The sequence below is a fragment of the Achromobacter sp. CSND-B12 genome, from assembly GCF_052906545.1.
In genome coordinates, this window is the sequence record NZ_JBREGJ010000001.1 from 6,367,482 (window position 1) to 6,423,381 (window position 55,900).

General features: G+C 68.8%; 54 protein-coding genes (2 of these 54 only partly in view). 17 read left to right on the forward strand and 37 right to left on the reverse strand.

All coding sequences use genetic code 11. The features are described from left to right. The 3 genes from ACUTAG_RS29895 to ACUTAG_RS29905 all read left to right on the forward strand — a co-directional run. Window positions 1–700, forward strand: the 3' portion of a protein-coding gene (locus ACUTAG_RS29895; protein WP_148318975.1) for a DUF899 domain-containing protein. 95 nt of this gene lie to the left of the window's left edge; only the last 700 of its 795 coding nucleotides appear in the window; its start codon lies beyond the left edge, outside the window; its stop codon occupies window positions 698–700. Further along, window positions 697–1,002 (forward strand): hypothetical protein, encoded by a 306-nt coding sequence (locus ACUTAG_RS29900; protein ID WP_047990761.1) that lies wholly within the window; start codon window positions 697–699, stop codon window positions 1,000–1,002. Before ACUTAG_RS29895 ends, ACUTAG_RS29900 begins: the two co-directional genes overlap by 4 nt. A gap of 186 nt (window positions 1,003–1,188) precedes the next feature. Further along, window positions 1,189–1,647, forward strand: coding sequence for a DoxX family membrane protein (locus ACUTAG_RS29905; RefSeq protein WP_148318974.1), 459 nt, complete (start codon window positions 1,189–1,191; stop codon window positions 1,645–1,647). Here the strand turns inward: ACUTAG_RS29905 and ACUTAG_RS29910 are convergent. Further along, window positions 1,639–3,033: a hypothetical protein gene (locus ACUTAG_RS29910; protein ID WP_047990763.1), complete on the reverse strand. Its 1,395-nt coding sequence runs from the start codon at window positions 3,031–3,033 to the stop codon at window positions 1,639–1,641. The two genes, ACUTAG_RS29905 and ACUTAG_RS29910, sit on opposite strands and share 9 nt — an antisense overlap. 321 nt (window positions 3,034–3,354) lie before the next feature. Between ACUTAG_RS29910 and ACUTAG_RS29915 the strand changes: the two genes are divergently transcribed. Both ACUTAG_RS29915 and ACUTAG_RS29920 read left to right on the forward strand, forming a co-directional pair. Then, a complete protein-coding gene (locus tag ACUTAG_RS29915) occupies window positions 3,355–5,430 on the forward strand; it encodes a hypothetical protein (RefSeq protein WP_446650434.1) in 2,076 nt (691 codons plus the stop codon). Further along, a complete protein-coding gene (locus tag ACUTAG_RS29920; protein ID WP_446650459.1) occupies window positions 5,390–6,886 on the forward strand; it encodes an autotransporter outer membrane beta-barrel domain-containing protein in 1,497 nt (498 codons plus the stop codon). Before ACUTAG_RS29915 ends, ACUTAG_RS29920 begins: the two co-directional genes overlap by 41 nt. A 166-nt stretch (window positions 6,887–7,052) precedes the next feature. Here the strand turns inward: ACUTAG_RS29920 and ACUTAG_RS29925 are convergent, their stop codons facing one another. Then, window positions 7,053–7,412: a Rap1a/Tai family immunity protein gene (locus ACUTAG_RS29925; protein ID WP_047990765.1), complete on the reverse strand. Its 360-nt coding sequence runs from the start codon at window positions 7,410–7,412 to the stop codon at window positions 7,053–7,055. A 220-nt stretch (window positions 7,413–7,632) separates the two neighbouring features. Between ACUTAG_RS29925 and ACUTAG_RS29930 the strand changes: the two genes are divergently transcribed. The 5 genes from ACUTAG_RS29930 (at window position 7,633) to ACUTAG_RS29950 (ending at window position 13,322) form a co-directional block, all read left to right on the forward strand. Then, a complete protein-coding gene (locus ACUTAG_RS29930; RefSeq protein ID WP_148318968.1) occupies window positions 7,633–8,703 on the forward strand; it encodes a DNA-binding protein in 1,071 nt (356 codons plus the stop codon). Between the two features lie 67 nt (window positions 8,704–8,770). Further along, complete coding sequence (ydiK, locus tag ACUTAG_RS29935) at window positions 8,771–9,877, forward strand: AI-2E family transporter YdiK (protein ID WP_049054692.1); 1,107 nt, start codon at window positions 8,771–8,773, stop codon at window positions 9,875–9,877. 193 nt (window positions 9,878–10,070) lie between these two features. Next, a complete protein-coding gene (locus tag ACUTAG_RS29940; RefSeq protein ID WP_054481325.1) occupies window positions 10,071–10,796 on the forward strand; it encodes an RNA pseudouridine synthase in 726 nt (241 codons plus the stop codon). 409 nt (window positions 10,797–11,205) lie between these two features. After that, window positions 11,206–12,144 carry a S66 peptidase family protein gene (locus ACUTAG_RS29945; protein ID WP_020927661.1) on the forward strand — a complete coding sequence of 313 codons (939 nt, stop codon included), beginning with the start codon at window positions 11,206–11,208 and terminating at the stop codon, window positions 12,142–12,144. Window positions 12,145–12,173: 29 nt separating this feature from the next. Beyond that, on the forward strand, window positions 12,174–13,322 hold the full coding sequence (locus ACUTAG_RS29950; protein ID WP_148318966.1) for a zinc-binding metallopeptidase family protein: 1,149 nt from the start codon (window positions 12,174–12,176) through the stop codon (window positions 13,320–13,322). Between the two features lie 28 nt (window positions 13,323–13,350). Here ACUTAG_RS29950 and ACUTAG_RS29955 read toward each other — a convergent pair whose 3' ends face one another. From ACUTAG_RS29955 to ACUTAG_RS30010, 12 genes are all read right to left on the reverse strand, one after another. Beyond that, a complete protein-coding gene (locus tag ACUTAG_RS29955; protein WP_026385005.1) occupies window positions 13,351–14,205 on the reverse strand; it encodes an SAM-dependent methyltransferase in 855 nt (284 codons plus the stop codon). Window positions 14,206–14,261: 56 nt separating this feature from the next. After that, window positions 14,262–15,563: an APC family permease gene (locus ACUTAG_RS29960; protein ID WP_148319063.1), complete on the reverse strand. Its 1,302-nt coding sequence runs from the start codon at window positions 15,561–15,563 to the stop codon at window positions 14,262–14,264. A 412-nt stretch (window positions 15,564–15,975) separates the two neighbouring features. After that, the gene (locus ACUTAG_RS29965) at window positions 15,976–16,626 is read right to left on the reverse strand and encodes a helix-turn-helix domain-containing protein (protein ID WP_035181226.1); all 651 of its coding nucleotides are present in this window, start codon (window positions 16,624–16,626) and stop codon (window positions 15,976–15,978) included. A 78-nt stretch (window positions 16,627–16,704) separates the two neighbouring features. Next, on the reverse strand, window positions 16,705–18,159 hold the full coding sequence (locus tag ACUTAG_RS29970; protein WP_148318964.1) for an N-acyl-D-amino-acid deacylase family protein: 1,455 nt from the start codon (window positions 18,157–18,159) through the stop codon (window positions 16,705–16,707). Between the two features lie 31 nt (window positions 18,160–18,190). Further along, window positions 18,191–19,183, reverse strand: a complete 993-nt coding sequence (locus ACUTAG_RS29975; protein WP_020927668.1) for an ABC transporter ATP-binding protein — start codon at window positions 19,181–19,183, stop codon at window positions 18,191–18,193. Then, window positions 19,180–20,193, reverse strand: a complete 1,014-nt coding sequence (locus ACUTAG_RS29980) for an ABC transporter ATP-binding protein (RefSeq protein ID WP_054517410.1) — start codon at window positions 20,191–20,193, stop codon at window positions 19,180–19,182. Before ACUTAG_RS29980 ends, ACUTAG_RS29975 begins: the two co-directional genes overlap by 4 nt. 10 nt (window positions 20,194–20,203) lie before the next feature. Then, the gene (locus ACUTAG_RS29985; protein WP_006384227.1) at window positions 20,204–21,079 is read right to left on the reverse strand and encodes an ABC transporter permease; all 876 of its coding nucleotides are present in this window, start codon (window positions 21,077–21,079) and stop codon (window positions 20,204–20,206) included. Between the two features lie 13 nt (window positions 21,080–21,092). Further along, window positions 21,093–22,028, reverse strand: coding sequence for an ABC transporter permease (locus tag ACUTAG_RS29990; RefSeq protein ID WP_006384226.1), 936 nt, complete (start codon window positions 22,026–22,028; stop codon window positions 21,093–21,095). A gap of 106 nt (window positions 22,029–22,134) precedes the next feature. Then, window positions 22,135–23,712, reverse strand: a complete 1,578-nt coding sequence (locus tag ACUTAG_RS29995; RefSeq protein ID WP_026385010.1) for an ABC transporter substrate-binding protein — start codon at window positions 23,710–23,712, stop codon at window positions 22,135–22,137. Window positions 23,713–23,762: 50 nt separating this feature from the next. After that, window positions 23,763–25,208: a M81 family metallopeptidase gene (locus ACUTAG_RS30000; RefSeq protein WP_054514010.1), complete on the reverse strand. Its 1,446-nt coding sequence runs from the start codon at window positions 25,206–25,208 to the stop codon at window positions 23,763–23,765. Between the two features lie 28 nt (window positions 25,209–25,236). Further along, window positions 25,237–25,614, reverse strand: a complete 378-nt coding sequence (locus tag ACUTAG_RS30005) for a RidA family protein (RefSeq protein ID WP_006384223.1) — start codon at window positions 25,612–25,614, stop codon at window positions 25,237–25,239. Window positions 25,615–25,625: 11 nt separating this feature from the next. Further along, window positions 25,626–26,771 (reverse strand): NAD(P)/FAD-dependent oxidoreductase, encoded by a 1,146-nt coding sequence (locus tag ACUTAG_RS30010; RefSeq protein ID WP_148318961.1) that lies wholly within the window; start codon window positions 26,769–26,771, stop codon window positions 25,626–25,628. Window positions 26,772–26,890: 119 nt separating this feature from the next. Here ACUTAG_RS30010 and ACUTAG_RS30015 point away from each other — a divergent pair, with 119 nt between their 5' ends. Beyond that, window positions 26,891–27,238 carry a hypothetical protein gene (locus ACUTAG_RS30015; protein ID WP_006384221.1) on the forward strand — a complete coding sequence of 116 codons (348 nt, stop codon included), beginning with the start codon at window positions 26,891–26,893 and terminating at the stop codon, window positions 27,236–27,238. 115 nt (window positions 27,239–27,353) lie between these two features. Here ACUTAG_RS30015 and ACUTAG_RS30020 read toward each other — a convergent pair whose 3' ends face one another. Then, complete coding sequence (locus ACUTAG_RS30020) at window positions 27,354–27,710, reverse strand: FCD domain-containing protein (RefSeq protein WP_262352289.1); 357 nt, start codon at window positions 27,708–27,710, stop codon at window positions 27,354–27,356. On the opposite strand from ACUTAG_RS30020, the gene ACUTAG_RS30025 reads away from it, so the two are divergent. Continuing rightward, on the forward strand, window positions 27,669–28,463 hold the full coding sequence (locus ACUTAG_RS30025) for a Bug family tripartite tricarboxylate transporter substrate binding protein (protein ID WP_262352288.1): 795 nt from the start codon (window positions 27,669–27,671) through the stop codon (window positions 28,461–28,463). The two genes, ACUTAG_RS30020 and ACUTAG_RS30025, sit on opposite strands and share 42 nt — an antisense overlap. A gap of 71 nt (window positions 28,464–28,534) precedes the next feature. Here ACUTAG_RS30025 and ACUTAG_RS30030 read toward each other — a convergent pair whose 3' ends face one another. The 10 genes from ACUTAG_RS30030 to ACUTAG_RS30075 form a co-directional block, all read right to left on the reverse strand. Next, window positions 28,535–29,008: a DUF2269 family protein gene (locus ACUTAG_RS30030; protein WP_006384359.1), complete on the reverse strand. Its 474-nt coding sequence runs from the start codon at window positions 29,006–29,008 to the stop codon at window positions 28,535–28,537. Further along, window positions 29,005–30,261, reverse strand: coding sequence for an SDR family oxidoreductase (locus ACUTAG_RS30035; RefSeq protein WP_181398448.1), 1,257 nt, complete (start codon window positions 30,259–30,261; stop codon window positions 29,005–29,007). The genes ACUTAG_RS30030 and ACUTAG_RS30035 overlap by 4 nt, the downstream gene beginning before the upstream one ends. Before the next feature lie 111 nt (window positions 30,262–30,372). Then, on the reverse strand, window positions 30,373–30,903 hold the full coding sequence (locus ACUTAG_RS30040) for a GbsR/MarR family transcriptional regulator (protein ID WP_006384361.1): 531 nt from the start codon (window positions 30,901–30,903) through the stop codon (window positions 30,373–30,375). Window positions 30,904–31,039: 136 nt separating this feature from the next. Beyond that, window positions 31,040–31,666 carry a glutathione S-transferase family protein gene (locus ACUTAG_RS30045; protein ID WP_058664436.1) on the reverse strand — a complete coding sequence of 209 codons (627 nt, stop codon included), beginning with the start codon at window positions 31,664–31,666 and terminating at the stop codon, window positions 31,040–31,042. Between the two features lie 175 nt (window positions 31,667–31,841). Next, on the reverse strand, window positions 31,842–32,813 hold the full coding sequence (locus ACUTAG_RS30050) for a LysR family transcriptional regulator (protein ID WP_006384364.1): 972 nt from the start codon (window positions 32,811–32,813) through the stop codon (window positions 31,842–31,844). Window positions 32,814–32,877: 64 nt separating this feature from the next. Further along, complete coding sequence (locus tag ACUTAG_RS30055; protein ID WP_148318959.1) at window positions 32,878–33,897, reverse strand: histone deacetylase family protein; 1,020 nt, start codon at window positions 33,895–33,897, stop codon at window positions 32,878–32,880. Continuing rightward, window positions 33,894–35,219 carry an MFS transporter gene (locus tag ACUTAG_RS30060; RefSeq protein WP_026385016.1) on the reverse strand — a complete coding sequence of 442 codons (1,326 nt, stop codon included), beginning with the start codon at window positions 35,217–35,219 and terminating at the stop codon, window positions 33,894–33,896. Before ACUTAG_RS30060 ends, ACUTAG_RS30055 begins: the two co-directional genes overlap by 4 nt. A gap of 248 nt (window positions 35,220–35,467) precedes the next feature. After that, window positions 35,468–36,448, reverse strand: coding sequence for a hypothetical protein (locus tag ACUTAG_RS30065; protein ID WP_240683327.1), 981 nt, complete (start codon window positions 36,446–36,448; stop codon window positions 35,468–35,470). 153 nt (window positions 36,449–36,601) lie between these two features. Further along, window positions 36,602–38,311: a malate dehydrogenase (quinone) gene (mqo, locus tag ACUTAG_RS30070; protein ID WP_026385018.1), complete on the reverse strand. Its 1,710-nt coding sequence runs from the start codon at window positions 38,309–38,311 to the stop codon at window positions 36,602–36,604. A 450-nt stretch (window positions 38,312–38,761) separates the two neighbouring features. Then, window positions 38,762–39,847, reverse strand: coding sequence for an MBL fold metallo-hydrolase (locus tag ACUTAG_RS30075; protein ID WP_148318957.1), 1,086 nt, complete (start codon window positions 39,845–39,847; stop codon window positions 38,762–38,764). 136 nt (window positions 39,848–39,983) lie between these two features. Here ACUTAG_RS30075 and ACUTAG_RS30080 point away from each other — a divergent pair, with 136 nt between their 5' ends. From ACUTAG_RS30080 to ACUTAG_RS30095, 4 genes are all read left to right on the forward strand, one after another. Beyond that, window positions 39,984–40,601 (forward strand): TetR/AcrR family transcriptional regulator, encoded by a 618-nt coding sequence (locus ACUTAG_RS30080; protein WP_006384116.1) that lies wholly within the window; start codon window positions 39,984–39,986, stop codon window positions 40,599–40,601. Between the two features lie 52 nt (window positions 40,602–40,653). Then, entirely contained in the window at window positions 40,654–41,283 is a 630-nt protein-coding gene (locus tag ACUTAG_RS30085; protein WP_006384117.1) for a glutathione S-transferase family protein, read from the forward strand. Between the two features lie 106 nt (window positions 41,284–41,389). Beyond that, window positions 41,390–42,616 (forward strand): hypothetical protein, encoded by a 1,227-nt coding sequence (locus tag ACUTAG_RS30090; protein WP_148318955.1) that lies wholly within the window; start codon window positions 41,390–41,392, stop codon window positions 42,614–42,616. A 68-nt stretch (window positions 42,617–42,684) separates the two neighbouring features. Continuing rightward, window positions 42,685–42,990: a hypothetical protein gene (locus ACUTAG_RS30095; RefSeq protein WP_054444831.1), complete on the forward strand. Its 306-nt coding sequence runs from the start codon at window positions 42,685–42,687 to the stop codon at window positions 42,988–42,990. Window positions 42,991–43,020: 30 nt separating this feature from the next. Here ACUTAG_RS30095 and arsH read toward each other — a convergent pair whose 3' ends face one another. The 8 genes from arsH to ACUTAG_RS30135 all read right to left on the reverse strand — a co-directional run bounded on the left by arsH (window position 43,021) and on the right by ACUTAG_RS30135 (window position 49,395). Next, complete coding sequence (gene arsH / locus ACUTAG_RS30100) at window positions 43,021–43,785, reverse strand: arsenical resistance protein ArsH (protein WP_227740192.1); 765 nt, start codon at window positions 43,783–43,785, stop codon at window positions 43,021–43,023. Between the two features lie 31 nt (window positions 43,786–43,816). Then, window positions 43,817–45,016, reverse strand: a complete 1,200-nt coding sequence (locus ACUTAG_RS30105) for an MFS transporter (protein ID WP_006384121.1) — start codon at window positions 45,014–45,016, stop codon at window positions 43,817–43,819. Between the two features lie 3 nt (window positions 45,017–45,019). Next, complete coding sequence (arsB, locus tag ACUTAG_RS30110; RefSeq protein WP_026385025.1) at window positions 45,020–46,102, reverse strand: ACR3 family arsenite efflux transporter; 1,083 nt, start codon at window positions 46,100–46,102, stop codon at window positions 45,020–45,022. Between the two features lie 3 nt (window positions 46,103–46,105). Continuing rightward, a complete protein-coding gene (locus tag ACUTAG_RS30115; RefSeq protein ID WP_054443384.1) occupies window positions 46,106–46,606 on the reverse strand; it encodes an arsenate reductase ArsC in 501 nt (166 codons plus the stop codon). A gap of 44 nt (window positions 46,607–46,650) precedes the next feature. Then, complete coding sequence (locus ACUTAG_RS30120; RefSeq protein ID WP_035181149.1) at window positions 46,651–46,977, reverse strand: ArsR/SmtB family transcription factor; 327 nt, start codon at window positions 46,975–46,977, stop codon at window positions 46,651–46,653. Between the two features lie 252 nt (window positions 46,978–47,229). After that, window positions 47,230–47,820, reverse strand: coding sequence for a YceI family protein (locus ACUTAG_RS30125; RefSeq protein WP_053498860.1), 591 nt, complete (start codon window positions 47,818–47,820; stop codon window positions 47,230–47,232). A gap of 118 nt (window positions 47,821–47,938) precedes the next feature. Further along, window positions 47,939–48,361 (reverse strand): SRPBCC family protein, encoded by a 423-nt coding sequence (locus tag ACUTAG_RS30130; RefSeq protein ID WP_053498846.1) that lies wholly within the window; start codon window positions 48,359–48,361, stop codon window positions 47,939–47,941. 14 nt (window positions 48,362–48,375) lie between these two features. Next, window positions 48,376–49,395: an aldo/keto reductase gene (locus ACUTAG_RS30135; RefSeq protein ID WP_049054371.1), complete on the reverse strand. Its 1,020-nt coding sequence runs from the start codon at window positions 49,393–49,395 to the stop codon at window positions 48,376–48,378. Between the two features lie 99 nt (window positions 49,396–49,494). Between ACUTAG_RS30135 and ACUTAG_RS30140 the strand changes: the two genes are divergently transcribed. Beyond that, window positions 49,495–50,421, forward strand: coding sequence for a LysR substrate-binding domain-containing protein (locus tag ACUTAG_RS30140; protein WP_148318953.1), 927 nt, complete (start codon window positions 49,495–49,497; stop codon window positions 50,419–50,421). 45 nt (window positions 50,422–50,466) lie between these two features. Here ACUTAG_RS30140 and ACUTAG_RS30145 read toward each other — a convergent pair whose 3' ends face one another. The 4 genes from ACUTAG_RS30145 to epsC form a co-directional block, all read right to left on the reverse strand. After that, window positions 50,467–52,140: an NAD(P)/FAD-dependent oxidoreductase gene (locus ACUTAG_RS30145; RefSeq protein ID WP_148318951.1), complete on the reverse strand. Its 1,674-nt coding sequence runs from the start codon at window positions 52,138–52,140 to the stop codon at window positions 50,467–50,469. A gap of 107 nt (window positions 52,141–52,247) precedes the next feature. Then, complete coding sequence (locus tag ACUTAG_RS30150; protein ID WP_148318949.1) at window positions 52,248–54,227, reverse strand: family 2A encapsulin nanocompartment cargo protein cysteine desulfurase; 1,980 nt, start codon at window positions 54,225–54,227, stop codon at window positions 52,248–52,250. Window positions 54,228–54,235: 8 nt separating this feature from the next. Next, window positions 54,236–55,168, reverse strand: coding sequence for a family 2A encapsulin nanocompartment shell protein (locus ACUTAG_RS30155; RefSeq protein ID WP_054439839.1), 933 nt, complete (start codon window positions 55,166–55,168; stop codon window positions 54,236–54,238). A 74-nt stretch (window positions 55,169–55,242) separates the two neighbouring features. Further along, window positions 55,243–55,900, reverse strand: the 3' portion of a protein-coding gene (gene epsC / locus ACUTAG_RS30160) for a serine O-acetyltransferase EpsC (RefSeq protein WP_054439841.1). Its footprint extends 272 nt past the window's final position; 658 of the gene's 930 nt are visible here — the last part of the coding sequence; the start codon falls outside the window, past its right edge; its stop codon occupies window positions 55,243–55,245.

Here is a 55,900-nt window from a genome sequence, read left to right on the forward strand (position 1 = left end):
GGTGGCGCGGCAGCGGCAGGCGCTGCCATGGGTGCGCCTGGACAAGTCGTACCGTTTCGATACGGACAGCGGCGCCGCGACGCTCGCCGACCTGTTCCAGGGGCGGTCGCAGTTGCTCGTGTATCACTTCATGTTCGGACCCGACTACAAGGCCGGTTGCCCCTCGTGTTCGTCGATCGCCGACGGTTTCAACGGCATCGTCACGCACCTGGCCCACCACGACGTCATGCTGTGGGCCGTGTCGCGGGCCCCGCTGGAGAAGCTGCAGGCCTACAAGCACAGGATGGGCTGGACGTTTCCCTGGGCCTCGTCCGCCGGGAGCGACTTCAATTTCGATTTCAACGCCTCGTTCACGCCGGCCCAGCAGCAGTCCGGTCCGGAATACAACTTCCGCCGCGACGACCCGGTGATGAAAATGGCGACGGCCTCGGCGCCGCCAGCCGAATTCGTGACGTGGGCCGGCACCACCGGCACCGACCTGCCTACCTACATGCGAGAAAGGGAAGGCCTGAGCGCGTTCGCGCTTGAAGATGGCGTCGTCTACCACACGTACTCCGCCTATTCGCGTGGCACCGACGCCATCTGGGGCATGTATGCCTGGCTCGATCGCGCGCCCAAGGGCCGCAACGAGGACGGGCTGTGGCTGCGCCGGCGCGATGAGTATGGCGATGCCGCTGCGGCGCGGAACGTCCGGCCATGAGCGGCGCCGACCTCGGCACGCGAGCCAGCTCGGAAGGCCGTGACGCCGCTCGCGTCGGGATACGCATCGGCTCCGCTGCGCACGGACTCTGTCTGGCCGCCACACCGGTCTTTGCGCTGATGGCGCTGTGGAGCGCGGTGCGCGGCGCCGGCGCCATGCCGGGACTGTGCGGCGGCGCGGACGCCGGCTGGCTCGACAGCATGACCAGTATGTACGCGCTGATGAGCCTGCTGCATGCCGCCCCCTGGCTGCGGCGCATCGCCCGCCGGGGTTCGCGCGCGCCACGCCTGCGGTCACGCTGAGGAGGGCGGGCGCGACGGGAAGAAGGCTGGGCGCCACTCGCGTGGTTTCTGTTGACCTCAACCAAACTTGAGGTTGTACAGTGCCGCGCCTTTCGCTTGGCAAGCCGGGCCCATGCCTGGCTTCACTCCCTTTGTCCATTCGCATCGTGGACACAGGGCTTCCCGTCGTTTCCTGGAGTTTCGTGCATGCATCAACGCATCGGGCTGGTTCTGGATAGTCATTGGCTGTGGGTCGCCACGCGCCTTCTGCTGGCATTGATATTTCTTTCTTCCGGCGTGGCCGGGATCCTTGACGCCCCGAACGCCCTGGAGGTCTGGCGCCCCGGCCTGCCGGATCCGGGCCGGTTGTTCCATGTCGTCGCGGTCGCGATCCAGGTCTGCGGCGCGGTGCTGCTCATGTTGGGTCGCTGGCTGTGGCTGGGCGCGGCGGCATTGGCGGCCTTCCTGCTGGCGAGCGTGCTGGTGTTCCACCCGTTCTGGAAGTTCGAACAGCCCCTGGCGGCGATGCATATGCAGTGGGCGTTGAAGGACATCGCGCTGGTGGGCGGCCTGCTGGCCCTGGCGATTGCGGATCGGTTCAGGCGTCGGCTGCGCACGGCGCTGGAACTGTATGCCGGCGTGTCGCCCCGGCCGCGCTCAAGCTGATGCGCCCGCCGGCGTGGACAGGCGCGCCACCGTCGCCAGCAGGTCGTCCGGATGCACCATCAGGGACCGCGCCAGCTGGCGCATGGCAGCCAGGTTCAGCACCGGTCGCCAGCGGGGATCGTGCCGCAACGCCTGCCAGAGCGGAGCCAAATCGTTCTTGTCCATCGCGCGGCCTTCGCTCAAGGCGGCGGCATAGGCCAGGCAGGAAGGGGCGGAAAGCAGTTGCATCCGGCTGGCCGCGTGCAGTCCCGCAGGGGCGGCATCGACCGGCGCGTCGCTGCAATACAGCACTTGCTGCGCCAGTGTCGCTTCCGTGACGGGCAATGCCGCCAGCGATGCCCCCCGCACCTGGATCATGCCTTGCTGCGTGGAGAACGCATACGCCTGCCCGGGCTGCGCGCGCGCCAGCAGGCGCAGGCCACGCAACAGGCGCGGCAGGTCGGTAGTGGCCGCCTCGACCGAGGCCTTGGCTTCGACCATCACGCACACGTCCCACAACGGCGCCGGATCGGCGCGCCGCAACAGCACCCCGTCCCATTCGGTCTTGGCTCGGTCGGCATCCGCAGCCAGTCCCGCCGGCACGCGCAACGACGTGACGACGCGGTAGCGCGGCTCGGCGGCGCTCGCCTGCGGCCCTTCCGCCTGATCCAGATAACGCGCCACGGCTTCCAGCGCGCGCGCGGCCATCGCCTCGACGGCCACGCCCCGCTGCCGGGCCAGCAGCGCCTGGGCGCTGGCCTCGTTGCTGCCCGCCCGCGGCCCCAGCCTGGCGCGCAGGGATTCATACCGTTGTACCGCCGGGGCCGCGGCCAGCGCCTCGCCGCGGCACAATCGGGCCAGCGCCGGGTCGTCGCGCAGCGTCCGTAGCGCCGACGCCAGGTCATCGAGGGTGGTGACCTGCGGCATGGACGACAGGGCCCTCGCGGCCTCGGCAACCTCCCGCCATGCGCCCGTCGTCGTCGCGGCATGCAGTTGCGCCAGCAGTTCTCGCGCCGGGCCCGGCGCCAGGCGGGCGGGCTTGCGCGGATGCGCCAGGGCGTCGGCCGTCGTGCGCATCTTGCGGCTGTCGGCCGCGGCTTCACGCCGCAAGGCCAGATAGGCGCGCACCTCGGGTTGCCGGTACGCCAGCACCGCCGCCTGGAAGGCGGGATCGCCGCCGTCCGGCCGCAGGGCATCGCGGACCAGCCCATCCAGCGCGGTCAGGAACGCGTCGCGCCACGACGAGCCGGGCTCGCCGCCCGCGCTGACCACGGCCTGCAGGCGTTCGATGATCCGCGCCAGCGCGCCGGCATGATCGTGCGTCGCGGGGCCGGCCGTCGCCCCGGACACGCGGTAGCGGCGCGCAACAGCGTGCAGGATGGCGTGAAGCGGGGCGGTGGTCGGCATGGGAGAAGGATCCGGGCGGCGCCCGGGCGGGGTCGGCGCCAATGACAGCCGTAGGCTATCACGGGGCGGCTGACGGCCCGCGCTTCTTCGATACGCTGGCGTTGCCGCCGGCCGAGGCGCAGCAACGCTTCGCGGCCCGCATGGCAGCCCGTGTGCCGGGCCGCAGCGATTGCAACATTTCGCCGTTGTCGCGCCTCTGCTCTTACAATCGGCATCGATTTGCCGCCCCCCTCGCGCGGCGTGCAGGCGCGCGGGAACCGCACATCGTCCAACCTGGTACGCGCGGATCGATCCGCGGGATGCCCTCTACGCTCGCGCAAGATGAAAAACAAGCCCTTCCATCGACTGGTACTGCCGATCGCCGTCCTTTCCACGACGACGGCATGGCCCGCGTTCGCCGCGCCCGGCGACATTGTCAGCGGCGGCGGCCGGGGCGGCAGGGGAGGCAATGCCGAGTACGGCGATGGCGGTGGCGGTGGCGCGGGCGGCGTGGCCGGAGGCGGCGGAGGCGGCGGCGGCGGCCAGGGCGGCGTGCTGCCGGTTCCACGCGTCGACGGCGGTGGCGGCGGCGCCGGCGCGACACTGTCGACGCCTGCTGGCGTGGGAGCCGCTGGCGGCTCCTCCGGCTCTGCCGCCGGAGGAATAGGGGGGTTCCTGTTTGGTGACAACCTGACCTCGGGCGGCGGCGGCGGCGGGGGCGCCGCGTCCGTGAGCGGTCCTGGCGGGCGCGGAGGCGACAGCCTGACGCCGAACGTGGGGGGCAATCTGAATGGCAGTGCCAGCACGGTATTGTCCAACGCCGAGTCTGGCGCGGACGGCCAGGCAGGCGAAGAGCAGGGCTTCAATGCTGGCGGCGGTGGCGGCGGCGGCGGCCAGGGAGGGCTCGTCCTGACCGCGCCCGGCGCGATGCTGGACACGGCGGGTTACCGGATTCGCGGAGGCAGCGGCGCCAAGGGAACCATGGCGGGCGGTGGCGGTGGCGGTGGCGGCGCCGGCCTCGTGTTGATCACGGGCGGCGCCATTCAAAATAGCGGCTCCGAGATCACGGGCGGCGCGGGTGGCAACACCGACCTTGGCGTCGGCGCGAACGGCGGCTCGGGCGGCGCGGGCGTATTCCTGGTCGACGGCGGCACCCTGTCCAACATCGCAGGCAACGTGCAGGGGGGCGCTGGCGGCAATGCCAACAACGGCGCGGACAACAGCGGCGGCAACGGCGGCGCCGGCGTACTCGCCAATCGCGGGACGATCGCCAACGGCGCCAACATCGGCGGCGCGTCGGCTGGCGCGGGAGTCTTTGGCGGCGTCGGCGGCGACGGCATCGTCGCCAATGGCACCACCATCAGCAACCAGGGAAGCGGGCGGATCGCGGGCGGCTCGGGTGGCACGTCGTTCGGCGCCTCGGCCGCTGGTGGCGAGGGCGGGGCGGGCGTGCGTTTCATCAACGCCGGCGGCTCGCTGGTGAACGCCGGCATGATCCTGGGCGGCAATGCCGGATCGTCTTCGAGCTTTGTTGCCGCAAGTGGCGGCGCGGCGGTCGTTGCGCAAGGGGGCGTGCAGATCACCAACAGCGGCACGCTGGTCGGCGGCTCAGGCAGCTTCGGCCCGCGGGCCAATGCCGTGGAGTTCAGCGGCGGCGGCAATCGCCTGACATTGATGGCCGGGTCCGTCATCGTCGGCAACGTCGTGACGAACAGCGGCGCCGGGCCGGCCGGCGACGTGCTGGCGTTGGGAGGCGATACGACCGATACCAGCACGACCTTCAATGTCGGCCAGCTCGGCACGGTCGGCAGTGGCAGGCAGTACCAAGGTTTCGAGAATCTGGAGAAAACCGGCGCCAGCCTTTGGACGCTGACGGGCGTCAACGCCGGTCTTGCGTCGTGGACGCTGCGTGCCGGCACGTTGGCAATAGCGTCGGATGCCGCGCTTGGCGATCCGGCAGGCTCCTTGACGCTGGACGGCGGCACATTGCGCAACACCACGGCGATCGTAGCCACGCGTCCGGTGCAGGTGCGTGCCGGCGGCGGGACGCTGGAGACCCCGCAACCCCTGACGCTGCAGGGTGCGCTCGGCGGCAACGGCGCGCTCGTCAAGACGGGCGCGGCCACGTTGACATTGAATGGCATCAGCACCTACACCGGCGCGCTCGCCCTGCAGGCAGGCAGGCGGGTTGGTGGTGGGCGATTCGAGCCATGCGGCGGCGGTCCTGCCGGCGGTCGTGACCGTAGGCAATGGCGCCACTCTCGGCGGCCAGGGGACGATTGGTGGCGTCATGGTCGCTTCCGGTGGCGTCATCGCGCCGGGCAACTCTATCGGGACGCTCAATGTGTCGGGCAATCTCACGCTGGCGCCGGGGGCGGTGTACCAGGTCGAGGTCGATTCCAGCTCGACGGCCAGTGATCGCATCGCCGTCGGCGGCACCGCCACCCTGGGCGGATCGGTGGTACACATCGGGCCGGACGGCAATTTCAGTACGACGCGCGACTACGTCATCGTGACGGCGGCCGGCGGCGTCGCCGGCGGCTTTCAGAGTGTCGCCAGCAACTACGCCTTCCTGGATCCGCAGCTGAGCTATGGCGCCAACGCCGTCACACTGCGGATGCAGCTCAAGCAGGTGCCCGGCGTACCGGGCGCGGGCACTGGCGGTAACGGAAACAATGGCGGTAACGGAAACAATGGCGGCGGCACCCGACCGATCCGCTTCGCCGACGCCGCCACTACCCGCAACCAACGCGCCGTCGCCAATGCCGTGCAGACCCTGCCGCAGGACAACGCGGTCTACGCGCGCGTTCTCAATCTGCCGGCGGGCATGCCGCCCGCCGCTTTCGACGCCTTGTCGGGCGAAGTGCATGCCAGCGCCAGCGCGGTGCTGCACGGAATCGCCGATACCGTGGCCAGCCTCCCCGTCGACCGCTTGCGCAACAACCTGCACGCTGGCCAGACGCCTGGCGCGCCGACCGCGCAGCGCGCCACCGGCGTCGCGACAGCGGACGGCGGCGCGTCCTTGCCGCGGTCGGCCGTCCAACCGCTGTGGGCCCAGGTATTCGGCAATTGGCGCAGCCTGCGCGACGACGGCAATGCTGGCCGGGTGCGCAATTCAGAGGGGGGCCTGTTCGTGGGAGGCGACCAGGCGTTGCCCGGCGGCTGGCGCCTCGGCGGCGCTCTCGGCTACACCGGCAACCATGTCTCGCAACGCGATCGCGCTTCGACCGCGGACATCGACAGCTACAGCGCCACGCTCTACGGCGGCAAGGCCTTCCAGGCCGGCGCGGGACAGATCGAATGGACGGCGGGCCTGGCCTATACCTGGCACGATATCGATACGCGCCGCGACACCGGCGCGTCCGGCCTGGCCCAGACGTTGAAAGCCGGCTATCGCGCCAGCACCGCGCAGGTATTCACCGAACTGGGTTATCGGCTCGCTCTGAACGACAACGTCGCGCTGCAGCCGTTCGCCGGCGTCAATTACAGCGACCTGCGCGCGCGCGGATTCTCGGAATCAGGCGGCTCGGCGGCGTTGGAGGGCGAACGCCAACGCAATGCCGTCACCACGACCACGCTCGGCTTGCGCGGCGAGTCCCGTTTCGAGTCCGCCGGCCGGCCCGGGCGCGTGCATGCCATGGCCGGCTGGCGCCACGCCTTCGGCGATCTGACTCCCGCCGCCACCCTGGCGTTCAATGGCAGCGCGCCATTCACCGTGGCCGGCACGCCCCTGGCGCGCGACGCGGCCGTGATCGGGCTGGGGATCGACATGCGCGTGACGCCGGCTACCACGGTCGGCGCGGCCTATAACGGTCAGTTCGGCGGCGGCAACACCCAAAACGCGGGTAGTCTGAATGTCGCCTGGCGCTTCTGACCGCGCACCTCGGTAAACGCCGATGGTCGGCGTCGCGGGCGTCGGCCAGGCAACCCCGCCGGCGTCAACGCTCGCCGATACGCCGTACCGTCTCCTCGATCGAAGCGCCAGGCCGCTCAACGGGCCGGCGCGATGCCCCCGCATACCGGGAACGGATCGGATGCCGCTAGCGGCAGGTAAACGATTGGCCGAGCGCCTCGCTCACCAGCGGGGCGGCATTCTCATCGAGACGGCTGGCGGGCAGCGCGGCAAGATAGGTGTGCACGCGGTCCTTCAGTTCGTGGGGCAAAACGCCGCCGCGGGCGCACCAGAGCGTGCCTTGTGTCTGGTCGGCGATTCCGAGGATATAGGCCTGCGCATACGCGGCTGAGAACCGGCGAGCCAGCGCCGCGTCGTGGATTTCGGAGGGCATCCGCCCCGCAAGCGCCGCGGCCAGCTCGGAGCCGGTCAGGTGCCAGGCCCTGGCCGCCTGCGCCTGACCGAGGGCGGACGTCGACAGCATGATCACCAACACGAGGCGTTTCATTGGCGGCTTCCCCTGGTTCGGACCAGCAAGACCGGTCGATGCGATGCGTGAGAGACGCATGGGATGGTAGCACCCCGTTTTCAGCGAAGCGAAGACAGTCACTGCGGGGAATATAAAAACATACATATGCTGTATGATATAAAACTAATACTAGTAATTACTCACGATAAGATTCCATTATCGTGAGTAATCTGCCCATCTCTGCCCAGGAAACTCCGCCATGGCAACCGGAATCACCGAACAGGACGTCTGGCGCGCCGCCGATGCCTTGCTGCTGGAAGGCGCGCGCCCCACCATCGAGCGCGTGCGCCAGAAGATCGGCCGCGGCTCGCCCAATACGGTCAGCCCGCACCTGGAAACCTGGTTCCGCGCATTGGGCGCCCGGATCCAGGACCCGGGAGCTTTCGCCGCGCCGACGCCGGTGCCGCAGCCCATCGCCCAGGCCGCCGCGCACTTCTGGGAGGCTGCCCTGTCGGCGGCCAGGGCCGACCTTGCCGCCGCCAATCGCGAACGCGAAGACGCGCAACGGGCGGAAGACCAGCGCCTGGCCGACCTGGCCGCGCAATTGGCCCGGCGCGAGGCGTTGCTGGCCAGCCGCGAGCGCGACCTGGAAGAAGCCCTGAAAGTCGCGACCGGGCAGTTGGCGGCAACGGAAGCGCGCCTGCGCACGGCCGAAAGCCAGCTGCGCCAGCGTGACGAGGCGCTGGCCCACGGCCAGCAGCAGCTTGCCGATGCGCGCGCCGCCTTGCTGGCCCAGGTAGCCGATGCCGAACGCGGCCGCCAGGAGCAGGCCGAGGCGCTGGCGGCCGCCCATGCGCGCCACGCGGCGCATGAACGCCGCTGGCTCAACGATCTGGACGCCGAGCGCGGCAATGCCAAGCGCCTGCAGGCGCGCCTGGAAGACCTGCTGGCGGCCCGCCAACAGCAGGCCGAGCAGTCGCGCCAGGCCCTGGCGCAAGCGGCCGAGCGCCTGCATGCGGCCGAGGCCGAGGCCGCTGAGCGCCTGCGTGTAGCCGAATCCGAGGCCGCCGCGCAACTGCGCGCGGCGCAGGCCGAGGCCCAGGCGGAGCAGGGCCGGCGGCTGGCCGAGCTGGCCACGGCGCGGGAAGCGCTGCAGGCATCGCGCCGCCGCGAGCAGGAACTGGCCCAACGCCTGACGGCCGCCGAAGCGCAGCAGGCCGAATTGATGGCGCAACAGAAGGCCCGCGACGCGCAGCTGCTGGAACTCACGCGCCACCTGATTTCCGCCCCCGCCGCGCCGCCGCCAGCGTCTGGCGGCGGCGCCGCCTGAGGCCGCGCCGCGCTCGCCGAAGTTCGGATAAATTCATACACGGCCAATCCGCCGCCTGGAGCCCAGCTTGAACCCGAACCCACGTCCGCCCGCGGATCTAGCGCGCAATCTGCTCGTCGTCGTCATCCTCTCGGCGCTGATGATCGGCAGCCTGTATGTGCTCAAGCCGTTCCTGTTCGGATTGATCTGGGCCACCACCATCGTGGTGGCGACCTGGCCGGTGATGCTGGCGGTGCAACGGCGCTGCGGCGGCCGCCGCTGGCTTGCCACCGTGGCCATGCTGATCGTGCTGCTCGTGGTGATCGTGCTGCCGCTGTACCAGGCCATCTCGACGCTGGCCCTGCATGGCGGGGCCATCATGACCGCGATCAAGGGCCTGCCCGACTATGCGCTGATGGCGCCGCCGGGCTGGGTGCGCGGCATTCCGCTGGGCGGCGAGCGCATCGCGCATGAATGGCAGGCGCTGGCCGACGCCGGCGCCGGCGGCCTGCTGGCGCGGCTGGAGCCGTACATCACCATGGCGGCCAAGTGGCTGCTGAGTAATGCGGCCATCGTCGGCGTGTTCGTGATGCACATGCTGATCACCATCGTCATTGCCGGCATTCTCTACAGCCAGGGCGACGTGGCGGCGGATTTCATGCAGCGCTTCGCCAACCGGCTGGCAGGGCACCGTGGCGTGGCGGCGATCCGCCTGGCGGGCCTGTCGATCCGCGCGGTGGCGCTGGGCATCGTGGTGACGGCCGTGGTGCAGTCGGCGCTGGGCGGCCTGGGCCTGTGGATCGCCGGCGTGCCGGCGGCAGGCATCATCACGGCCTTGATGCTGATGCTGTGCCTGGCGCAACTGGGGCCTTTCCTGCCCCTGCTTGGCGGTGTGATCTGGCTGTTCCAGAACGACATGAAAGTGGCGGCGGTCCTGCTGCTGGTATGGGCGGTGCTGGTCACCATGCTCGACAACCTGCTGCGGCCGCTGCTGATCAAGCGCGGCGTGAACCTGTCGATGCTGCTGATCCTGGCCGGGGTGCTGGGCGGCATGTTTGCCTTCGGCATTGTCGGCCTGTTCATCGGCCCGGTGATCCTGGCGGTGACCTCCACACTGCTCAAGGCCTGGGTCGACGAAGTGCCGCCGCCGGCCGCCGACGCGTCGCTGGCGGCTCGCCCGTCCGTCGAGCCCTGAGCCGCGCAAACTGTCCCGCACGGGCCGCCGTGGGAAAACCGCGTAACATCCGCGCCAGGCCCCATGCCTGCGCCGAGAGCGCCGCGCGGGGCCGGTCTGTTCCCGCCTTTCACGCTGTATTCGAGATGACGATATTTCCGCCGATTTCCCGATCCATCCATTTCCCGGTCCTCCTTTCCTGCGCGGGCAGGCCATGAGCGACAGCGTCCGCCTGGCCAAGCGGCTGGCCGCCGAGCAATCCTGTTCCCGTGGCGATGCCGAACGCTACATCGAGGGCGGCTGGGTCGCCGTGGACGGCAAGGTCGTCGAGGAACCCGGTTTCCGCGTCAGCCCTGGCCAGGTTGTCGTCCTGCTGCCGGGCGCGCGGCTGGAAGAGATGCGGCCGGTGAGCATACTGGTGCACAAGCCGGCGGGCCTGTCGGCGTCGGACCCGGCGCATTCGGCGCTGGGCCTGGTCGTGCCCGAAAACCTGATGCCGGGCGACCGTTCGGGCCAGCGCTATCTCAAGCGCATGTTCAACGGCCTCAAGCTGGCCACGCCGCTGGAGCGCGCGGCCAGCGGGCTGGTGGTGTACACGCAGGAATACGCGGTCGCGCGCAAGCTGGTGGAAGAGGGGCGCCACGTCGAGCAGGAATACATTGCGCAGGTGCGCGGCACGCTGGACGCGGTCGGGCTGGCGCGACTGCAGCGCGGCCTGGCCTATGAGGGCCGCCCGGCCACGCCGATGAAGGTCAGCTGGCAGAACGAAACCCACCTGCGCTTCGCGCTCAAGACGCCAGCCCTGGGTTTCATTGAATACGCCTGCGACATGGCTGGGCTGCAACTGCAGGCCCTGCGCCGTATCCGCATCGGTCGACTGCCGATGGCCGGGCTGGCGGTGGGGCAATGGCGTTATCGGCTGGAATACGAGCGCTTCTGAACACTTAAAGTGATTTCTGGAATAACTTAAAGTGTTTTCTCGAATAACTTAAAGTGAATTCTACGATGAGGCGCTGCGGATTCAGCGTCGGGACGCCTGAGCCAGCGAGTTGCAGGTGGCCGCAAGGTCCGGGCTTTTTCTCATGTAAATTATAGATAATTCCAATAAGTGATTGATAAATAAAACAATATAAAACGAACAAGGATCCAATATGGCGATACGGCCTCGCGAGTCTCAAGTCCCCATCGATCCCGCGCGACGCGGCCTGCTAAGGGTCGCGGGCGCCCTGGGATTGTCCAGCCTGGCGCTGGCGGGTTGCGCGAGTCGGGTGACGCCTTCGGGAGCCGGCCCGGCCGCGACCACGCGTGACACGGCGGCAAGCGGTGCCGCGCCCGGCCGCGACACGGCCGTGCCCGCCTTGCGGCCGGGCGGCCGGGTGGCGATCGTGGCGCCCGCGTCGGCGGCCGACGGGGCGGCCCTGGACGCGGCCGAATGGCTGCAGGCGCGCGGCTACGAGCCCCGCATCATGCCCGCCGCGCTCACGCGCAGCGATGCGCCATACGACTACCTGGCCGGCGATGACAATGCGCGCCTGAACGACCTGCACTCGGCGTTCGCCGATCCCGCGATCGACGCGATCTGGTGCCTGCAGGGCGGCTTCGGCTCATGGCGGCTGGCCGACAGGCTCGACTTCGACCTGCTGCGTCGGCATCCCAAGCCCTTCATCGGGTACAGCGACATCACGGCGCTGCATCTGGCAATGCAGCGCCACGCCGGCTTCGTCACTTTTCACGGTCCGATGCTGGCGCAGGACCTGCTGGCCGGCAAGGAGGAACCCACCGCCAGCCACGTGCTGGCCATGGTGGGCGGGCAGATCGGGCAGGGCGCCTGGATTGACGCGCCGCCCGCATCCAATCCGGTGGTCCTGGCGCCGGGCGTGGCCAGCGGCCGGCTGGTGGGCGGCAACCTGGCGCTGATCGCCGCCATGATCGGCTCGCGCCATGAGATCGCCACGCGCGACGCCATCCTGTTCATCGAGGACGTCAACGAGGCGCTACCCCGCATCGACCGGCTGCTGTGGCAGTTGCGTTCGGCGGGCAAGTTCGACCATATCAAGGGCGTGCTTGCGGGCAATTTCACCCGGCTGGGCCTGCCGATGGGCGACGCGCCGGGCCAAAGCCAGTTGTTTCCGCTGCTGCTGGAACAGTTCGGCGGGCGCGGCATACCGGTGCTGGCGGCCTGGCCCAGCGGCCACGGCGATCCCAACCTAACGCTGCCGCTTGGCGCGAAGGTGACGCTGGACACCCAGCGCCGCGGACTGCGGCTCGATCAGGCGGTGGCGCGGTAAGCGCGCCGCCCCGTGCCGGAGCCCCACGCATGAATGATTTTTTCCAGGCCCTGGGCCGCCAATTGAAATCCCCGCATCGCTCGCGCGCCAGCGAGCGCCATGCCCGCGCCAAGGCATTCCGCTGCGTCTGCGGCCAGCAGGTCTTTTTCAACAACAGCGAATGCCTGAACTGCCACCGGCAACTGGGCTTCGACCCGAAGCGCGGCCACGTCCTGGCGCTGGATCCCGGCAAGGCAGAGGGGCTGTGGATCGAAGCCGGGCGCGCGCGCGGCCGGACCTTCAGGCGCTGCGCCAATTACGCCTCGGCCGCGGCCTGCAACTGGCTGCTGCCGGCCGCGGCCAGCGGGTCGCTCTGCCTGGCCTGTGGCCTGAACCGCACCATTCCCGATTTATCCGTCGCGGAAAACGGCCCGCTATGGGGCAAGGTGGAAGCCGCCAAGCGCCAGCTGGTCGCCCAGCTCCTGACGCTGGGCCTGCCTATCCGGCGCTCGCAGGCGGCGGGCGACGGCGGCCTGGCGTTCGATCTGCTGGCCCCGGCGGCGGACGGCGCGCCGCTGCTGACCGGGCACAACCGCGGGCTGATCACGCTGAACATCCGCGAGGCCGACGATGCCTACCGTGACCGGGTGCGCGAGGCGATGCATGAGCCTTACCGCACGCTGCTGGGGCACTTCCGCCACGAGATCGGCCATTTCTACTGGGACCAGCTGGTGGCCGGCGGCCCCTGGCAGGCGCCGTTCCGCGCCGTGTTCGGCGATGAGCGCGCCGACTATGCGCAGGCGCTGCGGCGCAATTACGAGCAAGGTCCGCCGGCCGACTGGGCGGGGCGTTTCATCAGTACCTATGCGTCCTGCCACCCGTGGGAAGACTGGGCCGAGACCTGGGCCCACTACCTGCACATGATGGACACGCTGGACACCGCCATCAGCTTCGGCGTCACCCGCGTGGCCGTGCAACAGGCCGTTGAGCCTTTCACCCGGGTGTCGCTGTACGACCCGGACGATCCCGAAGGGCAGGGCTTCCTCGATCTGGTCAACGCCTGGGTGGCGCTGACCGGGGCGCTCAACGAGCTGTCGCGCAGCATGGGGCAGCGTGATTTCTATCCGTTCGTGCTGCCGGCCGCGGTGGTCGGCAAGCTGCAATTCGTGCACCGGGTGATCCGGGCCGCGGCGCGCTAGGCCCGCGGAGCCCGGCGCCGCCGCGGCGCTAGATCCGCCGCGCCGACCATTGCCCCTTGCCCGCGGCGTTGCCGCTGATGGCGTTGCCGTCCACTTCGCCGGTGTAGCGCACGCCATCGACGGAGAACGATATCCTGCGCCCGTCCATGCGCGCATCCGTGATCTCGCTGCCGCCCAGTTTGCCCGTCAGCATCTGGTACCGCTGCTCCAGCAGCAACCGGCGGCCGTCCAGGTCCCACTGGCCGCCGACCTTGGCCGGCACGATCCACAGCAGCGCGTTGCAGTAGGTCTGGCAGGCCTCGGTCACCGTCTCGGAGGCGTCCGGCTCCCAATCGCCCATGCGGAAGGTGTTGGACACGATGCGGGTGCCGGGCGCCAGTTCCAGCAGCCGCGGCCGCAGTCTTTCATTGATGGTCGACAGCAGGAACATGGTGATCACGTCCGCCTGCGACAGGTCGGTCTCGAACAGGTCCGCCACCTCGAAGGTGGCGCGGTCGGCCACGCCCGCCTTGGCCGCGTTGCTGCGCGACAGGGTCACCAGGTCGGGGTTGTATTCGATGCCCTTGGCCCGCAGGCCGCGTTGGGCGGCGGTGATGACGGTGCGGCCATCGCCCGAGCCCAGGTCCATCAACCGGTCCCGCGGCGTGACCCGGGCCATGTCGAGCATCTTGTCGACCAGGGCCTGCGGGGTCGGCACCCAGATGACGTCCTTGCCGTCCTGGCCCACGTCGGGCACGTAGGCGTCGGTCTTGGCGGGGGGCTCCGCGGTTGCGCCGGCGGCGCGCGCCTCGGCCAGCAGCGAAATGGAGAAGGCCAGGGCCAGCGCCGACCCCAGGGCGGCCCAGCGGCGGGCGAACGGAACGGACGATAGGGCAGCTTGCATGATGAAGACTCCTTGGGCGGACGGAAAAAAGGGCGTGGCGGCAAGGGCCCCGGCGGTCAACCTGGCGGCTCGGCCGCCGACGCCCCGGCGGGCTTGAGCAGGCGCAGCACCGGGACGCCGACCGCCAGCACCGCCAGCCCGATCAGGGCGCCGGTGCCGGCATAGACGGCGCTGGAATAGACCAGCCCGGCGCAGGCCAGCGCCAGCAACGCCGGGGTCAGGGGATACAGCGGCACCCGGAACGGCCGCGGACGCGCCGGATCGAGCTGGCGCAGGCGCCACACGGAGGCCGCCACCAGCAGCATGAACAGCCAGAACACCGGCGCGGTGTAGGCGACCATGGCCTGCACGCCGTTGTGGCTGAAGGCGCCCACCCCCAGCAAGGCCAGCGTGATCGCGCCCTGGGCCAGCAAGGCGCTGACCGGCGCCTCGTTGCGCGCGCTCCACCCGGCCAGTGCCCGCAGGCGCGGCAGGTCGCGCCCCAGCGCGTAGTAGACGCGCGCGCCGGTGATGATGGTGCCGTTGATGGTGCTCAGCGCGGTGGCGCAGATCACCAGGCTGAGCAGGGCGGCGGCGTAGGGGCCGGCCGCCAGCTGCATCACGGCCGCGCCCAGCGCCGGCGTGTCGCGCAGGCCCTGCAGCCCGAACAGTTCCAGCAGCGCCAGGTTGGTCAGCAGGTAGGCGCCGGTGACCACCGCGGTGCCGATCAGCAGCACCCGCGCCATGTTGCGTCCGGGGTTGCGCAGTTCGCCGCTGAGATAGGCGGCCTCGTTCCAGCCGCCGTAGGTCAGCAACACGAACACCATGCCCATGCCCATCAGGCCGGCCACATTGCCTTCCAGCGCCGTTGGCGCCGGCGCCAGCGGCGTCGAGGTGAACAGGGCGGCGGTCAGCACCGCCGCCAGCGCCGCCAATGTCAGGATCGTGAACAGCCATTGCAGCCGCTTCGAGTGGCGCGTGCCGGCCACGTTCAGCGCGGTCAGGCCGATCACCGACAGCGCCGCGTGCGTGGTGGCGCCGTGTTCGCCCAGCGGCAGCAGTTGCTGCGCATAGTCCCCGTAGATGAAGGCCACCACCGCGATCGCGCCGGTCTGGATCACGGTGCAGCGGGCCCAGGCGAACAGCAGGCCCACGCGCGGCCCCCAGGCGCGCGACAGATAAAGGTATTCGCCGCCGGCGCCGGGATAGGCCGCGCCCAGCTCGGCGTAGCACAGCGCGCCCACCAGCATCACCAGGCCGCCGGCGCACCAGTACGCCAGGTACATCGCCTCGGACGCCGCGTGCTGCGCCACCAGGGGCGGAAAGCCGAAGATGCCGATGCCGATCACCACGCCGACCAGCACCACCGTGGCGTCCATCACCGACAGGCCCGGCGGGCCGGACGCGGCGGTGGCCGCGCCGCCTCGCTCGCCGGCGGCACCGGGGTGGGCGCGCAACGGACGGCGCGGCAAAGACGGCATGGCATTCTCCCGGCAGGTTGCCGCCGCGCACGATGCGCGGGGGCTCGGACTCACGGCTGGAGGGCGTCAGGCGACACGGCCCGTTGGCCAGGGCGTCATCCGGCCTGGCGGGGCGGCACGGCCTATTTCCAGGTCCGTCATCCTGACGAATAGCTGAATAATGAGTGACCCGGGGCGGGGAAAGAAAGTTTCTACGGGATTTCCCGTAGCGGTGAGCGGCGATGCGCGTGCCTCCGGCCGCGGCGGGCCGGCGGCACGCGCAAAAGGCGCCAGGCGGGCGTTGCCCGCGGCAGGAAGGAGGCGGGCGGCCTCAGGGCTTGCGCGGCGCGGGCTTGAGGCGCGAGGGCACTTCGTCCAGGTCGCTGCACACGGCCAGCACCTCGGCCGGTTTCTTGCTCAGCGACAGGTAGACATGGCCGATGCCGCTGTCGAAATAGGCGGATTCCAGCCGGTTCAGCACCACGCTGTCGCCGTTCTCGAACTGGATGCGCACCTTGCCCGACAGCACCAGCGCGAACTCCTGCCCGGGATGGCGGATGTAGTCCTCGAACTCGACGACCTCGCGCGCGTCGATCAGGGCCAGCATGGGCATCATCTTCTTGCCCGGGTATTCGCCCATCAGCAGCCGGTAGTGATAGTTCTCGGTGGCGTAGTCGCGCGCGTCGCTGAGCTTGTTCTTGACGTAGGTGGGAGCCACCTCGGCCTGGGCCGCGTCGCCCAGCATGAACATGCGCGTCATGTCGATGCCCAGCGCCCGCGCCAGCGCGGCGAACTTCTCGTAGCTCAGGGCGATCTGGCCCAGCTCGGCCTTGGACAGGGTCGAGACCGCGATGCCGCTGGCCTGCGACAGGTCTTGCAGGGTCATTTTCCGGGCCTTGCGCTCGGCGCGCAGGCGCGCGCCCATCACTTCCTTGCCCACGATGTCGGGTGGGGCCGTATTGCGAGCGGAGGGAGGGGCCATGTAGCGGTTTGCGTCCAGGGTTGGGAGGGGGCGGCACGCCGCCCCGTTCACGCCGGATTGTAAGGGCTGGCGCCGGGCTCAGGCGGCCGTGCGTGCGAGCACGCGGCCGGCATGCTGGCCGGTGAACGCCTGCTCTTGCCAGACCGGCGCGCCGTTGACGTACACGGAATGGATGCCGGCGGCGCGCTCGGTAGGGTGTTCGAAGGTGGCGGTATCGGCCACCGTGGCCGGGTCGAACACCACCAGGTCGGCGAAGTACCCGGCCTGCAGCTGCCCGCGCCCGGCCAGGCCGAAGCGCGCGGCGGTCAGGCCGGTCATCTTCCATACCGCCGTCTCCAGCGGGAACAGGCCCAGGTCGCGCGCATAGTGCCCCAGCACCCGCGGGAAGGTGCCCCACAGGCGCGGATGCGGGCGCTCGTCGTGCGGCAGGCCGTCGGAGCCGATCATGGTCGGGCCGAACGCCAGGATGCGCTGCACGTCGGGTTCGTCCATCATGAAGTAGATGGCGCCGGCCGGCTGCAGCTCGGGCACCACGTCGTACTTGGATTTGCCGCGCTCGGCCGCGACTTCATCCAGGTCGCGCCCGCTCAGTTCGGGGAAGGGCTTGCACCAGGTGATGATGGTGCGTCCGGCCAGCAGCACCCGGTCCTGCTTGAGCATGGTGGAGCCGGCCACGTAGGGATACGCGTCCAGCGAGACGTCCTGGCGCGCCATGGCGGCCTCGATCAGCGGCAGCGTCTCGCGCGAGCGGCCGAAATTGGGCTGGCCCATGACCTTGTGGTGCGAGATCACCACCGGCACGTCCAGCTCGCGGCCGATGCGGAAGGTTTCCTCCAGCGCGGCCACGATGTGCTCGCCTTCGTCGCGCATGTGGGTGGCGTAGATGCCGCCATGCGCGCTCAGCGGCCGGCACACCTCGATGATCTCTTCGGTGGTGGCGCGGGCGGCGGGCGGGTAGAAGGCGCCGGTCGAAATGCCGATGGCGCCGCTGGCCATGGCTTCCTCGGCCAGGTCCCGCATGGCCGCGATTTCCTCGTCGGTGGCGGCGCGCTGCAAGTCCGGCATGACCGCGGCGCGCAGCGTTGAATGGCCCACCATGCAGGCGGCGTTGACGGCCGCCGGCGTGGCCCGCAACGCGTCCAGGTAGTCGGCGAAGCGCTCGAAACGGTACGAACCGCCCTCGTCCAGCAGGTCCAGGGGGGCGGGCGGGTTGGCGTGCGCCAGCGGTGCCAGGCTGATGCCGCAATTGCCCGTGACCACCGTGGTGACGCCCTGCGAGATCTTGGGCGTCATGTCGCGGCGCCTGAGCAGGTAGTTGTCGTCGTGGGTGTGCGAGTCGATGAAGCCGGGCGCGACCACCAGGCCCGACACGTCGACCCGGGTGTGCGCGGCGGCGTCCGACAGATCGCCGATGGCGGCGATGCGGTCGCCGCGCACGCCCAGGTCGGCGCGCCGCCCCGGGGTGTTGCTGCCGTCGATGAGGGTGCCGCCCACGAGCAGCAGGTCGAAGGGCTGGGAATCGGATTGGGACATGGAAATCTCCGGCGGGGCGATCAAGTGGCGATCAAGTGGCGAAATGGCAGGCGACCAGCTGGCCGGAGCCGACCGGGCGGGCGATGGGGGTTTCCTGGGCGCAGCGCGCCTGGGCCAGCGGACAACGGGTGCGGAAGGCACAGCCGGACGGCGGCGCCAGCGGGCTGGGAATCTCGCCTTTGAGCACCGCCACGGGGGCGCGTTCGCCCCGGCGGGCCGAGGGCACCGCGGCCAGCAGGGCGCGGGTATACGGATGCGACGGACGGTTGAACACCGCATCGCGGCTGCCGCTCTCGACGATCCGCCCCAGGTACATCACCGCCACCTGGTGGCTGATGTGCCGCACCACGCTCAGGTCATGCGAGATGAACACGTAAGTCAGCCCGAGGTCGCGCTGCAGGTCCATCAGCAGGTTGATGACCTGCGCCTGCACCGACACGTCCAGCGCCGACACCGGCTCGTCGCAGACGATCAGGCCTGGTTCCGGCGCCAGGGCGCGGGCGATGACGATGCGCTGGCGCTGGCCGCCCGAGAACTCGTGCGGGTAGCGGTCGGCGGCGTCCGGGCGCAAGCTGACGCGGGCCAGCAACTGCGCTACCCGTTCGCGGATGGCCTCGCGGCCGTAGCCGAAGTTGCGCAGCGGCTCGCCGATGATGTCGCGCACCCGCATGCGCGGGTTCATCGACGAGAACGGATCCTGGAAGATGAACTGCATGCGCCGCCGCATGGCGCGCAACTGGCCGCTGTTCATCGCGGCCAGGTCGGCGCCTTCGAGCAGGATGCGGCCCGCGGTGGGATCGGTCAGGCGGATCAGGCACTTGCCGGTCGTGGACTTGCCGCAACCGGACTCGCCCACCAGGCTCAGGGTCTGGCCGCGCGCCACCGAAAGGGACACGCCGTCCACGGCGCGCAGCACCTTGCCGCCCTCAAGCGGGAAGTGCTTCTTCAGGTCGGTCACCTGCAGCATGGGCGTGGCGGAGGCCGCGGCGACGGCGGATGGGAAGGGGGCGTCGTGCAGGTTCATCGCGGGTCTTGCTCCATCTTGGCGGCCGGCGCGGGCTGGCGCGCCCAGCACCAGACACGGTGGCGGTCGCCGCCGGCAACTTCCGACGGCGCCTCCTCGGCGCAGCGCGGCAGGGCCTCGGGACAGCGCGCCGCGAAGGCGCAGCCGCGCGATTCGGGCGTCACCACCGGCACGATGCCGGGCAGCTCGGCGAGGCGGGCGCTGTGGTCCTGGCCATCGACGAAGTCGGGCAGCGAGCGGATCAGCGCCTGGGTATAAGGATGGGCGGCGCGGTCCAGCACGTCGTCGACGCTGCCTTCCTCGACCTTGCGGCCCGCGTACATGACGATGACGCGCTGGCACATCTGCGCCACCACGCCCAGGTCGTGGGTGATCAGCACGATCGCCGTGCCCAGCCGCGCCTGGATGTCGCGCAGCAGGTGCAGGATCTGCGCCTGGATGGTCACGTCCAGCGCGGTGGTCGGCTCGTCGGCGATCAGCACCTTGGGCTGGCAGGCCAGGGCCATGGCGATCATGGCGCGCTGGCGCATGCCGCCGGACAACTGGTAGGGGTATTCGTGCACGCGCCGCGCCGGGTCGGAGATCTGCACCAGCTCCAGCAGCGCCTCGGCCTGCTTCATCGCCTCGCGCCGCGACAGGCCCTGGTGCAGCATCAGCGGCTCGCTGATCTGGCGGCCGATCGTGAAGACCGGGTTGAGCGAGGTCATGGGCTCCTGGAAGATCATCGACAGCTGGTTGCCGCGCACCGCCCGCATGGTTTTCTCGGGCAGGGCCAGCAGGTCGCGGCCGTCGAATTCGACGCGGCCGCGCGCCACGCGCCCGGGCGCGCGCAGCAACCGCATGATGGACAGCGACGTGACGCTCTTGCCGCAGCCGGATTCGCCCACCAGGCCAAGCGTCTCGCCGGGCATCAGGTCGAACGACAGGCCGTCCACGGCCAGCACCGTGGTGTCGTCGCCGTCGAAACAGGTGGTCAGGTCATTCACTTGCAGGACAGGTTGGGATGGCATGCGCGCGCTCCTACAGCTTTTTCGCCAGGCGCGGATCGAGCATGTCGCGCAGCCCGTCGCCCACCAGGTTGACGGCCAGCACGGCCACGCCCAGGAACAGGCCCGGGTAGAGGATGATGTGGAACGCCACCGCGACGAAGTTGCGGCCTTCGGCCATGATGTTGCCCCAGCTGGGAATCTGCGGCGGGATGCCCACGCCCAGGAAGCTCAGCACGGCCTCGGTCAGGATGGCCGAGGCGGCGATGAAGGTGGCCTGCACCATCAGCGGCGCGAACAGGTTGGGCAGGATGTGGCGCAGCAGGATGGCCGGCACGCGGGTGCCGGCGGCCACGGCGGCCTCGATGTAAGGCTGTTCGCGGATGGTCAGCACCAGGGCCCGCACCAGCCGCACCACGCGCGGCACTTCCGGCACCACGATGGCCACGATCACGGTGGCCAGGCCGCCCTTGAGCGTGGCCATCAGCGCAATCGCCAGCAGCACGCCGGGAATCGCCATCAGGCCGTCCATGATGCGCATGATCACGGCGTCCAGGCGCCGGAAATAGCCGGCCAGCATGCCCAGCAGCACGCCGCCCGCGGTCGACACCAGCGCGACCACGACGCCGACCAGCAGCGACACCTGCGCGCCCCACAGGGTGCGCGCGTACACGTCGCGGCCCAGCGCGTCGGTGCCGAAGAAGTGTTCGGCAGACGGCGGCTTCATGCGCGCCAGCGGGTTGATGTCTTGCGGATCGATCGAGGTCAGCCAGGGCGCGGCCACGGCGATCACGGCCAGGGCCAGCAGGATCGCGGCGCCGACGTACAGCATGGGATGGCGCCGCAGCGAACGGACGGCGCGCCGCCAGCGGGGGCGCGGCACGGCCAGGGGCAGGGTGGTGGTGGTCATGGATCGCCCCTTTTCAATAGCGGATACGCGGGTCGAACAGGCGGTAGCTCAGGTCGACCAGCAGGTTGATCAGCACGTAGATGCCCGAGGCCACCAGCAGCACGCCCTGGATCACGGGGTAGTCATGGCGCAGCACGGCGTCGATGGTCAGGCGGCCCAGGCCGGGAATGGCGAACACGGTTTCCGTGACCACCACGCCGCCGATCAGCAGCGCCACGCCCACGCCGATGGTGGTGACGATGGGATTGGCGGCGTTCTTGAGCGCGTGCCAGACGATCGGCCCGGCCGCCAGGCCCTTGGCGCGGGCGGTGCGGATGTAGTCTTCCGACAGCGCCTCCAGCATGGTGGCGCGGGTCATGCGGGTCAGCAAGGCCATGTACACCAGGCCCAGCGACAGACAGGGCAGCACCAGGTGCCGCAGATAGGGCACCAGCCCGTCCGCCAGCGGCTTGTAGCCCTGCACCGGCAGCCAGCCCAGCTTGATGGAAAAGCCGTAGACCAGGCTGTAGCCGATCAGGAACACCGGCACCGAGAACGCGCAGACCGCGCCGATCATCACCACCCGGTCCAGCCATTTGCCGGCGTTCCAGGCCGCCAGCACGCCCAGGGGTATCGCCGCCAGCACGGCGAACAGCATGGTGAAGGCGGCGATCGACAGGGTCGGCCCCATGCGCTGGCCGATCAGTTGCGCCACGGGCATCTGGGTGGCGATGGATGTGCCCAGGTCGCCGGTGGCCAGGTGCCCGACCCAGATGCCGAACTGCGTCAGCAGCGGCTTGTCCAGGCCCAGGTTCTGGCGGATCTTTTCCACGTCCTCGGTGGTGGCGTTGTCGCCCGCGATCACCGCCGCCGGATCGCCCGGCGACAGGTGGATCAGCAGGAACACCACGACCGCGACCACGGCCATGACGGGTATGACGGCCGCGATGCGGCGCAGGATGGTTTTCACGCTGGGTTTCCCCCCGGCCGGGCGCGGCGCGCGCGGAGCGCTTGGCGGCGGCCTGATTGTCCGGGAGCGGGGCGCGCCTGCAGACCACGCGCGGCCCCGCGCCGTATCATGGTTTTTCGACGTTCCACATGACCGGAATGCCGGTCTTCATCAGCTCGGTGTGCGTCAGCCCGCGGATGGCCGACACCGGCTTGAATTCGCCCCACATCACGTACGGCACCGACTCGTAGGCGCGCGCCTGCAGCTTCGCGGCGATCTCCTTGCGCTTGGCCGCATCGGACTCCTGGATCCACTGGGTGCGCAGCGCGTCCAGTTCCTTGTCGCAGGGCCAGCCGGGCAGGCTGTTGCCGCAGGCGGCCGACAGCCACGGATTGGTGACCGGCGTGCTGGCATCGTAGTACCCGCCCCAGGTCAGGAACAGGTTCCAGCCGCCCTGGTCGGGCGGGTCCTTCTTCAGGCGGCGCGCCGCCAGCGAGGCCCAGTCCATGGTCTGCAGGTCGACCTTGAGCCCGGCCTTCTTCATGTTCTGGGTCAGCACCATGACGGCGGGCGCGCTGATGTGGTCGGTGGGGTAGAGCACCACGATCTTCTCGCCCTTGTAGCCGGCCTCCTGCAACAGCTGCCTGGCGCGCGCCAGGTCGGGCTTGGCGTAGGGCGCCGCGCCCGCGTCGCTGGCCAGCGGCGAGCCGCAGATGTACAGCGTGGCGCAATAGTCGACCCGGTACTTCTCGGGATAGCCGATGGCCGACAGCATTTCCTTCTGGTTCACCAGGTAGTACAGGGCTTGGCGCGCCTGCGGCTTGTCGAACGGCGGATGCAGCGCGTTGACGATGGCCATGCCCTGCGTGGCCACCGAGGTGCTCAGCTTGATGTCCGGGTTGCTTTCCAGCACCGGCAGGAAGTCCGGCGTGGTCTGCTCGATCATGTCGACTTCGCCGTTCATCAGCGCCGCCGTGGCGGTGTTGCCGTCGGGAATGTAGATCCACTCGACCCGGTCGACCTTGGCGACCTTGCCGCCGGCCAGGCCGTCGGCCGGTTCGTTGCGCGGCACGTACGCCGGGTTCTTCACGTACACGACCTTGTTGCCGGGCACCCATTCATCGCGCTTGAACAGGAACGGACCGGAGCCGACCATTTCCGTCACGGGCGTGTTGGCGTCGGTCTGCGCCAGGCGCTTGGGCATGATGAAGGGCGGCATGCCGGACGGCTTGGCCAGCGCATCCAGCACCAGGCCGAAGGGCTGCTTGAGCGTCAGCGAAAAGCTGTCGGGACCGGTCGCGGCCAGCTCCGCGCCCGCCGCCATCAGGGCCTGGCCCAGCGTGTCCTTCTTGGCCCAGCGTTGCAGCGACGCAATGCAGTCCTCGGCCGTGACCGGCGTGCCGTCGTTGAACTTCAGACCCGGGCGCAACTTGAAGGTCCAGGCCTTGCCGTCGGGCGAGGCGGTCCAGCTTTCGACCATCTGCGGCTTGGGCTGGCCGTGGCTGTCCTGCGCGAACAGGGTGTCGAACACCATGTAGCCGTGGTTGCGCGTGATGTAGGCGGTGTTGAACAGCGGGTCCAGCGTCTTCAGGTCGGCGTGCGGCACCATCCGCAGCGTCTTGCCTTGCGCCTGGGCCGGCTGGCCCGCGGCCAGGCCGAGGGCCAGCAGCGCGGCGGCGCCCAGCAGGCTGAATCGTTTCATCATGGTCATCCCCTTGTTTTCTCCGGTTGCCTGCGTGGGCAATGGGTTGGATATCAGCCCTTGAAGGGCCATTTCGGCAGCTTGCGCTTGGTGAACGGCAGCGCGTTGTAGTCCTGCGTGATCGCCCCGGGCGTCTCGACATAGATGACGTGGCGGCCGAGCTTCGAGTACGAGGCGTAGAAATGCTGCGACGACTTCGGAATGACCAGCTTCATCGCGCCCAGGTCCACGCCGAACTGGGTGAACAGGTCGGTATCCATGGCCTGGGTGCGGTTGGTGGTCATGACGATGGTCACCCCCTGGCTGCGCACCACGGCCACATCGCCCAGCAGCGCGGGCGTGCCGGCCAGGCCGGTCATGACGGCGTCGCGCTTGAGCGCGACGATCTCACAGGCCAGGTCCAGCGGCTGGCCCGACACGGGCGCCACCTTGCCGCCGATGCGCAGCTTGATCTGCGCGCCTTGGCCGGCCTCGAAACAGAGCTGCACCGCCACCGGATCCCAGAACGGGCCGGTCGCCACGTCCTGGATGCCGCGCGCCAGCACGCGCTCCAGGATGAAGGTGGCGTCGCTGGGCGCGCCGCCGCCGGCATTGTCGGCCGAGTCGGCCAGCACCACGGGGAAGTCGGCCAGCGCCAGCGCCTGGTCCAGGGCTTCGTCGGCGCCGGGATAGGGCGGCGCCAGCTGGTCGCGAAAGCCGATGATCTCTTCGCCCAGCGCGCGCGCCAGCCGTTCAGCCTGGCCGGCGTCGCCATCGGTGTAGACCAGCACCTTGGAACCCATGTCGGGCGTGTCGCCCCACGGGAAGCCGTGGGCGATCGATACCGACAGCACGCCTTCCTTGCCTTCCATCGCCAGCAGGCGGTCGACGAAGCCGCGCATCGGCTCGCGGCTGGTGTGCATGATGGAGATCATCTCGCAGTCGAAGACCGCGCGCGTCGGCTTGATGCGGCCCTCGGCGCGCGCCACGCACAGGTCGACCAAGTCGTAGGCGCGGTCCAGGATGTCGGTGTGCGGATATTCCTTGAAGCAGACCAGGAAGTCGGCGCTGTTCATCATGGCGTCGGTCAGGTGGCAGTGCGGATCCAGTTCGGCGCCGATCACCGTGTCGGGGCCGACGATCTCGCGCGCCCGCCGCAGCAGGTCGCCTTCGCAGTCGTCATAGCCGTCAGCCACCATGGCGCCGTGCAGGCCGAACAGCGCGATGTCGACCTTGCCGGCGCGCCGCAGGTCGTCGAGCAATTCGTCGCGCAAGGTCTCGTAGGCGTGGCGCGTGGTCAGGCCGGCCGGCGTCGCGCCCGCCGTCATGCCCTCGATCAGCGTCCAGTCCTTGCCCTGGGCGCGCTGGCGCGCGGCCCACAGCGGGCCGGAGAACATCTGCATGCGGTCCGGGTGCTGGCCGGCCGGGTAGTAGCCGCGCGCCCGATAGGCCGACAGGCCGGTCGGGATGGGGGAAAAGGTATTGGTCTCGGTCGCCAGGGACCCGGAAAAAATCTTCATGCGCTCGCTCCGTTCTGGATGGTTGCCTTCAGTCGTTTCCGATATACGCCTGCACTTCGATCTCCACGTCGACGTTCAGGGCCAGGGCCGACGCCACCGTCGAACGCACCGGCAGCGCCGCGCCGAAGAACTCCTTGTAGACCTCGTTGAAACCCGCGAAGTGGCCCATGTCCGACAGCCACACCGTGGCCTTGACCACCTGGTCCAGGCGCGCGCCGCCGGCCGCCAGGCTTTCGACGATGCGCTCGCAGGCCGCGCGGGTCTGGGTCTGGATGTCGCCGCGCACCACCTCGCCGGCGGCGCTCATCGGCACCTGGCCCGAAAGGAACAGGAAGCCGCCGGCCTTCACGGCCCGCGAAAACGGGAACGGCAGGCTGCTGGGCAGGCGCTGGATGGCTTGGCTCATGGAACGGGCTCCTATCGGGAAGGGGAGAAACGGGCCGGCGACAGGCGCGCGGGGTCGACGCCCTGCGCGGTCAGGCTGGCGCTCAACGGCAGGTCGAGCAACAGGTCGGCCGCCAGCTGCGAAACGCCGGCGGCGGACTGGATGCCGTAGCCGCCCTGCGCCGCCAGCCAGAAGAAGGCGGGGGTGGCGCTGTCCCAGCCGATCACGAAATCGCCATCGGCCACGAACGAGCGCAATCCGGCCCAGGTGTGGCGCGGACGGCGGATGGTCAGCGAGGTGGCCGCTTCGATGCGGTAGATGCCGGTGGCCACGTCCAGTTCCTCGGGCACCACGTCATGCGCCGGGACCGGGTCGGCATTGGCGGGCGAGCCGAGCAGTTGGCCTGCGTCGGGCTTGAAATAGAAGCTCTCGTCCACGCCCACCACGGCGGGCCAGTGCGCGAAATCGACGTCGTCCGGCCCGGTGAAGGTGAAGGCGGTGCGGCGGCACGGTTGCAGGCCCACGGGCCGCACGCCGCACAGTTCGGCGGCGTGGTCGGCCCAGGCGCCGGCGGCGTTCACCAGCACGCGCGCCCGCAGCGACTCGCCGCCGGCCAGCGTCAGGGTCCAGGCGCCGTCCTCGAACGTGGCGGTAACGAGTTCGGCGTTGTTGCGCAGCGCCGCGCCCTGGCGCGTCATGCCGCGCAGGAAGCCCTGGTGCAGCGCATGCACGTCGATGTCGCGCGCATCCGGCTCCTCGATCGCGCCGCAAAGCTGGTCGGGGCGCAGGCAGGGCACCCGCGCCAGCGCCTGTTCGGCGTCGATCAGCGTGACGTTGGGCGACTGGCTGCGGAAATCGTCATAGACCTCGCGCAGCAGGTCCTGCTGGCCCGGCGCGGCGATGTACAGCACGCCGCGCGGGCTCAGCAGGGGATGCTCGCAGAAGCCTTGCGGCGGATGCTCGTAGAAATCGCGGCTGGCGCGGGTCAGCGCCTTGATCTGGGCGGTGCCGTAGGTCTCCATGAACATGGCGGCCGAGCGGCCGGTGGAGTGGTAGCCGGGCTGGGCTTCGCGCTCCAGCACCACGACGGAGGCGGACGCGCTCAGGCGGTAGGCCACGGATGCGCCGGCGATGCCGGCGCCGATGACGGCGTAATCGTATAGGGGGTCTGCGGCCATTTTGTCGGAAGCGAGAATTCTCTTATTTGATAATTCTCGAATACGATAGTTGTTTGGCATGGGGCGGGTAATAGGGGTTGTCCCGAGGGCCGGTCCCCGGGCCGCGTAAAATCGCGGCCATGCTTCCCACTCAAGTCATCGTTGCGCTGCTCGTGCTGCAGCTTGCCCTGGTCGTTCCGCTGGTCGCCGTCGTGATCCAGCTGCTGCGCTTGTTCCACTGGCGTTTCCGGGCCGATCCGCAGGCGCGCGGCGAACGCCCGCATTTCACCGGTCCGGTGCTGGCGCTGCTGTTCAGCGCGCTGGCCGCCAGCGACTTCATCGGCTACGAGCCGTTTCCCACGCTGTCGCGCCTGAATCCCGTGCCGCTCGGGGCGCGCGCCTACTTCACGGTGGCGATGCTGGCGCTGGCGGTATGGTGCTGGGCCTACGCCGGCGCCATCCGCGAGCGCGTGCGCCGACTGTTCTGAACGCAGTCTTGCCTGTGGCGGCCGCATCGGGCCGCCGCTTGGATGCGTCGCCCCGGCCCGCATCAGGCCGGCGGGCAGCCCCCAGGCCTCGCGCTTTCAAACCGGCGGCGCGGCCCTAGGCCGCCGCGCTGTCGGCCGGCAGCGCCGGCCCCGACACCCCACCGCGCAGCGATTCCAGCAGCACGCGCTTGTTCTCGCGGCTGCGGTAGGCGTGTTCGCGCATCAGGTTCTCGGCGCGCGCGGCTTCGCGCCGCGTAATCGCCCGCAGCAGGTCCTCGTGGTCCGATTGCGCCCGCAGCACGAAGGGCGTCTCCAGCAGGGAAGGGGTGGACGGCAGCGTCAGCGCGGCGGGGCCGGCCAGCGGCGTCTTGTTGTTGTGTTCCAGCGCCGACAGCAGGGCGCGGTTGCCGGCCGCTTCGCACAGGATCTCGTGGAAGCGGCGGTTGATCTGGCCCCAGGCGCGCGCATCCACCGTGGTCTTGGGGTCGCGCCGCGCGCCAACCCGGACGGCTATACGCTTTCCTACGGCACCAACGGCACCCAGGCCACCAACCACTGGCTCTACAAGTCGCCGGGATACGCGCCGGGCGACTTCGAGCCGGTCTCGCGCTTCACCGTCATCGCGGCCGCGCTGGTGGTCAACGCCACCGACGAGCGCTTCAAGTCGCTGGCGCAGCTGCTGGCCTACGCCAAGTCGCACCCGGGCGAACTGACCTGTGGCTCGGCCGGCAACGGCACCTCGTCGCACCTGGCCTGTGAACTGCTGAACCAGATGGCCGGGGTCAAGATCATGCACATCCCGTACAAGGGCGGCAGTGCCGCCATGACCGACCTGCTGGGCGGGCGCATTTCGCTGCTGATCGACATCATGCCGAACGTGTCGGGGCAGATCGCCGCAGGCAAGCTGCGCGCGCTGGGCGTGACCACGCCGCAGCGCGTTGCGTCGAATCCCGACATCCCGACCTTGAGCGAGGCCGGCGTCAAGGGCTACGAGTTCTTCGCCTGGGACGGGCTGTATGCGCCCAAGGGCACGCCCGCCGCCATTCTCGACAAGCTGAACGCCGCCGTGAACCGCGCGCTGCAACGCCCCGAGGTGAAGCAGGCGCTGGAATCGCGCGGCGCGATCCCGTCGCCGACCTCGCGCCAGTCGCTGGCCGAATTCGGCGCCGAGGAATACACGCGGCTCGGCAAGGTCGTGAAAACGGCCGGCGCCGCCATCGACTGACGCGCCGCCGGGAATCCGCGCCGGCAGGGCGCGGGTTCCCATGCCGTAAAGGGGGCAGGGCGGCCCGGTCCTCACAACGCCGGCTTGACCACCATCAGGAAATACACCGCCACCATCGCCAGGAATGCCGGGTAGCCCAGCCATTCCCAACAGCGCGCAAAGCGCCAGTAGCGCGCCGGCAGCGCCGTGGCGCCGGCCGTGTGGGCGCGGGCGGCCATCTTCGCCATTTCGTACTGCAACCACACCACCGGCAGCCAGCAGGCGCCGGCCAGCAGGTACAGCCCGATCGACACGGCGATCCACGGCGTGGTCCAGCTCCAGCCCGCCGCGTGCGCCAGCCACAGGCCGGTCAGCGGCTGCGCCACCACGGCGGGCGTGGTGAACCACAGGTCGGCCCGCACCACCAGGCGCGAGACCGCCGCGATCGCCGGCACCGAGCCGCTGCGGTTGGCGAAGAACAGGTAGAACGCGGTGCCAAAACCGGTGCCGACCAGCAACACCGACGACAGGATATGCAGGGTCTTGATCGTGAGATAGGCGTTCATGATTGGGTTTCCTCGCTGAACAGAATGAATAGGAGCGCGACGACGGCGACGTTCTTCAGGAGCGGGCCGAACGGATGCCACAGGAATTCCGGCAAAGCCACCGCGATCACCGCGGAATAGCCCAGCACCAGGGCAAGCTGCGCGGCCCACAGCCGCCGGCCGGGTCGCCAGAGCGTGGCCAGGCCGAACACGGCGTCCAGCGCGGCGGCCAGGTATAGCGCCGCCACGGCCCCCGGGCCGTGCAGGCCGACCCGCGCCAGCAGCGCCAGGCTGTCGCCGGTCGGGTAGATAAAGGCGCTGCACAGCGCGGTCCACAACCAGATCAGCGCCAGCGCGCCGCGCAGCAGGGCGGGGCGCCAGGCCGCCAGGGCCTGCTGGCGCTGGGCGGACGCTTCGTCCGGGCCGATGAAGGCGTCGATGCCGGCGGGCGGGCGTCCCAGCGCCCGCGCCGTGGCCGCCGGATCGCCGCTGTTGCCGGCGCGCAGCATGCGCCAGGTATCGCGCGTCAGGATCGAGCCGGGCAGACGGTCGCACAGCGCCGCGGTCCCGGCCACCAGCGCACCCGGCACGGTCAGCGTCCACGCTGGCGCAAAGCCCATTGATGTGCGATAGACCGCCAGCATGCGCTTGAAGGTGACCTCGGTGTCGCCCACCAGATCGAGCACCGCAGGCGCGTCGACCGCGCCGTTGACCAGGCGGACCACGATCTCGGCCAAGTCGTCGATGTGGATCGGACGCAGCGGCTGGCCGCCGCCGGCGGGCAGGGCATGCAGTGGCAGCGACGCCAATGCGCGAAAAAAGCGCGCCGACTCGCCTTGGGCGCCGTACACCAGCGCCGGCCTCAGGATGTGGTGGGCAATGGGCAGCGTGCGCAGATGGTCGTCGGCGGCGCGCTTGCTGCGGAAGTAGGCGGTGTCGCCGCCCTCGGCGCCCAGCGCCGACACTTGCAGCACCTGCCTGACGCCGGCCTGCGCGGCCGCCTCGAACAGCGCCTCCGGGGCAAGGTGATGAAGCCGGTCGAAATCGCCGCGGTCGCCTTCGCGCAGGATGCCGACCGCGTTGATGACAACGTGGATGCCGCGCAGGCGGTCGACCCAGGCGGCCGGCGTCGTATCGACGCGATAGTCCACTGCGATCTCGTCGGCATGCCGCGCCTGTCGCACGCCCTTGAGCACCCGATGCCCGTCGCGCGCCAGCGCCTGGCACAACGCGTGGCCAATAAAGCCATTGGCACCGCATACCAGAATGTTCATGTGATCCGCCTCCGGCCGCATCGACCGCTTGGTTCTTTTATTTCTGTTATTTCTGTATAGACAGAAATAACAGGCCAAAAAAATGGCGGGACACGCGGTCCCGCCACGCCCTCACGCCTTGGTGCGGCGCATGGTCTTGCTGATCTTGGCCCCCATGCCCAGCGTCTTCATCAGCGTCTCGGGTTTCATGCGCAGCATTTCATCGGACCAGGTGGTGAGGATTTCCAGGAACGCCAGCGTCTCGCGCACGCGCTGCGCGGTCAGCGGGGTTTCGTCGGCCATCTCGGGGCTGGCGAGGGTGTCGCGCAGCATCGACAGGGTGGGGTCGATCTCGCGCTGGCGCCGGCCTTCGACGATCAGCTTGAACAATTCCCAGATGTCGGTGGAGGTCTCGAAATGGTCGCGGCGGTCGTCCATGACATGCACCACCTTGGCCAGCCGCCAGGCCTGCAGTTCCTTGAGGCTGTTGCTGACGTTCGAGCGCGCCACGCCCAGCGTTTCGGCGATTTCCTCGGCGGGCGCGGGCCGGCCCAGCAGGTAGAGCAGGGCGTGGATCTGCGCCACGGTGCGGTTCACGCCCCAGCGCGAGCCCATTTCGCCCCAGTGGAGGATGAAGCGTTCGGCGATCGGAGTCAGTTTCATGCGGCCACTGTAGGTATTTCTGTTATTTCTGTCAAGACAGAAATAACAGAAATGGACGCGATCCGCTAAGCACGCGGCATTGGGACGCGCCCTATTGGGACGCGACCCGTTCGGACCCGCCTTGTGCGGACCTGCCTTATTCGGCCTTGGCTTGCGCCAGCGCGCGCTGCACCGCCGGGCGCGCCGCGACCCGCGCCAGGTAGGCGGTCAGCGCCGGGAAGCGCGCCATATCCACGCCGTCGCCCTCCAGCCAGCTGCCGATGGTGTAGAGATAGGCGTCGGCCACGCTGAAGCGTTCGCCCAGCGCCCACGGCCCGGCGATCTGCGATTCCAGGTAGGCGGCCACGGCCGTCATGGTTTCCGGCACTTTGGCGCGCATCGCCTCGTGCGCCGCCGGGTCGTCGGCCCATCGCGCGCCGCGCCGCTTGTGCGCATGCGCCACGTGGGCGGTGGACGCCAGGTAGCTGTTCAGTTCCTGCAGGCGCGCGAACGCGAACGGATCGTCCAGCGGCGCCAGCCCGGCCGCCGGGAAGCGCTGCGCGACGAACGCCAGCAGCGCCGGGGTCTCGGTCAGCACGCCATGCTCGGTGGCCAGCGCCGGCACCCGCCCCTTGGGATTGACGCGCAGGAATTCCGGGCTCTGCTGCTGCCCCGCGCCGAAATCCAGCTTGACGACGTCGAATTCGGCGCCGGCTTCCTGCAAGGCGATGTGGGTGGCCAGGGCGCAGGTGCCCGGCGCGGTATAGAAGGTCCAACGAGACATGGCGTCCTCTTGGTGAAGGGAGGTGAAGGAAGGGTGAAGCGCACAGCCAGGCGGCCATTATCGCCAGAACCCCCGCCGCCGCCTACGGTTCGTGCCGTGCGCGGGCGGCAAGGTCGGACGGATTGCCCGATCCCGGGTCAAATGCGGCCGCCGATTCAGGGCGCGGTCAGCGCCGTCAGCGCGCCCGCGCCGCCAGCGGCGTGCGCGCCAGGAAGCGCTCGAACGCCTCCAGGTAGGCGGTCTCGGCCGCGCTCAGCTTGCGCTGCCGGTGCCAGGCCAGGTACACGTCGATCTCGGCCACGCTCTCGTTGGGCGGCAGGCGGCGCAATTCGCCGTTGACCACGTCGGGCACGATCAGGTGTTCCGGCAGGAAGCTCAGGCCGATGCCCGCCACCACCATGCGCCGCACTTCCTCGATGTGCGGCGAGGTGCCGACGATGCGGCCGGTGAAGCCCTGCTGGTCGCGGAAGATGGTCAGCGGCGACAGCGTGTCGCCGATCTGGTCGCTGGCGAAACAGACGAAGTTCTGGTCCATCAGGTCTTCGATGCCCACCCGCGGCCGCGAGAACAGCGGATGGCGCCGGCCACAGACCACCGCGTAGTGGTGGCGCAGGAACAGCCGGCGCTCCAGCGCCTCGACCGGCTTGCGGCACAGGCACAGGCCCAGCGCGGGCACCCGCTTTGAAAGGGCGTCGAGGATGTCGGCGCTGGGCAGCACCTCGATGTGGAATTCGATGCGGGGATGGCGCTGGTGGAAGTCGGCCAGGAAGTCGTCGTAGGCCGCGCTCTGGATGCGGCTCATGACCAGCAGCCGCAGCGTGCCGGCGACCTCGTGCCGGTCCTGCAGCGCGGCGGTCTCGATGCGCGCCATGGCGCCGTACATGTCGCGGGCGATGGCGTAGATTTCTTCGCCCAGCCCGGTCAGGCGGAATTCGCCGTTGCGCCGGTGCAGCAGCATGCCGCCGACCGCATCCTCCAGCCGTTTCAAGGCCTGGCTGACCGCCGGCTGGCTCAGGTGCAGCGCCTGCGCCGCCCGGCCCACGCCGCGCGCCTGCACCACGAACATGAAGGTGCGCAGCAGGTTCCAGTCCATGCGCTCGGGCGCGAGCGACAGGGCGTGGGCGGGGCGGACGGGGGCAGGGCACATGGCGGCGTGGCGGATTCCGGCGAAAGGACAGGGCCGGTTTCCGTCCGCCGCGCCGGCCCCGTGATCAGGTTCCGGCCAGTCCCGCGAAGAAGCGCGCGGCGTTCGATTCCAAGCCCTCGATATAGTAGCCGCCTTCCTGCACGATCAAGGTCGGCAGCTTGAGCCCGGCGACTTCGCGCCCGAGCCGTTCGAAGCCGTCTTCCGACACCGCCACCATGGCCTGCGGATCCTTCTCGAAGATGTCGAAGCCCAGCGACAGCACCAGCGCGTCCGGCTGGAATTGCTCGATCGCGGCGCGTGCCTCGCGCAGGCGGTCGAAGAATACCGACTCGGGCGAACCATGCGGCATCGGCAGGTTGAGGTTGTAGCCTTCGCCTTCGCCCGCGCCGCGCTCGTCCTCGAAGCCGACGACCACGGGATAGAAGTTCTCGGGATCGCCGTGGATCGACACGTACAGCACGTCGCTGCGCTCGTAGAAGATGTCCTGGATGCCCTGACCATGGTGCATGTCCGTGTCCAGGATGGCGACGCGCCCATAGGTGCCGCGCAGGCGCTGCGCGGCGATGGCGGCGTTGTTCAGATAACAGAAGCCGCCTGCGGCATCGCGGCGCGCATGGTGGCCGGGCGGACGGCACAGGGCATAGGCATGGCGGTCGCCGGCCGCGATGCGGTCGGCGCCGGCGATGGCACACTGCGCCGACCAGTAGGCCGATTGCCAGGTGTTCGGGCCCACCGGGCAGCTGCCGTCGGCCAGGTAGCGCGCGGCCTGCGCCAGCACGCCGCGCAAGGCGTTGGGCTCGCGCACGAAGACATTGGAGACCACCTCGTCGCCCCAGTCATCGGGCAGCTTCTTCCATTCGGCGTGCGCCTCGCGCAAGAAGCGCAGATAGGCCGGCGTGTGCACCGCTTCGAGCGGGGCCTGGCCGTGGTCGGGCGGCGCCTGCACGTCGAAGCCCAGGTTGCGCGCCGCCTGCGCCAACGCGTCCAGGCGCGACGGCACTTCCTGCGGCGTGCGCATCTTGCCACGCGAGAAATAGGTCTGCGGATGGTGCAATTTCTGATCGTCGTGGAAATACGCCTTCATGCTCGATGGCCCTCGGGTTGGAATTGGACATGGCGCCGGCCATGGGCGCCCAGCGCCAGCACGGATACCAGGGAAAGCAACGAAATCACCGAGAACAACACGGCCAGCGGCCACCACTGGCCCTTGAAGTTCTCGGCCAGCACCGTGCCCAGCATCGGCGTCAGGCCGCCGAAGATGGCGCCCGACAACTGGTAGGCCATGGAAATCCCGGTGTAGCGGATCGCGGTGGGAAAGCTGTCGCTGACGAAGCCGGCGATCACCGCATAATAGGCGCCCATGAACAGCACCGCCACGCCGATGCCCAGCGTGATCGCGGACAGCGAGCCCAGGTCCACCAGGTTGAACATGGCGTATGGCGTGAACACCGACACCAGCGCCATCGTCGCCAGAAAGCGCAGGTTGCCGACGCGGCTGGCGATATAGGCCGCCAGCGGCGTGATGAAGAACTGCATGATCGACACCACCAGCAGGCAGTCCAGGATCACCGCGCGGTTCAGGCCGACGTACTGCGTGGTGTAGGCGATCATGAAGGTGCTGGTGAAGTAGAACCCGGCGATGCCCAGCACGTTGGCGCCCACGGCCAGCGCCAGTAGCCCGGGCGCCCCCGTCAGCACTTGCGCCAGCGGCGCGCGGGCCGGCTTGGCGCGCTGCGCCTGGGCCTGCTTTTCTTCCAGGAAGTCGGGCGATTCATTGACGCTCAGGCGGATCACGAAACCCACCACCAGCAACACCGCCGAGAACAGGAACGGCACGCGCCAGCCCCAGCTCAGGAAGGCGGCGTCGTCCAGGCCGGTCACCAGCTTGAACATCAGCATCGACAGGATCAGGCCGGCCGGGCTGCCCAGCTGCGCGAACGAGGCAAAGAAGGTGCGCTTGCTCTTGTCGGGCGAGTGTTCGCCCGCCATCAGCACCGCGCCGCCCCATTCGCCGCCAACCGCCACGCCCTGCACGATGCGCAGCAGCACCAGCAGCACCGGCGCCCAGACGCCGATCGAGGCGTAGGTCGGCAACAGGCCGATCAGGACCGTCACGCTGCCCATCATCAACAGCGTGATGACCAGCGATTTCTTGCGGCCGATGCGGTCGCCGATATGGCCGAACAGCGCGCCGCCCAACGGCCGCGCGAAAAAGCCCACGGCAAAGGTGCCGAAAGCCGCCAGCGTGCCGTAGAAGCCCGTGGCCGATGGAAAGAACAGTTTGCCGAACACCAGCGCGGCGGCGGTGGCGTAGATGTAGAAGTCGTACCACTCGATCATCGTGCCGATGAATGCGGCGGTCGACGCGCGCACCGGCTGGTGGCCCGTCCTGGAATTTCCCCTCATGGTTTTCTCTCTGTAGGTAAATCGAGGTTGCTGCGTAGACCGTTATACGCGTGCCCTCGCCATAAGAAAAATTCTGAATTCTTATCCGCGAAATTCAGCGAATTTATGAGTGGAAACCCTAGTATTGAACGACGATGCGCGCAGAACCACCCGCGTCCGTCTCGCGCTCCGAGATTGGCGCAGCGGTTCAGCGGGATCGTGGAGCGCCCCGTACGCCCGGTAAAGCGGGGGGCAGGCATGGACGCGCCTCAACGCGCCGGCTGCCAGTCGCGCCGGCAATTGGCCAGCGGACGCAGTTCGTTGGCCGCCGCCAGGCGCAAGGACGGCTTGGCCCCGGCCACGTAGACCAGATTGCGCGACCGCCACACGGCCAGCTCGGCATACGGCACCTGGGCCGACGAAGCGCTGCTGGTACCCCAGAAATCCATGCTCGGCGCATCCAGGCAGGCATCGCCCGCGGCCACGCTCGCCAGCTCGCGGCCAGTGGCCAGGTCCACCGCGCGAAACCGCACGGGCGTCGGCCGCTGGCGCAGCTCGGCGGCGATCACCACCGGCGTGCCGTTGGCGGTCTGGCCCAGGCTGGCCGGCTTGACGGTCTGCACCTCCTGGCCGCGCGGCACCAGCAGGAAGGCCACGCCGTTGTCGATATCCAGCAGGCGGCCGGGTCCCAGCCTCACGGCCTGGAATGGTTCGTGGCGGATCAGCGTGGTCTCGTACCAGCCGTTTTCGTAGCGCGTCCAGCCGGGTTCGCCGGCGTCCAGGAACACCAGGCCCCCGATGCTGTCGCCGTCGCCTTCCTTCTGCACCGGGATGTCGGTGACGCGCAGATCGCCGCCGCCGACATCCAGGTACAGCAGGTTGCCGTGGCCGGAGGTGCGGGTGACGAAGGCCAGCACCCCGTGCGGGTTGATCGGCTTGGCGGGGCCGCAGAAGTAGTCGCGCGCGCGGCGCGGGTCGCCCGCCGGCAGGAAACGCTCGCCCAGCTTGACGCCCTTGCCGCAGAGCGGCTGGCGCTGGTAGGCCAGGGTGTATTGGCTGGCGTTGCGCCGCCTGCCTTCCAGGTAGTCCTGGAAGCCGATGTCGGTCTCTTCGACCCGCAAGCCCTTGTCGTTGTAGATCGTGCGGGCCTGCGACGGGCCGGCCATGGCGGCCAGGGACAGCGACAACAGGACGGCCGCGCAGGGCGTGCGCGGGCGGATCAGGGGATGGCGCATTGTGCTTGTCATCATCGGGTTGCCGATGGGGCACCTTAGCACAATGACGCCGGCGATCCGCCGCGACGGCGTAGCGTAAAGGCGCGGCCGCGATGCGGCTTGCGGGCGTGCCCGCAAGCCGCATCGCGAGCAAAAAAAGCCCTCCGGCGAGGGAGGGCGGGGCGGGCCTTAAAGCGCCTGCATTTCCGTGTTGGCATTGCGGCCTGGCGCCGGCGCGCCTGGCTCCCGGGCGGCGGGCGCCACCGGCGTCACGGCCGGCGCGGCGGGCGCGGCATCCTGCACCGGCACTTCCACGTACGGCAGGTGCAGCACCTGGCTCGTCATGGCGCGGATCTGGTTGGTCAGCGCCGGACTGTCGTTGAGCTTCTGGCCGTACGACGGAATGATCTCCTTCAGGCGCGCCTTCCAGCCCGCTTCCATCTGCTGCGGGAAGGCCTTGGCCAGCAGATTCAGCATGATGGGCGGCGAGGTCGAGGCGCCGGGCGAAGCGCCCAGCAGGGCGGCGATGGTGTTGTCCTTGTCGGTCACCACTTCGGTGCCGAACTGCAGGATCGCGCCTTTCTCCGGATCGCGCTTGATGACCTGCACGCGTTCACCGGCCGTCACCAGGCGCCAGTCTTCGGGCTTGGCCTGCGGGAAGTACTTGAGCAACTGGGCGTGGCGGTCGGCGTCGGTCAGTTGCGCCTGATCCACCAGGTACTTGACCAGGTCCAGGTTCTCCAGCCCCACGTCCACCATGCTGGCGACGTTGTTGTGGTTGACCGACGAGAACAGGTCGAAGGCCGAGCCCTGCTTGAGGAACTTGGTCGTGGCCAGCGCGAACGGGCCGAACAGCACCACCGGCTTGCCGTCGAGCTTGCGCGCATCCAGGTGCGGCACCGACATCGGCGGCGAATCGGTATCGGCCATGCCGTAGGCTTTGACCTCGTGGCGGCCGGCGATGGCCGGCGCGTCGAAGGCCAGGAACTGGCCGCCCACCGGGAAGCCTGCGTAGTTCTTCGATTCGGGAATGCCGGACAACTGCAGCACCTTGAGCGAGGCGCCGCCCGCGCCGATGAAGACGAAGCGCGACTTCACCGTGCGCTCCTGGTTGGTCTTCAGGTCCTTGACCGTGACGTTCCAGGTCTTATCGCCGTTCTGGCGCAGCGCGGTGACCTCATGCTGCAGTTGCAGCTTGAAATTGGGGTTGCGCTGCAGGCCCTGGGTCAGCTGGTTGGTGATGACGCCGAAGTTCACGTCGGTGCCCAGCGGCATGTAGGTGGCGGCGACCTTCTGGCTGGCGTCGCGGCCTTCCATCAGCAGCGGCGCCCACTGGCGGATCCGCGCCGGGTCGGTGGAATACTCCATGCCGTAGAACAGCGGGCTCTTGACCAGGGCATCGCGGCGCTTGCGCAGGTACTCGATGCGGTCATCGCCCCAGACGAAGCTCATGTGGCCGGTCGGGTTGATGAAGTCCGACGGCTGGCCGAGGCGGCCGGTCTTGACCTGGTGCGCCCAGAACTGGCGCGAGATCTCGAACTGTTCGGCGATGTTGATGGCCCGCTTGATGTCGACCGAACCGTCGGGCATCTCGGGGGTGTAGTTCAGCTCGGCGAAGCCGGAGTGGCCGGTCCCCGCGTTGTTCCAGCCATTGGAGCTTTCCAGCGCCACGCCGTCCAGGCGTTCGAAGAGCTCGACGTGCCAGTCCGGCTGCAATTCCTGCAGGTAGGTGGCGAGCGTCACGCTCATGATGCCGCCGCCGACGAGCACGGCGTCCAGGGGCTTGTCGTTGTCCGGCGCCGGGACCGAACGTTGGTGCAGCGGCCAGTACAGGAACAGGGCGACCGCGATCGCCACCGTCACCACCAGGCTGCCCAGGATCTTGAGAAACTTTCTCATGGGTATTAGACCTTACGGTTCAAAGGATTATGTTGTTGTAGTTATCGGCACTTCTGGGAAAAGGACGTAGGCACCTCCGGGCGGAAAAAATACGCAAACGGCTTCCCGGCCGTCCAGGGCGTCAGGCCGGGACGGGGCGATTGCGGGGAACATCATGGAATGGGAGCCTGACCGGTCCGGCACGCGGCCGGGGCGACGCGTCTGCCGACGGGCGCGCGGGGGTCAGGTCATGCGCGCAGGCCAAAGCCTAGCCGAAGCGGGCTCATCAAGCCGCAATACCCGGGTCGCGGGCATTGGCTTGGGCGCAATACGCGTTGCGTTGCGATTGTAAACAAATTGCGGTTGCGAGGCCGGCGGGCAACGGGGCTGGGAGGGCGCCTCGCCATCCTCACCACATCTTTGGTCGTTTCGACTGATACCGGACCGGCCGCGGGGACCGGCCCTGCCGGCTCACCTGGCCCGGCAAGGCGCCAGCAGGCGGCACGCGCCGGACGCTGGCTGGCGCGCCGCAACCTCGCGCCACCACGGCGATCCCGGATGTGGCGCGGCCAGGTCCAGCCGTTCGCCCATCTCCGGCGTGGCCAGCGCCACTCCGCGCTCCGCGGCAAGCGCGGCGATGCGTTCGAACGGTTCCTGCCAGGCGTGCATGGCCAGGTCGAAGGTGCCGTTGTGGATCGGCAGCAGCCAGCGGCCGCGCAGGTCCAGGTGGGCCTGCAGCGTTTCCTCGGGCTGCATGTGGACGAAAGCCCAGCGCTTGTCATAGGCGCCGGTTTCCATCAGCGTCAGGTCGAAAGGACCGAAGGCGTCGCCGATGGCCTTGAAGCCATCGAAATAGCCGCTGTCGCCGCTGAAGAAGATCCGCATCCCGGCGTCGTCGATGACCCAGGAGGCCCACAGGCTGCGGTCGCCGTCGGTCAGGCCGCGGCCGGAGAAATGCTGGGCCGGGGTGGCCGTCAGGCGCAGGCCTTCGACCTCGGTCGACTGCCACCAGTCCAATTGCTCGACCTTGGCCGGATCGACGCCCCAGGCGATCAACTGGTCGCCCACGCCCAGCGGCGCGATGAAGCGGCCGGTGCGGGCCGCCAGCCGCGTCACGGCGGCGCGGTCGAGGTGGTCATAGTGGTTGTGCGACAGGATCACGCCGGCGATCGGCGGCAGGTCGTCCAGGGCGATGGGCGGCGCGTGGAAACGCGCCGGGCCGGCCCACTGCACCGGAGACGCCCGCTCGGAGAACACCGGATCGGTCAGCCAGTAGCGGCCGCGCAGCTTCAGCAGGATGGTCGAATGGCCCAGCCGGAACAGGCTGCGGTCGGGCGCGGCGCCGAGCGCGGCGCGGGTAAGCGGCCGCACCGGGATCGGCTGGCCGGGCACGGTGCCCGCCGGCTTGCCAAACAGGAAGGCCCAGGTCAGTTTCAGCCCCTGCCAAAAGCCCATGGAGGGGCGCGGGCGGGCATTGTGGAAGCGGCCGTCGCGGTGATGCGGCGGGACGGCGCGAGCGGCGGGCGGGGCGGGGGAGGCGGACGTCGGAGCGGTCACGGCACGATTCCAGGGAAAGAGGGGGAAGGACGGCCGGTATGGCCAAAAAAGTATACCGAGCAGTGTAATTTCCTTTTTTATGAAAGTACACCGCTGAGTGTAAAATTTTCGCTATCCCTCTATCAGGACATTTCCCATGGCAGAAGTACCGCAGCGGCTCACCGACAGAAAGCGCGAAGCCATCCTCCGCGCCGCGGTGGAGGAGTTCCGCACGGCGGGCTACGAGGCCACCAGCATGGACCGCATCGCCGCCGCGGCCGGCGTGTCCAAGCGCACGGTCTACAACCATTTCCCCAGCAAGGACGAACTGTTCGGGCTGATGCTGGAACAGCTGTGGAACCGCAGCATTGCCAACGCCACGGTCGTGTATCGCGCCGACCAGCCGCTGGCCGCGCAGTTGCGCCAGCTGCTGATGCAGAAGCTGGAACTGCTGGGCGATCCGAATTTCATCGACCTGGCGCGCGTCGCCATGGCGGAGATCATCCACACGCCGGAACGGGCCCAGGCCATCGTCTGCCGCATGGGCGCGAAGGAGGGCGGCGAGACCGCCTGGATCCGTGCCGCCATCGCCGACGGCCGGCTGGCCAAGGTCGACCCGGAGTTCGCCGGCCATCAGTTGCAGGGGCTGGTCAAGAGTTTCGCCTTCTGGCCGCAGGTCACGCTGGGACAGCCGCCCCTGGGACCGGCCGAGCGCGACCGCGTGGTGGATTCGGCGGTGGCGATGTTCCTGGGGTGCTACGGCCGCGGCGAGTGAAGTATCGTGTTCCGCAAGTGGCAACCATATCGACACCCCGCAGGAGCAACCCATGCAGATCTACTGGATCCAGGCGCAGGCGCCGCGGCGCGTCCTCGCGCTCGTCAAGCACCTGGGCATCGAGGCCGAATTCATCGAAATGGACCTGATGGCGGGCGCGCTGCGGCGGCCGGAGTACGCCGCCATCAATCCCAACATGAAGGTGCCCACCCTGGTCGACGGCGATTACCATCTGTGGGAGTCGTCCGCGATCATGGCGTACCTGTGCGTCAAGGCCGGCTCGGACATGTGGCCCGCCGATACGCGGGAACAGATCGAGGTGCTGCGCTGGCTGTCATGGAACGACTGTCATTGGGCCCCGGCGGTCGCTCCGTATTATTTCGAGCACATCGTCAAATCGACCTTTGGCATCGGCCCGCCGGACGCCGGCGAACTGGCCGGCAAGGAAAAAGCCTTCGACCGCTATGCCGCGGTCCTCGATACCCATCTGCGCGACCGCGAACAGGTCGCCTGTGGCCGGCTGACCATCGCCGACTTCCAGCTGGCGTCGATGGCGGCGTACTGGAAGGCCGCCGGCATGCCGATGGCACCGTATCCGCGCATCGTGGCCTGGCTCGACGGCCTGATGCGCCTGCCGGCGTGGGCCGATCCCTGGCCGGACGGACGCGCCGACCCCGCCTGATCGCGCCTGGACCCTCGTCTCTGTTATCGTGGGCGCGGCCGGACCGCCGTGTCCGCCGCGCAAGACCCCGCCGCCCGCATCGGGCATCCGACGAGGCCTTATCGATTTGAAGACCAAGAACTATCTGTTTGGCATCATCGTGTCGCTGGTGCTGGCAACGCTCCTGGCATTCCTGGGGCTGGTGGCCGTCTCCAGCGACAACCTCGGCTGGGGCATGGCGGCGCTGTTGTCATATGGCGTCCTGTTCGGCGGACCGCTGGCCATCGTGCTGGTGCTGACCTGGATCGTGTACCTGGTGCGGGATCGCGGCCAGGTGCCCGCGAGGGTGCACGGACTGTTGTTCCTGCCGTCTTTGGTGGCGTTGATGATCGTGCCGATCGACGACCAGATCCGCCAGGCCGGCGCCGACCGCTTCCGCGGCGCCAACCCGGCGATCACCGAGAACCACGTCAACTTCAGCGGACGCACGCTCTGGCTGGACTATCGCGCCGGATCCTCGACCGACGGCGGCGGCCAGCCCTATATGGAACCCGCTTCGGCGACAAACGACCGCTTCTCGCGTTTTCGCCGCTATCCCGGTCCGGACCTGGTTGCCACTGGCACGTTTCCCTACGCTGGCGCACACCTGAAGCCGGACGTCGAACGCTATGCGTATTCCTCGCAGGACGGCCAGGCCGGCGATTCCCAGCCGCTGCGACGCCTGCCCGCGCCCGACCTGGGCAAGCTGCTGCCGGCATTCGCCTACGGCGAAGCGGCGCTGCTGGTCTATCAGTACTTCCATTACCCCGATCGCGTCGAGGTGGCGCCCAGCCTCGGCCGCTTTGCCGCCAGCACCGAGGACGCCATGACCGCGGCCCGCGTTGCCGGGCTGGCCATCGTCAGCCTGGACAACCACAGCCCGCACGCCATCGCCCGCCTGGAGATCAACGGCCAGACGCTGGATCTGGGCGGCGATCCCGCGCGCAGCCAGGCTGGCCAGCCTTGCGACCCGGCGCGCGGCGGCAGCCCCGCGATGCTGGACCTGGAACAGCCGCTGCGCGTGCGCTGGCAGACGCTGCAGGATCCGTCGCGTTGGCAGGAGGCGAGGGTGGTGGTGCCCGCCTTCAGTGCCGCGAGCCAGGCCGATCCCGACAAGGGCCTGCCACGCGTGCGGCTGTATTTCCTACCCGACGGGTCGGTGGCTGCGGAACGGTTCCGCGAAATGCGCCTGCGCGGGGGTGACCTGGCCGTGCGCGCCACGGGCGTGCCGCCGCAGGCGCAAGCGGTCGTGGCCTGCGGCGCCGGCGCCTATTCCGGCTACAACCCGCAGACGGTGCGGCTGCTGGGAAATTGAGCCGGGAACGTTTGCATGAATGCCACAACCGGGGCCGATGGCGCCCCGGGAAAAGCAAAGGGGGTTCCTTGTTTCTGTACTACCGGATCAGTTTCGTGGCGAGCCTGCTGGCGCTGGCGGTCTGGGCAATCACCGTCGCCGTCTACGAAGCGCCGCGCCACGGCGACGGCTACGGTCCCGATCCGCTCGGGGTGCTGCTTTACCTGTCGCTGTGGCCGGTCGGGCTGCTGCTGGCGCATTCCGGCTTGCTCGCCTGCCTGGTGCGCGCGAGGCATCCGGCATCGATCCTGCAAGGGCGGCAGGGGATTGCCATCCACCTGGCGCTGGGAGCGGGTTTTCTGGCGTATGCGCTGTACAAGTTCCACCCGGGCTGAATGCCGCGAAGGGGGGACGCCAGGGGCCGTCTAGATGGAGGCTTGCCGCATCCGGTGCGACAGCGCCGCGGCGGTTTCCTTGCGTTCGCTGTAGCGGTCCACGAGGTAGGGCGCGACGTCACGCGTGAGCAAGGTGAATTTCATCAGTTCCTCGACGACGTCAACGATGCGGTCATAGTAGGGCGAGGGCTTCATCCGCCCGGCATCGTCGAACTCCTGGTAGGCCTTGGCGACCGAGGATTGGTTGGGTATCGTCAGCATCCGCATCCAGCGGCCCAGCACCCGCATCTGGTTCACGGCATTGAACGACTGCGAGCCGCCGGACACCTGCATGACGGCCAGTGTCTTGCCCTGGGTCGGGCGCACCGCGCCCACCGACAGCGGAATCCAGTCGATCTGCGTCTTCATCAGGCCGGTCATGGCGCCGTGGCGCTCCGGCGAACTCCACACCATGCCTTCCGACCACTGGACCAGCTCGTGAAGCTCGCGGACTTTGGGGTGATCATCGCTGGCGTCGTCGACCAGCGGCAGCCCGGACGGGTTGAAAATGCGGGTTTCGCCTCCCAGCGCTTGAAGCAGCCGCGCGGATTCCTCGGCGACCAGGCGGCTGTAGGAACGCTCGCGCAACGAGCCATACAGCACCAGGAAGCGCGGCGCGTGCGTGGCGCGCCGGGGAGAGAACAATTCCCCGGGGGACGGCCGGTTGAACCGGGATGGATCGATGTTGGGCAAGTCGGCGAACGCTGCCGGCGTAATGCCTTCCATAGGGTTGTGATGAATGGGAGTGGAACTCATGCAATGCCTCTCTGGACGCAAGACGGGAATTTCAATGTGTGTGGGGCGGGCCGCGCAGCAGCATCAGCGCGCCACAGGCTGCCAGGCCGATGGCGCCGGACAGCCACAAAGCGTTGGCCCCCCAGGCGTCCAGCGCCAGCCCGAAAAGCAGCGGGGCAAGCGCCTGGGCGATGCGGGCCGGCAGCATCAGCCAGCCCTGGCGCGCGCCATAGCCCTGGGCGCCAAACAGCACCAGCGGCAAGGTGCCCTTCGCGATGGTGAGGATGCCGTTGCCCGCCCCATGCAGGATCGCGAAAAGGGGGGCCGCCACCGGCCCCGCCATCAACAGCACGGTCACGCCGGCGGGGTGTGCCAGCGCGGCCAGGCGCGCCGACAGCAACGGGTGGACGCGCCGCAGGAGCCCGAACTCCAGCACGCGGCCGGCCACCTGCGCGGGACCGACGAGGGCGCCCACGGCGACCGCGGCGGCGAGCGTGGCGCCGGCAGCCTCCAGCATCCGCGGCAAATGCGTGGCCATCGCGGTGCTGATGAACCAGGTTGCGGCGAACACGAAGGCGAGCAGGGCGGTCGCGTATCCAGCCCCCCCGGCCGCGGCAACGGGGGAAGGGGATGCCGACGCAATCGCCTGCGCGGGGTCCGCGGCGGCAGTCCGTTCGGGCTGCGCCGGGGACGGCAGCGTGGGCAGCCAGGCGTTCAGCGGCAAGCCGATCAGCAAATGTATGCCGGCCCACCCGAGGCACGCGTTGCGCCACCCGAACCGAGTTTCCATCCAGGCCGACAGCGGCCAGCCGACGGTGCTGGCAAATCCCGCGAGCAGCGTAATGCCCGTGATCGCGCCGCGGGCGTGCTGTCCATACAGGCGAACCAGGCTGGAGAACGCCGCCTCGTACAGGCCGGCGCCCATCGCTGCGCCAATGACGAGCCAGGCGATGACCATCGTCCAAAGACCCTGGGCAAAACCCAGCATGCCCAATCCGAGCGCGAATACCAGGCTGGTGCCGGCCAGCACCACGCGGCCACCGTGGCGGTCGATCGCCAGCCCCGCCCACGGGCCGACCAGGGCCGACACCACCATCGCGCCGGAAAAGGCCGCGAAGACGGTAGGCGTCGCAACGCCCAGATCAGCCGCCATCGGCGCCGCCAGCATGGCAGGCAGATAGTAGGAGGAGGCCCAGGCCAGCGTCTGGGCGGTGCCCAGGGCGCCGACGACCCGGACGGGGGCGCCCGTCACCGGTCAGCTCCGCTTGGCGCCCGCGTCATACCAGTCCCTGGAGCGGTTCACCACACGTACGACCAGCAACATCAACGGCACCTCGATCAGCACGCCCACCACGGTCGCCAGCGCGGCGCCGGACTGGAATCCGAACAGGCTGATCGCGGCGGCGACGGCGAGCTCGAAGAAGTTGGAGGCTCCGATCAGCGCCGACGGGCAGGCAATGTCGTGCTTTTCGCCCAGGCGACGATTGAGCCAGTACGCCAGCCCCGAATTGAACAGCACCTGGATCAGGATCGGCACCGCCAGCATGGCGATCACCAGCGGCTGCCCGATGATCGCTTCGCCCTGGAACGCAAACAGCAGCACCAGCGTCAGGAGCAGGGCGGCCATCGAGAACGGCCCGATCCGGGCCAGGGCCGCCTCGAACGCCTGCTGCCCGCGACGCAGCAACGCGCGGCGCCAGAGCTGGGCGATGATGACCGGGATGACGATGTACAGCCCGACTGACACAAGCAGGGTGTCCCAGGGTACGGAGATGGCCGACAGGCCGAGCAGCAATCCCACGATGGGCGCGAATGCGAACACCATGATCGTGTCGTTCAGCGCGACCTGCGATAGCGTGAATACCGGATCGCCGCCCGTCAGCCGGCTCCAGACGAACACCATTGCGGTACACGGCGCGGCGGCGAGCAGGATCAGGCCCGCGATGTAGCTATCCAGCTGGTCGGCGGGCAGCCAGGGGGAAAAGACCTGGCGGATGAACAGCCATCCCAGGAATGCCATCGAGAACGGCTTGACCGCCCAATTGATGAACAGCGTCACGCCGATGCCGCGCCAATGCTGCCGGACCTGGCCGAGCGCGCCGAAATCGACTTTGAGCAGCATCGGGATGATCATTACCCAGATCAGCAGGCCGACGGGAAGATTGACCTGCGCGACTTCGAGATGCCCGATCGCCTGGAACAAGGCCGGCATGAGCTGGCCAAGGACCACGCCCAGGACGATACAGAGAAACACCCAGAGCGTCAGGTAACGCTCGAAGAGGCTCATCCCGTCCCGCGTCCGCGGGGTGCTCGCGGCTGCCTGTGCATTGGATGACATGACTTACTCCCGGGCCTTGCCGATACCACGCAATTCGGCCTGGAGCGACATTGCGTCCAGGCGTTCCATGGGCAGGGAAAGGAACAGCTCGATGCGGCGCTTGAGTACGCGCGCGGCATCCTGGAACGCCTTGCGGCGCGCTTGCTCGGTTCCTTCGTGGGCTGCGGGGTCGGGAACGCCCCAATGCGCCGTCATGGGCTGACCTGGCCAGATCGGGCAGACCTCGCCGGCGGCGTTGTCGCAGACAGTGATGATGAAGTCCATCCCTGGCGCCTCAGGCGCCGCGAACTCGTCCCAACTCTTGCTCCGATAGCCGTCGGTCGGCAGCGAAAAGGAGCTCAGCGTGGAGAGCGCCAGCGGGTGAACTTCGCCCTTGGGCGTACTGCCAGCGGAATAGGCCTGGAAGCGGTCGCCACCCAGCCCGTTGAGCAGGCCTTCGGCCAGTATGGAGCGCGCGGAATTACCCGTGCAGAGAAACAGTACCTTGAAAGGAGAACGTGACATCGAAATTCCTGGCGGCAACGAGTGGAGGATCGGATATTCGGGGATCAGCAGGTTGTGCAACCGCTGGAGTCGGAGATCTCGCAGGGAGCCCCTTGGCAGCAGTGTTCGGTGAGATAGCCCAGCAGCCCGTTCATGCGCGAGAAGTCGGCCCGGTAGATCAGATTGCGGCCTTGCTGCTCAATGGTGACCAGGCCGGCATGGGACAGCTCTTTCAGATGGAAGGACAAGGTATTGCGGGCGACGTCCAGCTGGTCGGCCAGCACGCTGGGCGTGAGGCCGCCGAGGCCAGCCACCACGAGGGCGCGAAAAACGCGAAGCCGCTGGGTGTGGGCCAGGGCGCCAAGGGCGAGAACGGTTTGATCTTCATTCATGGCGGAATAATACAATGATTCGAGAATCATTGAATAGATGGCCGTGCCGATCCCAGCAATCCGTGGGCCCGGATCCATTCGTGACTTTACATAATATACATTATGCGTATTTTATGTCGGTCCAGGCGCGCGTCCCCCGTGGCTCGACTCTCCGCATCTTCCCGACACGTTGCCTGTTGCCGGCCCACCGATAACCGTGCGCCGACAACAACGGCTCGCCAGGCTTAGACGAGCCGTTCGTCACCGCTATGCTCAGCGCGCCGCGTCGGCCAACGCTTCGACCGTGATGCGCAACGTGACCTCGTCGCTGACGTCGGGCGCGTACGCCTGGACGCCGAAATCGCTGCGCTTGAGGACCGTGGCCGCGTCGAAGCCGATTGCCGGCCGCTGCGCCATCGGATGCACGCCGGCCTTGTTCTGCCTGGCTTCCAGCACGATGGCTTTCTCGTGGTCCTTGATGCGCAGCTTGCCGTGGATCAGCAGCCGTCCGTTGCCCTTGTCCTCGACGGAGGTGCTTTCGAAGCCGATGGCGGGATATTTGCCGGCGGCGAAGAATTCGGGGCCGCGCAGCATCTCGTCCAGCTTCGGCACATGCGAGGTGAAGCTCGCCAGCGGCACGTCCAGCTTGACCGACGAGGCGGAAACGTTGGCCGCGTCGTAGCGGATCACGCCCTGGATGTCGCCGGCGTGCGCCGAAGGCTTCGAGAAGCCCAGGTGGTTCCAGGTCACCACCACCTGCGTGTGTTCGGGGTCGATGCGGTAGTCCACGCCCGCGGCATGGACGGGGATGGCGCCGCCGGCCAGCGCGGCCGCGAGCAGGAGTCGATTCAGATGGGTTTTCATGGGGTTCCTGTTTGACGGAAAGGCCGATCAGTGCCCTACGGATGGAATTATCTCTCCCCTGCTCCCCCTTCGCTCTGGACAGGTGCGCGCCGGCCCTTTCCATGCCGGGCTCGCCCTGTCAGGCCATCGAGGCCAGCGTATCCTTCAACGCCGCCAGGCCGTCGCGGTAAATGCCTTCGAACAGGGCGGCGGCGTCTTCATCGCTGACACCGGCCGGAGTGAAGCTGCCCGACCATTCCACCCGCGCGGCGTGGCCGTCGTCGATGCCGACCACGCGCAGCGTGGAGCGGTAGCCGGTGACGGGAAAAGGCGCCCGCAGGATGGAATAGGTGTAGCTGCGCGCGTCGTTGTCGAAGGCTTCCAGCCGCTCGACGATGGCGTCGCCGTCGGGATTGAGCAGGCTGCGCACGCGGCCGCCCTCGCTCAGTTCGCTGCTGGGGATGTAAGGCAGCCAGTCGGGCAGCGAATCGAAGCCGCCGATCAGTTGCCAGACGCGGTCCGGCGTCGCCGGCAGGGTGATGCTTGCAGAGGCTTGTGCCATGTCGGTCTCCTGGCTCAGATGCGGTCGATGGGCAGCGGCGCGTTGGCGGCCACCAAACCCTGTTCGCGCAGTTCGCGCCAGAAATCGGCGGGAATGGTTTCCGCCAGGGCGGCGGCGTCCTCGGCGATGCGCTGCGGCCGGCTGGCCCCCGGGATCACCGCCGCCACGGCGGGGTTGGCCAGCGAGAATTGCAGCGCCGCCGCCTTGATGCCGACGGCGTGCCGCTGCGCCACCGCCTTGATGCGTTCGACCTTGGCGATGATGTGGGCCGGCGCCTCCTGGTATTCGAAGTGCGAGCCGCCGGCCAGGATGCCGGAGCTGTACGGGCCGCCCACCACGATGTCGGTGCCGCGCTCGGCGGCCTTGGGCATCAGGCGCTGCAAGGCGCGTTCATGGTCCAGCAGCGTGTAGCGGCCGGCCAGCAGGAAACCGTCGGGTTGCGCCTCGGCCAGGTCCAGCGTCAGTTCGATCGGCTCGACCCGGTTCACGCCCAGGCCCCAGGCCTTGATCACGCCTTCGTCGCGCAGGCGGGTCAGGACGCGGAACGCGCCCTTGCGGGCCACCTCGAAATACGACAACCATTCGTCGCCATGGAAATCCTGGGCGATGTCGTGGACCCAGACGATGTCCAGGCGGTCGGTCTTCAGCCGCTTCAGGCTGTCCTCGATCGACCGCAAGGTGGCGTCGGCGGAATAGTCGTCGATCATCTTGTTGGGGCGGCCGGCCGCGAACAGGCCGCTTTTTTCGCCCAGGGCGCGAGCGCCGGCGTCCTCGACTTCATCCAGGATGACGCGGCCGACCTTGGTGCTGAGCACGTAGTCGTCGCGCTTGCGCCGGGCCAGCGCGTCTCCCAGCCGGATCTCGGCCAGGCCGGCGCCGTAAAACGGTGCCGTATCGTAGTAGCGCACGCCCTGCTCCCAGGCGGCATCCACCGTTGCCTGCGCCTGTTCTTCGGGGATGTCACGGAACATATTGCCCAGCGGGGCCGTGCCGAAGCCGATGACGCCACCGGCCAGCTTGTCTTTGATGCTCATGTTTGCTCCTGCAAATCAGTTGAAGTGGAGCCAGTCTAGGGTTGCCAGTTGAGTCTGTCCAAGACATAATTTGCGCAATTTGAGTCAATTTAGGTCTTAATTATGGATTTGCGCCAACTCCGCTATTTCGTTGCCGTCGCTGAAGACGAACACGTCGGGCGCGCCGCCGAGCGGCTGCATATTTCCCAATCCCCCCTCAGCCGGCAGATCGCGCAGCTGGAGGAAAAGCTTGGCCTGGTGCTGTTCGAGCGTTCCCAGCAGCGCATCCGCCTCACCCGTGACGGACGCACCTTCCTGGCCGAGGCGCGCGCCTTCCTGACGCACGCCAGCCGGCTCGAATCGCTGGCGCGGCGGCTGGGCCGCGGCGACGAAGGCGGGCTGTGCATCGGCTACCTGGAATACGCGATGCATTCCGGGGTGCTGCCAGACGCCTTGCGCGAGCTGCGCGACGGCCGCCCGGCGGTACATATCGCGCTCTACAACCAGCAATCGGACGTCCAGCTGGAAGGCCTGCGCCAGCGCAGCCTGGATATCGCGCTGGTGTGCGAGCCGCCGCCACCCGACGACCCGGACCTGGAGTCGGCCCAGGTGCTCAACGACCCGATGCTGCTGGCGCTGCCCGCCGGCCATCCGCTGGCCACGGCCGACGCCATCAGCCCGCAGGACCTGGCCGAACTGAAATGGATCGGCGTGATGCACAAGGAAAGCGCGTTGCGGCACGACACCTTCATCGCCGCCTGCGCCAAGGCCGGCTTCACGCCCGCCATCTCGCTGGAGGCGACCGAGCCGCTGGCGGCGCTGGGCCTGGTGGCGGCGGGACTGGGGGTGACGACGATCCAGCGCAGCCTGCGCCATCAGGCGCCGGCCGGCGTGGTATTGCGCGAGTTGTCGTGGTTTTCGTACCGCACGCCGCTATGGGCGGCGTGGCACAAGGTCAACCTGCGGCCGCTGGTCGAGATCTTCCGCAAGACCCTGGTGGCGGGCAGCGATGCGGCGCGGCAGACAGCCGCGATGGAAGCGGCCTGAGCCCGCTGGCAGGGCGCGCGGGGCGCGCCGCCACGCCGAAGCCGGTCAATAGTCGTCGCTGGCGCCGCGGCGGTTGCCGCCGGTGATGTCGTCGCGGCCCAGCAAGTGCAGCGCCACGGCCTCGGCGACCTTCATGCCGTCGATGGCGGCCGACATGATGCCGCCCGCGTAGCCTGCGCCCTCGCCCGCCGGAAACAGGCCCAGCGTGTTCATGCTCTGGAAATCGTCGCGGCGCGTGATGCGCAGCGGTGACGAGGTGCGCGTCTCGACGCCGGTGAGGACGGCATCGTGCATGGAAAAACCCTTGATCTGCCGCTCGAACGCGGGCAAGGCTTCGCGGATGGCGGCGATGACGTAGTCCGGCAGGCTGGCCGACAGGTCGGTCAATTTGACGCCGGGCTTGTACGACGGCGTCACGCTGCCCAGCGCGGTCGACGGCCGGCCGGCAAGGAAGTCGCCCACCAGTTGCGCCGGCGCGCTGTAGTCGCCGCCGCCCAGCTGGTAGGCGCGCGCCTCCCAATGGCGCTGGAAGTCGATGCCCGCCAGCGGCGAGTTTTCGATGCCCGGGAAGTCCTTGGGTTCGATGCCCACCACGATGCCCGCGTTGGCGTTGCGCTCGTTGCGCGAATACTGGCTCATGCCGTTGGTCACGACCCCGCCGGGTTCCGACGCGGCGGCCACCACCGTGCCGCCCGGGCACATGCAGAAGCTGTAGACCGCGCGGCCGTTGCCGGCGTGGTGCACCAGCTTGTAGTCGGCCGCGCCCAGCACCGGGTGGCCGGCGCTCGGGCCGAAGCGGGCCCGGTCGATCACGGACTGCGGATGCTCGATGCGAAAGCCCAGCGAGAACGGCTTGGGTTCGATGAACACGCCGCGCTTGTGCAGCATGCGGAAGGTGTCGCGCGCGCTGTGGCCCACGGCCAGCACCACGTGGCTGGCGGCGATGAACTCCCCGCCCGCCAGGCGCACGCCGCGCACCCGGCCGTCTTCGATCTCGATGTCGTCGACGCGGCTTTCGAAACGGAACTCGCCGCCCAGCGTCGCGATCTGCGCGCGCATCTGCTCGATCATCTTGACCAGGCGGAAGGTGCCGATGTGCGGCTTGCTGACGTACAGGATTTCCGGCGGCGCATCTGCGGCGACGAACTCCTGCAGCACCTTGCGGCCGTAGTGCTTGGGATCCTTGACCTGGGTCGACAGCTTGCCGTCCGAGAACGTGCCCGCCCCGCCCTCGCCGAATTGCACGTTCGACTCGGGCTGCAGCGTGTTCTTGCGCCACAGCCCCCAGGTGTCCTTGGTGCGCTCGCGCACCACCCGGCCGCGTTCCAGGATGATGGGCCGGAACCCCATCTGGGCCAGGATCAGCGCCGCGAACAGGCCGCAGGGACCGAAGCCGATCACGACCGGGCGACTGCCCTCGGGCAGATCGGCCGGCGCCTGGCCGACGTACTGGTATTCCATGGGCGGCGTCGGCATTACCGTGCGCAGACCGGCGACGCGCTTGAGCACGGCGGCCTCGTCGGCCACCTCGACGTCCACGGAATAGGTCAGCGTGATCGCGCTGCGCTTGCGCGCGTCGTAGCTGCGCCGGAAGATGGTCAGCGCGCGCAGGGCATCGGGGGCGATTCCCAGGCGGCTACAGGCCGCGGCGCGCAGGGTGTCGTCGATATCCGCTTGGGAGGTCGACAGGGGCAGGATGATTTCGGTCAGGCGCAACATGAGGCAGCGGAACCGTGTCAGGGTTCAAGGGCTCGTAAAACGCGTATTAGAACACGCGCGCGGCCCCGTCCCGCGCCCCATGCCGCGCCGTCCGGGTGGGTCCGCGCTCAGCCGCCGCGGCGGACCGACGCCAAGCGCCGCACCACCGCCAACAGGCGGTCGATCTCCTCGTAAGTGTTGTAGAACGCCAGCGAGGGCCTCACCGTCGTTTCCACGCCGAAACGACGCAGGATCGGCTGCGCGCAATGATGCCCCGTGCGCACCGCGATGCCCTCCTCGTTCAAGGCCTGGCCGACTTCCTCGGTGCTGTAGCCGTCCAGCACGAAGGACATGACGCTGGCCTTTTCGGCGGCGGTGCCGATCAGCCTCACGCCCGGTATGGCGCCCAGCCCGCGCATGCCGTAGGCCAGCAGGTCATGCTCGTAGCGGCCGATGTTCTCGATGCCCAGGCGCGTCACGTAGTCCAGCGCCGCGCCCAGCCCAACCGCATCGGCAATATTGCCGGTGCCGGCTTCGAACTTGTTCGGAATGGGCTGGAACACCGTCTTTTCGAAGGTCACGTCGGCGATCATGTTGCCGCCGCCCTGCCAGGGCGGCATGTCCTCCAGCACCTCGCGCCGGCCCCAGACCACGCCGATGCCGGTGGGCCCGAAGATCTTGTGGCCGGAAAACACGAAGAAATCCGCGCCCAGCGCCTGCACGTCCACCCGCAGGTGCGACACCGACTGCGCGCCGTCCACCAGCACGCGGGCGCCGACCCGGTGCGCCAGCTCGATAATGCGCGCGACCGGCGTCACCGTGCCAAGCGCGTTCGACACCTGGGTCACCGCGACGATGCGGGTGCGGTCGTTGAGCAGCTTCTGGTATTCATCCAGCAGGATCTGGCCGGTATCGTCCACCGGAATCACCCGCAACCGCGCGCCCTTGGCCGCCGCCAGCTGCTGCCAGGGCACGATGTTGGCATGGTGCTCGAGGTTCGAGACGATGATCTCGTCGCCCTCGCCCACGTGCTGCGCGCCCCAGCTCTTGGCCACCAGGTTGATGGCCTCGGTGGTGCCGCGCACGAAGATCACCTCGTTGACGTCGGGCGCGTTGATGAAGCGCCTGACCCGCTCGCGCGCGCCTTCATAGGCGTCGGTGGCGCGCGCCGCCAGTTCGTGCGCGGCTCGATGGATGTTGGAGTTCTCGTGGGCGTAGAAATACGCGATCCGGTCGATCACGCTCTGCGGTTTGTGGGTGGTGGCAGCGTTGTCGAACCAGACCAATTGGCGGCCATTGACGCGCTCCTGCAGCACGGGGAAATCGCGCCGCACCGCGTGCACGTCGAACGGCGGATGGGCATCGGCGCCCGCGTGCGGCGCGGTCCGCGCCTGGGGATGCGCTGGCGTCACGTAGCCACTGGGCAGCACGACCGCATCCACGAAGTAATAGCGGGGGTCCGACGAGGCCGCGGCCGGCGCCGACGGGGCCGGCACCGTGGCCGTGTCGCCCCGGACAGGCAAGGCCAGCCCGGCCAGGCCGTCACTGACCGCCGTGGCGCCCAGCACGGTTTCCGGCCCGGCCGGGAGCCCCTGGCCGCCTTGCAGGAAATAGTACGGGATGGTCTCTCCTGCCCCGGCGTCGGGCCGGGCCGCCGGCCCGATGGGCGCGATCCCGGTGGCGCCGGCGCCGAAGCGCGGCTCGTAGGCCGGCACCGCCGTCACTACGTTATCGGGCAGGCCGTTGCCCGCCAGGGCGTGCGGCAAAAGCGCCGGCGCGCGGTGCGCCAGCGATGGCAAGGGCGACGGCGAGGCCGGCACCAGGTTGGCGCCGGGCGCGATCCCCTGCGGGATCGGCGTGCCGGGCACGCCCGGGCCCAGTCCCGCGGGGCTGACCAGGGGCGAGCCGGGCGGCGCGACGTTGACCGGGGCCTGTATCCCGGGCGGGACCGCCGCAGGCAGGCCGGCCGGCGCCGGCCGCCCCGGCAACGCCGTGAAGAAGGCATTGGCCAGACGCGCCAGCACGTCCGGATCGATGGGCGCTTCGGGCGCGCCCGGCACGCCGCCGGCCAGGGCGGCGAAACTTGGCGAGGAATCGGCGACAGCCATTTTGCGGCCTATTTGTAGGTGTCGGGATAGTCGTGGTACTTGCCGATCTCGACATCGTCGAGCACCGCCAGCGCGTCGTCGGCCAGCAGCGCCAGCGAGCAGTACAACGAAATCAGATAGGACGCGATGGCATGGTTGTTTATACCCATGAAGCGCACCGACAAGCCCGGGCTCTGTTCGCCCGGCAGTCCAGGCTGGTACAGGCCGACCACGCCCTGGCGCTTGTCGCCCACGCGCAGCAGCAGGATCTTGGTCTTGCCGTCGGCCACCGGCACCTTGTTGGACGGAATCAGGGGGATGCCGCGCCAGGTGATGAACTGCGAGCCGAACAGGCTGACCGTGGGCGGCGGCGTGCCGCGCCGCGTGGCTTCGCGGCCAAAGGCGGCGATGGCCAGCGGATGCGTCAGGAAGAAGGCGGGTTCCTTCCAGACCTTGGTCAGCAGCTCATCCAGGTCGTCGGGCGTGGGCGCGCCGGTCAGCGGAAAGATGCGCTGCTCCTCCGTCACCTGCGACAACAGGCCGTAATCGGGGTTGTTGATGAGTTCGCTTTCCTGGTTTTCCTTGATGGTCTCGATCGTCAGGCGCAGTTGTTCCTTGATCTGGTCGTGCGGGCTGCTGTAGAGGTCGGAGATGCGGGTGTGCACGTCCAGCACCGTGCTGACCGCATTCAGGAAATACTCGCGCGGCTGCTCCTCGTACTCGACGAAGGTGCGCGGCAACTGGTTCTCGGCTTCGCGCGCGGTGCACGTCACCTTGATGTTTTCGGGATTCCTGACCTTGTTCAGGCGGTAGATGCCTGCTTCGACCGGCACCCATTGCAGCAAATGCGTCAGCCAGCGCGGGCTGATGGTGGCAAGTTGGGGTACGGTCTTGGTCGCATTGGCCAACTGCCTTGCGCCGTTGTCGCCCAGTGCGACGGTCCCGCCTACGGTGGCACTCATTGAAATCTCCGAAGTGAACAAACACGCAAACAACAGACAAAAAGAAAGGGCCGAAGCCCTTGGGGAAAAAGCGGTCAGGCGGCGCGCTCGCGTTGGCGTGCCTGGCCGGCATCCGCCTGGGGCGTGCTGCGCGGCCCTGCCTGCGTGACGGTGGCGCCGGGCGCCACGTCGCCGGTGATCCAGACGTTGCCGCCGATCACCGCGCCGCGGCCCAGCGTCACGCGGCCCAGGATGGTGGCGCCGGCATAGATGACGACCTCGTCCTCCACGATGGGATGTCGCGCCAGCCCTTTTTCCAGATTGCCGTCGGCATCGGTGGTGAAGCGCTTGGCGCCCAGCGTCACAGCCTGATAGATGCGCACGCCGCGGCCGATGCGGGCAGTCTCGCCGATGACGACGCCGGTGCCATGGTCGATGAAGCAACCCGGGCCGATCTGCGCGCCGGGGTGGATGTCGATGCCGGTCTCGCCATGCGCGATCTCGGCGGCGATGCGCGCCAGCAGCGGCAGGTCCAACAGGTACAGCTGGTGCGCCAGTCGGTGATGGATCAGGGCGTGGATGCCGGGATAGCACAGCAGCACCTCGTCCACGCTGCGCGCCGCCGGATCGCCGTGATAGGCCGCCAGCACGTCGCTGTCGAGCAGCCGCCGCACGTCCGGCAGCGCGGCGGCGAACCGGCGCACGATCGCGGCGGCGTGTTCGTCGACACCGGCGTCGGCCGGCGCATGGCGC

What these genes read in the sequence shown, in the direction of transcription:
- ACUTAG_RS29900 (WP_047990761.1), top strand. Translation starts at nt 697, where the DNA reads ATGAGCGGCGCCGACCTCGGCACGCGAGCCAGCTCGGAAGGCCGTGAC.
- ACUTAG_RS29905 (WP_148318974.1), top strand. Translation starts at nt 1,189, where the DNA reads ATGCATCAACGCATCGGGCTGGTTCTGGATAGTCATTGGCTGTGGGTC.
- ACUTAG_RS29910 (WP_047990763.1), bottom strand. Translation starts at nt 3,033, where the DNA reads ATGCCGACCACCGCCCCGCTTCACGCCATCCTGCACGCTGTTGCGCGC.
- ACUTAG_RS29915 (WP_446650434.1), top strand. Translation starts at nt 3,355, where the DNA reads ATGAAAAACAAGCCCTTCCATCGACTGGTACTGCCGATCGCCGTCCTT.
- ACUTAG_RS29925 (WP_047990765.1), bottom strand. Translation starts at nt 7,412, where the DNA reads ATGAAACGCCTCGTGTTGGTGATCATGCTGTCGACGTCCGCCCTCGGT.
- ACUTAG_RS29930 (WP_148318968.1), top strand. Translation starts at nt 7,633, where the DNA reads ATGGCAACCGGAATCACCGAACAGGACGTCTGGCGCGCCGCCGATGCC.
- ACUTAG_RS29940 (WP_054481325.1), top strand. Translation starts at nt 10,071, where the DNA reads ATGAGCGACAGCGTCCGCCTGGCCAAGCGGCTGGCCGCCGAGCAATCC.
- ACUTAG_RS29950 (WP_148318966.1), top strand. Translation starts at nt 12,174, where the DNA reads ATGAATGATTTTTTCCAGGCCCTGGGCCGCCAATTGAAATCCCCGCAT.
- ACUTAG_RS29955 (WP_026385005.1), bottom strand. Translation starts at nt 14,205, where the DNA reads ATGCAAGCTGCCCTATCGTCCGTTCCGTTCGCCCGCCGCTGGGCCGCC.
- ACUTAG_RS29960 (WP_148319063.1), bottom strand. Translation starts at nt 15,563, where the DNA reads ATGGACGCCACGGTGGTGCTGGTCGGCGTGGTGATCGGCATCGGCATC.
- ACUTAG_RS29965 (WP_035181226.1), bottom strand. Translation starts at nt 16,626, where the DNA reads ATGGCCCCTCCCTCCGCTCGCAATACGGCCCCACCCGACATCGTGGGC.
- ACUTAG_RS29970 (WP_148318964.1), bottom strand. Translation starts at nt 18,159, where the DNA reads ATGTCCCAATCCGATTCCCAGCCCTTCGACCTGCTGCTCGTGGGCGGC.
- ACUTAG_RS29975 (WP_020927668.1), bottom strand. Translation starts at nt 19,183, where the DNA reads ATGAACCTGCACGACGCCCCCTTCCCATCCGCCGTCGCCGCGGCCTCC.
- ACUTAG_RS29980 (WP_054517410.1), bottom strand. Translation starts at nt 20,193, where the DNA reads ATGCCATCCCAACCTGTCCTGCAAGTGAATGACCTGACCACCTGTTTC.
- ACUTAG_RS29985 (WP_006384227.1), bottom strand. Translation starts at nt 21,079, where the DNA reads ATGACCACCACCACCCTGCCCCTGGCCGTGCCGCGCCCCCGCTGGCGG.
- ACUTAG_RS29995 (WP_026385010.1), bottom strand. Translation starts at nt 23,712, where the DNA reads ATGATGAAACGATTCAGCCTGCTGGGCGCCGCCGCGCTGCTGGCCCTC.
- ACUTAG_RS30000 (WP_054514010.1), bottom strand. Translation starts at nt 25,208, where the DNA reads ATGAAGATTTTTTCCGGGTCCCTGGCGACCGAGACCAATACCTTTTCC.
- ACUTAG_RS30005 (WP_006384223.1), bottom strand. Translation starts at nt 25,614, where the DNA reads ATGAGCCAAGCCATCCAGCGCCTGCCCAGCAGCCTGCCGTTCCCGTTT.
- ACUTAG_RS30010 (WP_148318961.1), bottom strand. Translation starts at nt 26,771, where the DNA reads ATGGCCGCAGACCCCCTATACGATTACGCCGTCATCGGCGCCGGCATC.
- ACUTAG_RS30015 (WP_006384221.1), top strand. Translation starts at nt 26,891, where the DNA reads ATGCTTCCCACTCAAGTCATCGTTGCGCTGCTCGTGCTGCAGCTTGCC.
- ACUTAG_RS30030 (WP_006384359.1), bottom strand. Translation starts at nt 29,008, where the DNA reads ATGAACGCCTATCTCACGATCAAGACCCTGCATATCCTGTCGTCGGTG.
- ACUTAG_RS30035 (WP_181398448.1), bottom strand. Translation starts at nt 30,261, where the DNA reads ATGAACATTCTGGTATGCGGTGCCAATGGCTTTATTGGCCACGCGTTG.
- ACUTAG_RS30040 (WP_006384361.1), bottom strand. Translation starts at nt 30,903, where the DNA reads ATGAAACTGACTCCGATCGCCGAACGCTTCATCCTCCACTGGGGCGAA.
- ACUTAG_RS30045 (WP_058664436.1), bottom strand. Translation starts at nt 31,666, where the DNA reads ATGTCTCGTTGGACCTTCTATACCGCGCCGGGCACCTGCGCCCTGGCC.
- ACUTAG_RS30050 (WP_006384364.1), bottom strand. Translation starts at nt 32,813, where the DNA reads ATGTGCCCTGCCCCCGTCCGCCCCGCCCACGCCCTGTCGCTCGCGCCC.
- ACUTAG_RS30055 (WP_148318959.1), bottom strand. Translation starts at nt 33,897, where the DNA reads ATGAAGGCGTATTTCCACGACGATCAGAAATTGCACCATCCGCAGACC.
- ACUTAG_RS30060 (WP_026385016.1), bottom strand. Translation starts at nt 35,219, where the DNA reads ATGAGGGGAAATTCCAGGACGGGCCACCAGCCGGTGCGCGCGTCGACC.
- ACUTAG_RS30065 (WP_240683327.1), bottom strand. Translation starts at nt 36,448, where the DNA reads ATGATGACAAGCACAATGCGCCATCCCCTGATCCGCCCGCGCACGCCC.
- mqo (WP_026385018.1), bottom strand. Translation starts at nt 38,311, where the DNA reads ATGAGAAAGTTTCTCAAGATCCTGGGCAGCCTGGTGGTGACGGTGGCG.
- ACUTAG_RS30080 (WP_006384116.1), top strand. Translation starts at nt 39,984, where the DNA reads ATGGCAGAAGTACCGCAGCGGCTCACCGACAGAAAGCGCGAAGCCATC.
- ACUTAG_RS30085 (WP_006384117.1), top strand. Translation starts at nt 40,654, where the DNA reads ATGCAGATCTACTGGATCCAGGCGCAGGCGCCGCGGCGCGTCCTCGCG.
- arsH (WP_227740192.1), bottom strand. Translation starts at nt 43,785, where the DNA reads ATGAGTTCCACTCCCATTCATCACAACCCTATGGAAGGCATTACGCCG.
- arsB (WP_026385025.1), bottom strand. Translation starts at nt 46,102, where the DNA reads ATGTCATCCAATGCACAGGCAGCCGCGAGCACCCCGCGGACGCGGGAC.
- ACUTAG_RS30115 (WP_054443384.1), bottom strand. Translation starts at nt 46,606, where the DNA reads ATGTCACGTTCTCCTTTCAAGGTACTGTTTCTCTGCACGGGTAATTCC.
- ACUTAG_RS30120 (WP_035181149.1), bottom strand. Translation starts at nt 46,977, where the DNA reads ATGAATGAAGATCAAACCGTTCTCGCCCTTGGCGCCCTGGCCCACACC.
- ACUTAG_RS30125 (WP_053498860.1), bottom strand. Translation starts at nt 47,820, where the DNA reads ATGAAAACCCATCTGAATCGACTCCTGCTCGCGGCCGCGCTGGCCGGC.
- ACUTAG_RS30130 (WP_053498846.1), bottom strand. Translation starts at nt 48,361, where the DNA reads ATGGCACAAGCCTCTGCAAGCATCACCCTGCCGGCGACGCCGGACCGC.
- ACUTAG_RS30135 (WP_049054371.1), bottom strand. Translation starts at nt 49,395, where the DNA reads ATGAGCATCAAAGACAAGCTGGCCGGTGGCGTCATCGGCTTCGGCACG.
- ACUTAG_RS30145 (WP_148318951.1), bottom strand. Translation starts at nt 52,140, where the DNA reads ATGTTGCGCCTGACCGAAATCATCCTGCCCCTGTCGACCTCCCAAGCG.
- ACUTAG_RS30150 (WP_148318949.1), bottom strand. Translation starts at nt 54,227, where the DNA reads ATGGCTGTCGCCGATTCCTCGCCAAGTTTCGCCGCCCTGGCCGGCGGC.
- ACUTAG_RS30155 (WP_054439839.1), bottom strand. Translation starts at nt 55,168, where the DNA reads ATGAGTGCCACCGTAGGCGGGACCGTCGCACTGGGCGACAACGGCGCA.